General features: G+C 43.6%; 37 protein-coding genes, 1 tRNA gene and 1 riboswitch (1 of these 39 only partly in view). Of the genes, 10 read left to right on the top strand and 28 right to left on the bottom strand.

Annotation, left to right across the window (positions count from 1 at the left end; all coding sequences use genetic code 11):
• On the bottom strand, positions 1-1468 hold the 5' portion of the coding sequence (locus tag DN068_RS05170) for an Rv1355c family protein (protein ID WP_110997825.1). The gene continues 614 nt to the left of window position 1, outside the view; 1468 of the gene's 2082 nt are visible here — the first part of the coding sequence; the start codon lies at positions 1466-1468; its stop codon lies beyond the left edge, outside the window.
• Between the two features lie 120 nt (positions 1469-1588).
• On the opposite strand from DN068_RS05170, the gene DN068_RS05165 reads away from it, so the two are divergent.
• Positions 1589-2053: a response regulator gene (locus tag DN068_RS05165; RefSeq protein WP_110997824.1), complete on the top strand. Its 465-nt coding sequence runs from the start codon at positions 1589-1591 to the stop codon at positions 2051-2053.
• A gap of 5 nt (positions 2054-2058) precedes the next feature.
• On the opposite strand, the gene DN068_RS05160 is transcribed toward DN068_RS05165, so the two are convergent.
• A complete protein-coding gene (locus DN068_RS05160; protein ID WP_110997823.1) occupies positions 2059-2718 on the bottom strand; it encodes a response regulator transcription factor in 660 nt (219 codons plus the stop codon).
• A 553-nt stretch (positions 2719-3271) separates the two neighbouring features.
• Positions 3272-3838 carry a GNAT family N-acetyltransferase gene (locus DN068_RS05155; protein ID WP_110997822.1) on the bottom strand — a complete coding sequence of 189 codons (567 nt, stop codon included), beginning with the start codon at positions 3836-3838 and terminating at the stop codon, positions 3272-3274.
• A gap of 65 nt (positions 3839-3903) precedes the next feature.
• Between DN068_RS05155 and DN068_RS05150 the strand changes: the two genes are divergently transcribed.
• Complete coding sequence (locus DN068_RS05150) at positions 3904-5517, top strand: hypothetical protein (RefSeq protein WP_110997821.1); 1614 nt, start codon at positions 3904-3906, stop codon at positions 5515-5517.
• Between the two features lie 154 nt (positions 5518-5671).
• On the opposite strand, the gene ligA is transcribed toward DN068_RS05150, so the two are convergent.
• The 7 genes from ligA to pnuC all read right to left on the bottom strand — a co-directional run bounded on the left by ligA (position 5672) and on the right by pnuC (position 12952).
• A complete protein-coding gene (ligA, locus tag DN068_RS05145; RefSeq protein ID WP_110997820.1) occupies positions 5672-7765 on the bottom strand; it encodes an NAD-dependent DNA ligase LigA in 2094 nt (697 codons plus the stop codon).
• Positions 7766-7889: 124 nt separating this feature from the next.
• Entirely contained in the window at positions 7890-8510 is a 621-nt protein-coding gene (locus DN068_RS05140) for an L-threonylcarbamoyladenylate synthase (protein ID WP_110997819.1), read from the bottom strand.
• Positions 8511-8617: 107 nt separating this feature from the next.
• Complete coding sequence (locus tag DN068_RS05135) at positions 8618-9316, bottom strand: glycosyltransferase family 2 protein (RefSeq protein ID WP_165836285.1); 699 nt, start codon at positions 9314-9316, stop codon at positions 8618-8620.
• A gap of 5 nt (positions 9317-9321) precedes the next feature.
• A complete protein-coding gene (locus DN068_RS05130) occupies positions 9322-11178 on the bottom strand; it encodes a hypothetical protein (RefSeq protein ID WP_110997817.1) in 1857 nt (618 codons plus the stop codon).
• Positions 11179-11205: 27 nt separating this feature from the next.
• A complete protein-coding gene (locus DN068_RS05125; protein ID WP_243630108.1) occupies positions 11206-11736 on the bottom strand; it encodes an AAA family ATPase in 531 nt (176 codons plus the stop codon).
• Entirely contained in the window at positions 11733-12407 is a 675-nt protein-coding gene (locus DN068_RS05120; protein WP_243630110.1) for a phosphatase PAP2 family protein, read from the bottom strand. The genes DN068_RS05125 and DN068_RS05120 overlap by 4 nt, the downstream gene beginning before the upstream one ends.
• Positions 12320-12952 carry a nicotinamide riboside transporter PnuC gene (gene pnuC / locus DN068_RS05115; RefSeq protein ID WP_110997815.1) on the bottom strand — a complete coding sequence of 211 codons (633 nt, stop codon included), beginning with the start codon at positions 12950-12952 and terminating at the stop codon, positions 12320-12322. Before pnuC ends, DN068_RS05120 begins: the two co-directional genes overlap by 88 nt.
• Before the next feature lie 285 nt (positions 12953-13237).
• On the opposite strand from pnuC, the gene DN068_RS05110 reads away from it, so the two are divergent.
• Both DN068_RS05110 and DN068_RS05105 read left to right on the top strand, forming a co-directional pair.
• The gene (locus DN068_RS05110; protein ID WP_110997814.1) at positions 13238-14617 is read left to right on the top strand and encodes a PQQ-dependent sugar dehydrogenase; all 1380 of its coding nucleotides are present in this window, start codon (positions 13238-13240) and stop codon (positions 14615-14617) included.
• A gap of 109 nt (positions 14618-14726) precedes the next feature.
• Positions 14727-14799 (top strand) — tRNA-Phe (locus DN068_RS05105).
• A 140-nt stretch (positions 14800-14939) separates the two neighbouring features.
• Here DN068_RS05105 and DN068_RS05100 read toward each other — a convergent pair.
• Together DN068_RS05100 and DN068_RS05095 are read right to left on the bottom strand one after the other, a co-directional pair.
• Positions 14940-16706: a T9SS type A sorting domain-containing protein gene (locus tag DN068_RS05100; protein ID WP_110997813.1), complete on the bottom strand. Its 1767-nt coding sequence runs from the start codon at positions 16704-16706 to the stop codon at positions 14940-14942.
• A 103-nt stretch (positions 16707-16809) separates the two neighbouring features.
• A riboswitch (cobalamin riboswitch) is annotated at positions 16810-17000 on the bottom strand.
• Between the two features lie 106 nt (positions 17001-17106).
• Positions 17107-18870, bottom strand: a complete 1764-nt coding sequence (locus DN068_RS05095) for a T9SS type A sorting domain-containing protein (RefSeq protein WP_110997812.1) — start codon at positions 18868-18870, stop codon at positions 17107-17109.
• Between the two features lie 1128 nt (positions 18871-19998).
• Here DN068_RS05095 and DN068_RS21940 point away from each other — a divergent pair.
• The 5 genes from DN068_RS21940 (at position 19999) to DN068_RS05075 (ending at position 27101) form a co-directional block, all read left to right on the top strand.
• A complete protein-coding gene (locus tag DN068_RS21940; protein WP_123985236.1) occupies positions 19999-20307 on the top strand; it encodes a hypothetical protein in 309 nt (102 codons plus the stop codon).
• A gap of 354 nt (positions 20308-20661) precedes the next feature.
• Positions 20662-21390, top strand: a complete 729-nt coding sequence (locus DN068_RS05090; protein WP_207798857.1) for a DUF481 domain-containing protein — start codon at positions 20662-20664, stop codon at positions 21388-21390.
• 277 nt (positions 21391-21667) lie between these two features.
• Positions 21668-22411: an ImuA family protein gene (locus DN068_RS05085; protein WP_110997810.1), complete on the top strand. Its 744-nt coding sequence runs from the start codon at positions 21668-21670 to the stop codon at positions 22409-22411.
• Between the two features lie 2 nt (positions 22412-22413).
• Positions 22414-23913, top strand: a complete 1500-nt coding sequence (locus DN068_RS05080) for a Y-family DNA polymerase (RefSeq protein WP_110997809.1) — start codon at positions 22414-22416, stop codon at positions 23911-23913.
• 5 nt (positions 23914-23918) lie between these two features.
• Positions 23919-27101, top strand: a complete 3183-nt coding sequence (locus tag DN068_RS05075) for an error-prone DNA polymerase (RefSeq protein ID WP_110997838.1) — start codon at positions 23919-23921, stop codon at positions 27099-27101.
• Positions 27102-27252: 151 nt separating this feature from the next.
• Here DN068_RS05075 and DN068_RS05070 read toward each other — a convergent pair whose 3' ends face one another.
• The 15 genes from DN068_RS05070 to DN068_RS05000 form a co-directional block, all read right to left on the bottom strand.
• On the bottom strand, positions 27253-28503 hold the full coding sequence (locus DN068_RS05070) for a hypothetical protein (protein WP_123985235.1): 1251 nt from the start codon (positions 28501-28503) through the stop codon (positions 27253-27255).
• Between the two features lie 84 nt (positions 28504-28587).
• The gene (locus tag DN068_RS21935; RefSeq protein WP_123985234.1) at positions 28588-28788 is read right to left on the bottom strand and encodes a hypothetical protein; all 201 of its coding nucleotides are present in this window, start codon (positions 28786-28788) and stop codon (positions 28588-28590) included.
• A 36-nt stretch (positions 28789-28824) separates the two neighbouring features.
• Positions 28825-29595: a LytR/AlgR family response regulator transcription factor gene (locus DN068_RS05060; RefSeq protein WP_110997806.1), complete on the bottom strand. Its 771-nt coding sequence runs from the start codon at positions 29593-29595 to the stop codon at positions 28825-28827.
• Positions 29571-30632 (bottom strand): histidine kinase, encoded by a 1062-nt coding sequence (locus tag DN068_RS05055; RefSeq protein ID WP_110997805.1) that lies wholly within the window; start codon positions 30630-30632, stop codon positions 29571-29573. The genes DN068_RS05060 and DN068_RS05055 overlap by 25 nt, the downstream gene beginning before the upstream one ends.
• A gap of 7 nt (positions 30633-30639) precedes the next feature.
• Positions 30640-31752, bottom strand: coding sequence for a sensor histidine kinase (locus tag DN068_RS05050; protein WP_165836284.1), 1113 nt, complete (start codon positions 31750-31752; stop codon positions 30640-30642).
• 220 nt (positions 31753-31972) lie between these two features.
• Positions 31973-34783 (bottom strand): gliding motility-associated C-terminal domain-containing protein, encoded by a 2811-nt coding sequence (locus DN068_RS05045; RefSeq protein WP_165836283.1) that lies wholly within the window; start codon positions 34781-34783, stop codon positions 31973-31975.
• A gap of 468 nt (positions 34784-35251) precedes the next feature.
• On the bottom strand, positions 35252-36886 hold the full coding sequence (locus DN068_RS05040) for a T9SS type A sorting domain-containing protein (RefSeq protein WP_110997802.1): 1635 nt from the start codon (positions 36884-36886) through the stop codon (positions 35252-35254).
• 84 nt (positions 36887-36970) lie between these two features.
• Positions 36971-38926 (bottom strand): PKD domain-containing protein, encoded by a 1956-nt coding sequence (locus DN068_RS05035; protein ID WP_110997801.1) that lies wholly within the window; start codon positions 38924-38926, stop codon positions 36971-36973.
• Between the two features lie 35 nt (positions 38927-38961).
• On the bottom strand, positions 38962-40917 hold the full coding sequence (locus tag DN068_RS05030; RefSeq protein WP_110997800.1) for a PKD domain-containing protein: 1956 nt from the start codon (positions 40915-40917) through the stop codon (positions 38962-38964).
• A 34-nt stretch (positions 40918-40951) separates the two neighbouring features.
• Positions 40952-42904, bottom strand: coding sequence for a PKD domain-containing protein (locus DN068_RS05025; RefSeq protein WP_165836282.1), 1953 nt, complete (start codon positions 42902-42904; stop codon positions 40952-40954).
• Between the two features lie 104 nt (positions 42905-43008).
• Positions 43009-44961: a PKD domain-containing protein gene (locus tag DN068_RS05020; RefSeq protein WP_165836281.1), complete on the bottom strand. Its 1953-nt coding sequence runs from the start codon at positions 44959-44961 to the stop codon at positions 43009-43011.
• 79 nt (positions 44962-45040) lie between these two features.
• Positions 45041-49840 (bottom strand): PKD domain-containing protein, encoded by a 4800-nt coding sequence (locus DN068_RS05015; RefSeq protein WP_110997798.1) that lies wholly within the window; start codon positions 49838-49840, stop codon positions 45041-45043.
• 392 nt (positions 49841-50232) lie between these two features.
• Positions 50233-51864, bottom strand: coding sequence for a T9SS type A sorting domain-containing protein (locus DN068_RS05010; RefSeq protein WP_110997797.1), 1632 nt, complete (start codon positions 51862-51864; stop codon positions 50233-50235).
• Positions 51865-52556: 692 nt separating this feature from the next.
• Positions 52557-52940, bottom strand: a complete 384-nt coding sequence (locus DN068_RS05005) for a DUF3037 domain-containing protein (protein ID WP_110997796.1) — start codon at positions 52938-52940, stop codon at positions 52557-52559.
• On the bottom strand, positions 52918-53703 hold the full coding sequence (locus DN068_RS05000) for a HipA family kinase (RefSeq protein WP_110997795.1): 786 nt from the start codon (positions 53701-53703) through the stop codon (positions 52918-52920). Before DN068_RS05000 ends, DN068_RS05005 begins: the two co-directional genes overlap by 23 nt.
• 152 nt (positions 53704-53855) lie before the next feature.
• Between DN068_RS05000 and DN068_RS04995 the strand changes: the two genes are divergently transcribed.
• A complete protein-coding gene (locus DN068_RS04995) occupies positions 53856-54437 on the top strand; it encodes a response regulator transcription factor (protein ID WP_123985233.1) in 582 nt (193 codons plus the stop codon).
• Between the two features lie 64 nt (positions 54438-54501).
• Here DN068_RS04995 and DN068_RS04990 read toward each other — a convergent pair whose 3' ends face one another.
• Positions 54502-57570: a ligand-binding sensor domain-containing protein gene (locus DN068_RS04990; protein ID WP_110997793.1), complete on the bottom strand. Its 3069-nt coding sequence runs from the start codon at positions 57568-57570 to the stop codon at positions 54502-54504.
• Positions 57571-57671: the final 101 nt, after the last annotated feature.

The raw sequence follows: 57671 nt of genomic DNA, 5'->3' as shown, positions 1-57671 counted from the left end.
CAACAAAATAAGGTTGTTCCTGATTATGAGCGACAATGGTTGCCTCCAGTTTTTTGCCATCCAGCTTCAATTTATAATTAAACGAAGCAATCATCCCCCCCATCACACAGAGGTAACTATTGCCGAGAATTTCACTCCTTTTCACAAAAATGATCAGTTTGTCGCCATTTTTCCGGAAAGTGAAAGGAAAACGTTTGAATAATTTATTCTGCTCTTTTGCAAATTGAATGAGCGAATCAATATAGGCACTGTCCTGCGCTTCAAAACCCGGTTGCGTGATATCTTCCCCGAAAATACCCAGCGCTTCCTGTCTCAGTAACTCAGAATTAAAATGAATACTGTTTCTGGCATGGCCCGGATCGCTGATCTGTTTTTCAAGATCTACATAGTACCGGCCAGATTCATGAAACTGATCCAGCAAAATACGACGAACCACATCGGTGGTAATAGCGCCACCCAAAACCACCGATGACGCGGTTTGCGGCCAGGTACCAATGCTCTGTCCCAACTCCATCATAGATGCCTTCATGCGCGGTGAAAGTGTGTCTGCACCAATCATTTTCAACACATATCCAACACGCTCTGCTTCCGAGATAGATTTTAAATCATCTGGGGTTAAACTGCCGGCATAACCATGCAATATCGGCCGGTCCGGTTCCAGGTCAAAACGCTCAATATCCAGCATACCACGATCATTTGTATCCATCACCACTGGTATGCGCATTTCGCGCGCCTTAAAACGACTTGCGATTTTCATATCAAGACCGTCGCACACCTCTACGAGCAGATCAAGTGTTTCATCGTTTTTACCGAAAAATGCCTCAATATTATCATCCTGCAGGCCTTCTTTAAAAATCTTTACCTGTAAAAACGGATCTATCTCAGCAATCTCACGAGCCACCATGATCACTTTGAGCAAACCCAGATTGTGAATACCGGTACGGATGCGATTCAGATTGCTGAGTTCCGCAGTATCGAAATCTGCCAGACGAAGCTCACCGCCAACTCGCTCCATAGCCAACGTCAGCGCAATGGACTGCCCAACCGAAAGCCCTATAACGCCAATCTTTTTGCCCGCAAGAATATTTTGTTCTTCTTCGGTAATTTTATGCTGATTGCGACTGGTTCTTACTTCTATAAATTCTTTTTCCGGAAGAATGTGCACCAACCTCTTACTCCAGGGATAATATACCCACAAGCCGAATTCTTCAGCGTCAGTTCCGTTAAGATGGGCATCAATCATTCCTGGATATTCATCTTCTGCAATGCGACGAAAAGGATGACGGATTTTTAATAATTCCCGGATTTGACTATGTATATCATCGTTTATTAATGTAATTTCATTATTAGTTAGTAATGTATTAAGTTGAGAACGATGACCAGAATTATTTAATTGAAAAAAAACGGGAGAGTATATCTGATTTGAAGCTTCATTTTTACCTTTGAGGTGCTCAAAATGTAAATGCATAAATGATTTATTGTTGACTTGTGATATGTTCGAGTATGATCATTTTGAAAAATAAGACTTATTTCTTATATTGCAATGAGGGCGTAACTTTTTCTAACACAATCTATTCCGTTAATTTTAATGTCAGATAAAAAAATTAAGATACTGTATGTAGATGATGAGATGCATAATCTCATGTCTTTTAAAGCTACGTTCCGCATAAAGTATGATGTAATGACTGCCATAAGTGGCGGAGAGGCCATAAAGTTACTGGACAATAATGAAATACATGTTATCATTACGGATCAACGAATGCCCGGAATGACCGGTACGGAGTTCCTGGAATCCATATTAGATCGACATGGAGATGTAATGCGCATTTTGCTAACTGGTTACGCAGATATTAATGCTGTAATTGATGCCGTAAACAAGGGAAAAATATTTCACTACTTGTCAAAACCCTGGAATGAGCAGGAGTTAGACGACACAATTCTCCGTGCCTACGATTTATACCTGAAAAAGCTGGAAGAAAAAGAGATGAATGAAAAGCTGGCCATCTCAAATGACCAGCTGGAATTTATGCTTCGTCAGAAATTACTTTCCTGACAATCTTATTCGTTATACGGCACTACACCTATGCGTAGCGCATACATTACCAATCCCGTTCTGGATTTTACACTTAACTTTTCACATATTGCGTCTCTATAACCCTCTACCGTACGCGGACTGAGACGCATTTTTTCTGCGATTTCCTTATAAGTAAGCTCGCTGCAGCAGTAAGATAAAAACTGTACTTCTTTGTCGGTAAGCTCGGCGGAATTTACTTCTTCTTTGCGATGCAATAACTGGAATAAACGGCCATTCACCAGATCGGAATGATAGTATCCGCGCTGGTATACCTCACTTAATGCACGGCGCAACTCTTCGGGCTGGCTATTTTTAAGCACATATCCATTGGCGCCGCTCTTCAGCATTCTGATGATATTGAAATCATCGTCGTACATAGAAAGGACCAGCACTTTAATATTGGGCCATTTGCTCTTTAATACTTCAATAGTTTTGTGCCCGTCCATTTCGGGCATATTAATATCAAGCAGACAGATATCAATTTCGTTACCATGTCCATTTAGCTGATCTAATAACTCCCGTCCGTTTCCAGCTTCCACGGCGATCTTAAAACCATCGTAAGAAGATATTAACTGGCATACTCCGCGACGGAGTATGGGAATATCTTCAGCAATTGCCACACTGATTGATTTCGTAGAATCCATAACACAATAAATTAAATACCCGCAACAACCGCAGTCGTAAACTGCTTTTTACAGATAGAAAATGTCCCTGAAGTTTTTTTGACTGAAGTTGCTCCCCCTTCAGAATTGCCAGCCGGCAGAAACTCTTTCAATCTCAAATATATAAATAAACGTCAACAAAATCACAACTAAGGTCAAATTCAGCGTTTTCGGGGTCCAGGGCAAATCTACAAATTAACACCGGGTTTTTACGGTAAAGGCTCAGTGAAAAAAGCGTGAAAAATTCCGTAAAAGGCTCGTTGATATAATATCCGTTCCTTTTGATCTTTGTAATAGAAAGTGATTGAAAGTTAATAGACGATGTAGGAAATGTAAAAATCGCTTTCGCACAAAATCGGCTCTTTCTCTCCAGGAAATTCTCTCCAAAACAATTCCTGGTTATCCCCTTGAAAGCCTCGCTTCACGTGAGGCTTTTATATTTTACCCCATCCCCAAAAGGAGTCTCTGAACGGGTAGTCCATTTTATCCTGCTTTTTTCTCACTACGACGCAAAGCATTCATAATACTTCACCAGTCATAAATTTCGCTGCATATGGTCGTAACTATGCTCCCACAATTGCTTTTGTCCGACGGTTACGAAACCTATACGTTCGTACAATTTTTTTGCCAGCGGATTTTCATCATCTACAATGAGCCCCATCTTAGTAGCGCCTCTTGATTTAGCCGCGGCACATGCGGCTTCAATCAGTTGTTGCCCGATTCCTTTCCCTCTGAAGTCGTCACGAACACTTATCGTATCAATATAAAATTCACCGGATGCGGATTCTGCCTCAAACAAATACTGCTCTTCTTCATCCTCATAATAAGCATTTAGGAAATCATTGATCGGCTGAGCCATTGCTTCTTCTTCATCACCATTGTAAAAAACAACGGAACCAATGACGCCTTGCTTCGCATCCTGATAAACCAATGCGTTGCGATAGCTATGTCTGTTTATTTCCTGAAGAAAAAACTTTTTCACGACTGGATAAGCCTCTTGTTCGCTGCCAGAACCTGTCAATTGAAACGCCCCCGGCACTAGCGCTTTCACGATTAATGGCACCACAAAATCCGCGTCTGCTCTAGTTGCTGGTCTGATCATAATCAAAAATAGCTACTCTTTTTGTGTATGAGGAATATTAAATTGCGTCCGCATTCTTTTAAAAAATGAAAAAACTAATAACTCTATTCGCCGCAGTGCTGCTTTACACCGCAGCCGGCGCACAAGCTGCAAAAATCGTTTACAGCGATCCTATCGAAATCCCCGCGGTGGGTTACAACAAGCTGCTGCAGGTCAGGAACGGCAACACATTACTCCTCCATTTTGAGCCCTACAAAGGAATCGTCTTAAAAGTGTTTGATAAATCACACAAGGAAATTGCTTCGCAAAAACATACTTGCGAAATAGTAGACATCAACGCTTTGAACCAGGCAGATTTTAAAGGGTTGTTTGACATTAATGGCGAAGCAGTGCTGTTTATTCAACAACCATACCTGAGCCGCATGTCGCTCATGCGCCTGCGTATAGACGCGAACACAGGAAAGCTGCTTAAGGAAGAGGTTGTGGAACGTGCACCGACTTTCAAAAATGAAACGATCTTTTACGTACAGCAATTTTCCGGCAAAGACCAGTATGCAATCCTGCATTATAAAAACCTGGCGTTTATGCCGGATGAAAAAATAAAAATCAGCATCTGGAGTTCTAAAAATGAAAAACTGCGCGAAGTAAGTATCGATAAACCATTCGAGGAGTTGCACACCATGCGCTACAATGGTTTTAATGCTGAAAAAGACGCCATTTATGCATGTTTTAGCTTATATATACAGATTGCCGACGGACAGTTTAAGCAATATCTGTACAATGCAAGACTTAATGAAAATGACACTGCCTGCAGTTTGCAAAAAGTGGAAATTGACGATCGAATTCCTTCCTATTTTTCTGTTTTTACGCCTAACGAATTTGCGGAAACAGAAAACATGATGGCCATGAATATGTATTCAACAGAAGAGAAGGTGGGCGAAAACAAAGAGACTGCCTATTTCCCTGTTCCTTATTTTTTCTCCTTTGCAAAATCCGATTTTTCGGTAGCGTCCAGCAGTGTTATCGAAGAAGATAAAATCAACGAAAAAACTGCGGGCATGCGCGATACGATGACGCCTTCAGCCTGGATACCACTGCGTATGCACACCAGCAAAACCGGCGCCTCGGCTGTGTTCTATGAAATGCAGCACGATTATTTCAAACATGAAAAAGGAAAAGATTTTCACCAGACTTACCTTGGTCACCTTGCTGTGAATATTCTGAATGATAACGGTTCTTCTGTTTTCTGCCTGGTTATACCGAAAAAGCAAGTGTTGTATAGTTTGTACGAAGCTGAAGATCTTTCGCGAAGAAATACCACACGGCATTTGTTCCGGGACATGGCTGCAGAAGACCACTATAGCCAGTTTGCATCGTTTGAGGTATTGCCCGTAAAAGGTAATTATCATATTCTGGTAAATGACCTCGTTGAGAATTTTGACAGGAAAATCACTGATACGCTCAATGCTGTAACGAACTTTGACTACAGCAACGCAATATGTTATACATTGAACCGCAAACGGGAATTGACTAAATCTTATTTATTCGGAACACCGGCAGCGGGTGAAGCAAAACCTTGCCAGCTGGAAAGTGCAAACTATAACGAATCAACCGGCCTATACGCCGTAGTAATGCAGGAGTATGCGAACAATAAAACAAGTATAAAAATTGCCTGGTGCCAATTTGATCCGAGCATTTAAGCCTTCGACAGTTGCAAGCATCAAGCTGTGATTGCTTAAAACGATGCGAACTCAAAAAGAACATAAAAAAGGTTGTCCCTATGGACAACCTTTTTAAATTAAATAATATGGCGCTCACAACCGACAATTACCAACTCACGCGGTAATCAACGATTTAAGATTGTATCAACGCCAGAAACTCTTCTTCTGTAAGAATATTTACGGTTCCCAGCTTCTTCGCTTTTTCTAATTTAGAACCTGCGTCTTCGCCTACAACAAGATAATTCAGCTTACTGCTTACGCCCCCGAGAATGGCGCCACCTTTAGCTTCTACCATCACTTCTGCATCACTGCGCTTGAAATGGCTGAGTGTACCAGTGAATAAAAATGTCTTACCCGACAACTCACCTTCTACACCCGCGTGCCCTTTTAACTGATTGGCAAGATTCACGCCTTCCTTTTCCAGTAAATCCAGCATATGGCGGTTTTCATGCGCATGGAAGAAATGCGCTACAGATGCTGCAACCTTCGGACCAACATCTTCGAGTGCAATCAGTTGCTCTTCTGTCCAGTCATACAGCTCTTTGATATGACCTACCGCATTCGCCAGAGTCTTAGCCATTGTTTCACCAACATGGCGAATACCAAGACCATAAATCAGCCGATTGAGCGGTTGTTGTTTTGAATTTTCAATCGCTTGCTTCAGATTAGAAACGGACTTGGCACCGAAACCTTCCCAGCCTTTTACTTCATCCCAATTGATGTGATAAATACCCGGAATATCTGTCACGATTTTATTCTCATAAAAACGAAGCACATTTGCGCCGCCGAGGCTACGGATATCCATTGCATCTTTGCTGGCAAAGTGCATAATGCGCTCTACCACCTGCGCCGGACAGCTAATATTAATGCAACGCCAAACGGCTTCTCCCTGTGGTTTTTCAAGCGCTTCACCACACACCGGGCAATTCTTCGGAAACTCTATTTCGGTTTCTGTTCCATCACGTAATTCCGCAAGTGGTTTTACAATATATGGAATCACATCGCCGGCACGTTCTACCAACACAGTATCGCCGATATGTAAATCTTTTTCGCGAACCACATCTTCATTAAACAATGAAATAGAACTTACAGTCACCCCGCCAATAGGCACCGGATCAATTTTCGCGACTGGTGTTACAGAACCTGTACGACCCACCTGAAACTCTACGCGGCGTAATTTACTTGTAGCTTGCCTGGCTTTAAATTTGAACGCTACAGCCCAACGCGGATGGTGTGTGGTCATCCCCATTTTATCCTGCATATCGAAGCTGTTTACTTTGATAACAAGCCCATCTACTTCGTAAGGGAGATCATCTCGGCGTTCTTCAAATGCATGACAGAATTCTATGACCTCATCAATGCTGCCGAAACGTTTCATTTCTTTTACCGGCGTCGGGAAACCCAGGCTGTACAACCATTGCAGCGAACCAAAGTGTGTATTCAACGCTTCCGGCTTTTCGCCTTGCTGTGTGTAATAACTAATGTGATATAGGACGGCAGACAATCTGCGTTTACGCACTTCTTCAGGATCAAGCATCCGCAATGTTCCGGAGGCCGCATTGCGCGGATTAGCTAACGGCGCCAGGCCCTCTGCTGTACGCTGCTGATTAAAGGCTGCGAATGTTTCTTTATGAATAACCACTTCACCGCGGATTTCGATTTGCCCGACACCATCTTTCAAAAAATCCGCTGCCAGCGGAATTGATTTTATCTGGCGGATATTAGTAGTAATTTCTTCCCCCATCACACCATCACCACGCGTTGCACCGCGCACCAGCTTTCCATTTTCATAAATCAACGAAATACTCGCGCCATCATATTTTGGCTCTACACAATACTCAATTTTATCCGTACCTGCCAATTCACGACAACGACGATCCCAATCAGAAAGATCATCAGCATTATAAGTATTGTCAAGACTGAGCATCGGCACAAGATGTGCAACGGTTGGAAAACGCTCGCTTATTCCCTGCGCTATACGTTGCGTTGGAGAATCTTCTGTGAGTAATTCAGGGAAAGCGCCTTCGAGATGTTTTAATTGTTTAAAAAGCTGGTCGTACTCAATATCAGCCAAAACAGGCTCGTCCTGTACATAATATTTCCAGTCGGCAAAATTGATAATCGTTTTAAGCTGATCAATCGTTGCAGCCGGATCATTTACCGCTGTGAGCGCCAAAAGATCTTTTGCCTGCTTATATAGTTGCTGTTCGTCCTGCTTTGTGTACATGGCCCAAAAATAGGCCAAATCGCTGATGTCGGATCTATTTATGAGTTGTCAATTGTCGGTCGTGAGTCCCCAGACTTAAAACTTACAACTTATCACTTAAAACTGAAATCAGCCATCAGCTATTTTAATCAAACAATCCTTCCCACGGGCCTGCACCTTCACGAATCAGTTCCGGTTCACCGCTGGTACAATCTACAACCGTTGAAGGAACAATATTTCCCGGGCCGCTATCGATAACAATGTCCACCAGTTTTTCAAAAAGATCGTGCATCTGCTCAGGGTCAGTATAGTATTCTACATCGCCCTGCATCGGCAAAGAAACGCTCATAATCGGATGTCCTAATTCCCGGACGAGCATTTGAGTAATCTTATGATCGGGCACACGAATACCAACCGTATCTTTTTTTGTTTTCAGTAATTTCGGCACTTCGCGACTTGCTTCCAGAATAAATGTATACGGCCCGGGCAATGCACGCTTCAGAATGCGGAATATAGGCGTATCAATGCTTTTGGCATAGTCACTCAGGTTGCTGAGATCGGAACAGATAAAGGAAAATTGCGCTTTTTTCGGATCAATACCTTTAATACGGCAAATGCGCTCGATTGCTGCTGTGTTGTAAATATCACATCCCAGACCATAAATCGTATCTGTAGGATAAATGATCACGCCGCCTTTCCTGAGACTTTCTACGACCGTATTGATATTTCGCTGCTGCGGATTATCAGGATGAATATGTAACAACATGGTGAAAAAGTTATGTACATGAAGTTACGATTTATATGAAAAGTGATTAAAACCTGCAGATTGCAAAAAACTACCCAATGCAAAAACCGTTGCTTGTCCTTTATTTTTTAGCTGCGCTTTTGAGAAATGATGGTCATGAAATTGGTAAACTCACGCACCAGTATTTTCATTTTCACTTTAGAAAAGCTAACGCCTTCACGCAGCGACACAGGCACGGGCAATAAGCGCTGATGCATGCGTTCCGCATTATAAATCATCTCAAGATCGAAAAGGTAGCGGTTGATCTGACCTTGTTCCAAAATCCTGGCAGCATGCTGATTCAAACCCTTCAGCCCGCACTGCGTATCCGTAATGCTGATGCGCAGCAAGCGGCTGGTCATAAAACGAAGCGTCTTGGAAGTCCATTTTCGCAGTAAGGGCACATGCTCATAATACAGATCATCCTTTACGCCTACAGCGATATCGCATTTATCAGAGATCAATGTCTCGTAAATCCGCATAAAGCTTTCATGCGTGTACGGAAAATCAATGTCTGTATAGATGATATAACGGCCTTCCGCTTTCGACAAGCCGGTGCGAATGGCGTTGCCTTTACCCTTGTTTTCGTGGTAATGAATGTATTTGAGGCCAGGTATTTCTTTCTTCAGCACCGCTATATCCCGCGACAAATCTACCGGAGAACCATCATTGACAAGAATCAGCTCTACGCCGGCAATCTCTTTCCGGATTTTTTCAATGCTTGTAATAATATGCTCGTGCCAGCCAGGAAGCGGATTATAGCAAGGAAGTATGATGGATAGCTGCACGAAGATTACAATTTTGGGTACCACTCGTAAAATACAATATTCCCGAAGCTGTCAATAGCATTCAGCTTATTTCTTTGCGGAAACTGATTAATTTTCAAGTAATAATCTCTTGCTACGGCACGGTTTTCGCCTGGTACAACGCCCAAAGAAAGGTCTGCAGCCGCTGTTTTATCATAACAAACTAATACCGGTTTCGGCTGCAATTTGCTTTTCAGTTCAGGTAAAAGACTATCATTTGCAAATAATGTAAGCAGCATATGGCTCTGTTCCGGAACCGTACGACTTAATTTACACGCCATCATCGGCAGTTTTGAATGCATCTGAAACTGGAATGAGAACAAAGAAACCGGACCATAATCATCCAACACGAAATCACCAACCTCGCTTCCTACCGTGTAATAAGGAATTGGAACGAATGCCTGGTATTTACTGTAATCAAGCTTCAGTGGCTTAAAGTCGGGCGCATTTTTTTTGCTCAGCACATTGTCTTTATGCACGCTTTGAAATTTATCAACATAGTCTTTAATCTCCATGCCGCCGAAAAATGCAAATGCAATCAGCACTGTCCATTTCTGTTTTATGGTATAATGCTTTGTCATTGCGATGAGCGTATAAATCACCCATACATAAAAACTAAAGAAGAAAGGCCATGCCAAACGGCCCAGGCAGCGGAATTGCTGCACCCTGTTGGTAAACCAGTGAAGATACAGGAACGGATTGAACAGATTGTAAACCATGAACCCATCCGAACCATCAGTGTTGTAAGTTTCGCCGATAGAAATAGAAAACATCATCAGACCTGCCCAAAACAAAGAGGCTTTGAGCGGATCATTAAAAAACTCTTTCTGAATAGTTTTAAAACGACTGCGCTCCGCCTTCCGAAATAAAATCAGCAGTAACATAAACAGTGCTGCGAAGAGTCCGCAATTCCCCAGAAAAGCCAAAGTTTCTGCATCAGAATTCCATTTCATGCTACGCAGCGGGAACGGTATAGTATAGAAATCCTGACTGGTTACCAATGCACCGAAATGCACTTTTATCTCATCCCAGCCGTAACCGCCATTCTGATCTTTACGGAATGCATAAAACTTATCAAATGCTAATAGCGTCGCAAGTGTGAAGCCTACAGTAATCACCGGCAGCGCAACAGAAGCAACCAGACTCTGCTTGCCATCTTTGGTTTTCCTGTTGTATAATCCATAAATAAGGAGAATGGCTGCCTGAAAACCTGTAACGATCGGCAAATAATATCCATGAATAAAAAACGCACAATAACCCAGCAATACAGAGGCAGCCAGGACCCAGATTCTTTTACGCAGATGCTCCCTCCGCTCATACCACATGATACTAAAAGCAATAGCAAGCAGAATCAGAAAAGAATAAGAAAGATTGAAATGGCCGCGCCAGATGCGCATCACCTGCATATTAATCCATGGCAGAAAAACAGCCAGCAGAAACGCAAAGCGATCGTCGCGAAATAGTTTTCTGAAAATATAAAAACACAACAACCCACTCAGTATAATACCCAGTATTAATGTCGTCTGGAATATTTCGAAAGTGTAATCGGAAAGATCATAGATATGATGACAAAACCATTTGAAACAGATGGAAAACAATGGCGTGTTGTCGGTATAAAAAACATATTCGCCGAAGGGATAGTTCATCGCGTTATACTTGAAAATCCCGTCGTGGCTTACCGGTTCTTTTACATAAGACAGAAGCGTAAAAGTATTTTTCAGACCGTCTTCCACATTAGAAAAGGCAAAATTTTGCGGGTCGATCCGGAAATCCTTAAATGCAACCAGCGAAATAAGAATATGTATGGCAAAAATAACCAGGTAGAGGTAGCGCCTGTTTTTCATGGAACAAAGAAATAAAATTAAAGCTGATTAATGCACCTTAAACATATTCTTAATAGCCAGACTGGCGGCGCTCAATCTTTCAGTCTCAGTTCCACGAACGTCAATCCATGGTACACCGCTGTTCATCACAATATCTCTGTAGACATTATAGAAATGATTGCGCATTTCTTCGTCGGGATGTTCCCTTAATGGATCATCTTCCCAGGTCACATCAATATAGGTGAGTAAATACAAATCGTATTTCCGTTGTGCAATCTGCTCCAGTATCCAATTATCGCAACGGCCGTATTTATGCTCGCTCCAGACTTTTAAAACATACAGATCAGTATCACAGACCAATATATCTTTTGCATTTACCCCAGCTTCCTCTTCCAGAGCCAGTTGACCTTTAGCAATCGTCAGTAAATCTTCTTCCTCATAAAAACCATCCTGTGCTATCAGATAATCACGTGCAAATTCAGGAACCCAAACGGTATTGAATGCTTTGGCCAGATCTGCACTCAAAGTACTTTTGCCCGTTGATTCCGGCCCGATAACTACAATTTTCTTGATACTCAAAATGTTTCCGGTTTCTTAGTTGCTTGCTTACGATGTTGCAACCATTGCGTGCCTTTGTAAGTAATCCAGGAAGAAGCAACGCCAATAACGGCGCCAGCTGCTACATCTGAAGGATAGTGCATGCCGAGGTACATACGGGAATAACCGATAGCTCCGGCGTATAAAAATGAAGGGGCGATGACATACCATTTCGGGCACTGCAAACTAAGTGAGGTTGCCAGCGAAAATGCGGTAGATGTATGGCCTGAAGGAAAAGAATATTCATTAGTGTGGGAATCGGAAATTACCTGCTCCGGATATTTCTGAAATGGACGCTCCCGCTTTACGGTGTTCTTCAAAATATAGGTAGCACCGAGTGTGACGGTGAGGCCTGCAGCCATTTGCCAGCCATTTGTCTGCCATGTTTTATCATGAGCCAGATAGCCGTAAGCCAGTTCGCCTATTACAGCACCAGCTGCTACCGGATAAATTGTATTGGATATTCCGTTTGCCACTTGCACACCGGTGGTTGTTCTGCCGGACTGTATTGATTCCAGCATACGCAATTCCATATTCTGGGCATGCGCTGCGGGCAATAACCAGATCAGGAAGACAAGACTGATGACTGCGGAGCGGACTGTGTACGCAAAAGTTTTTTCCATTCGTAGAAACCAAAAATAGCTACAATAAATAATAAAACAGTGAGCAGGGCGGTAAGCGGCAGCTGTTTGTGAACATACAGCGGTATCGCGGCCAGGTTGGAAATATTGAGCAGAATCCAGTTCTCGATTTTATGTTTTGCCAGCAACCACATGCCACTCCAGGCTGTAGCAGAAACAAATGCATCCCATAATGGCACATCGGAATTAGTAAAACTTCGCAGAATCAAATAAAGGAACGCCCATCCTATCCCGGCTATTAATAACGCAATAATCCATTCTTTAGTATTTGAACGATGAATGGTAATGGCTGTACCTTTTTTACGGGTCCAGAGAATCCAGCCATAAATGCTCATAACCAGATAGTAACCATTTAGCAAAGCATCTGCATAAAGCTTTACCGTCCAGAAAATGACGATATAAATTACAGTACTGACAATACCGGTCGGATACAAACCAACTTTATTTCCCCGTGCTAATAACACGCTCAACACCCCAAAAACCATGGCAATCCATTCCCATGGAGAAGTTTCCTGCAGCTGCGCTATAAAAATCTGAAACCAGGCTTGTAAACTCATGAGGCACAAATTTAGTTGACAGTGAACAGTTGACAATTGACAGTTACGCTCATTTTTCTAAAATTTTTCCGCAAAGACGCGTAAGAAACTGAAACGCAAAGCTCATACTGTAAATAAAAAAGTCTCGCGACGGCACTAAGGCGCAAGAACATGTAATGCATTAAAGTCTGGCATTTCACGTTTCACCATTTCTTGAATTTTTATTTTTTTAATTAGTTGATTTACAGCAGCAGCAGAGGCACCATTTTTATACTATGTAACTTTGTATTGTAAATACTCCATCTCATGAAAACGATATTTTACACTTTGGGTTTGTTACTGGTGCTGGTGAGTGAAAAGACACAAGCACAGCTTAATTTCTCAACGCGGGTGGTAAAAGATTCGCTCTTTATACCTTGGGAAATCATTTATGGTCCGGATAATCACATCTGGTTCACGCAAAAGAACGGGTATGTCTGCCGGCTGGAGCCTACGACTGGCCAAACGGATACACTTTACCATGAAACGGATACGTATATACTGGGCAGCGGCGAAGGTGGCATGCTGGGAATGGCACTCGATCCAAATTTCAACACAACGCCATATGTGTATGTAGACTATGAGTACCTGCAACCAGGCACTACCAATTACCGCGAACGCGTGGTGAAATTTACTTACGGAGCAAATACGCTTTCCAATCCGCAAATCTTAATCGACAATATCATTGGCGCCACGTACCACAATGGTGGCCGGATTTTGATTGTAGGCGATAAATTATTCATTTCTACGGGTGATGCTACCATTGGCCCTAATGCACAAGATCTGCAATCGCTCAACGGGAAAATATTACGCATCAATCTCGATGGCACGATTCCCGCCGATAATCCCATTGCGGGTAGTCCCATCTGGGATTGGGGACATCGCAACGCAGAAGGACTCGTTTATGCCAACGGAAAACTCTATAGTTCAGAACACGGGCCAGACACAGATGATGAGATCAATATTCTCGTGTCCGGTCGCAACTATGGCTGGCCAACAGTTGCAGGATTTTGCGACTTGCCTGCAGAACAGACTTTCTGCATAGATTCTAATGTGGTAGAGCCACTTTATGCCTGGACCCCAACGATTGCTCCTTGCGGCATCGACTATTACGACCATCCGATGTTTCCTGCATTGCAAGGCTCATTGCTGATGGCTTCGCTAAAGGATATGCACTTGTACCAACTGGTGCTGAATGCGGCGAAAGACTCCATTGTAAGCGCTCAAATATTAAGCAGTATTAGCTTTGGTCGCTTGCGGGATATCTGCATTTCGCCTGCCGGGAGCATTTTTATTTCTACCAGCAATTCAGATGCGAGCGGTACTGGCGCCAAAGTGGATCGAATCATTGAGATTTATGATGGCTCGTCGACAGTCGTAAACCTAACTAACGAAGCAGGAATAGTGACGCTTTACCCAAATCCGGTGAAGGATGATATTAATCTCTTATTTGGACCTGGCACATTAAACAAAGAATGGCGCTACCACATAACGAACACTCAGGGACAGATTTTAAAAGAAGGAAAATTGCTGCCCCAATCTGCTAATCAACAGATTTTCACATCAAATCTGCCTTCCGGAGTATATTTTTTTACTTTATGGGACAACCGCAAAGCCTTTTCAGTACAGCGTTTTGCTAAATTCTAAAGAGCGGTGAATGAATATTTTTCTGGAATAGTTTTGGAAAAATGAAACCCGTTGCTATCTTTGCATTCCCAAACAAAACGGGTATATCCCGAAAACGAATGGGAAAAATGGTGCGGTAGCTCAGTTGGTAGAGCAAAGGACTGAAAATCCTTGTGTCGCCGGTTCGATCCCGGCTCACACCACACAAAAGAAAGCCTTCCAGATTCTGGAGGGCTTTTGTGTTTTTAGGCAAAACCTCAGCTCCTGAGGAGAGCCCAACTCTTCAAATAAAATGGCCGGAAGAAAATATTCCTCCGGCCATGATTCAAAAGCTGCTGTATGTTTAGTGACTGATCACCACTTTCTGCACCGTTACCTGTCCAGTCTGACGATCATATATTGTAGCGTAATAAATACCGCTTGTCAATTGTGCTACTGGCAAAATATAATCAGCATCTCTGCTCGTTACTTTCGCCACTTCCCGGCCAATTATATTACTCAAGGAAAGCGTCCATTCTGCTCCATTTTCAATATGCACGTGTAATTGATTCACTGCAGGATTCGGAGCGATTGTTACTGCAAACTTCCCAGACTGCATACCCGGCACGGAAGAAGTATTACAAACCACATTAAGAGTCTGTGTTTGGCTGGTAACATTTGCACTGCTATCGGTATAAGTCCAGATCACGGTATAGGTGCCGCCGTTTGCATACGTAAGCGGACTGGTCGTCGTTGCGGTAATTAAACCCAGACAATTATCGGTAGCAGTAGGTTTATTAGTTATCGTATAAGGACAGTTAACCGTAAGTACTGGCAGTGATAAAATATCCGGAACTGGTGGTATCGTATCCGCCACGATCACACTTTGCGTCTGCGTGGTAGTACCTACTGCATTTGTATAAGTCCAGATAACAGTATAACTGCCCTGCGCGGCGTACGTGAGTGGCGATGTTGTAGTACCTGTAATAGTAGCTGTGTCTGAAGTCGCAGTCGGCGCTATTAAGGTTACCCCACACTGTCCTTTAACTACAGGGAGATTCGTCACAGTTGGAACAGGCGGAATCAGCGCTGGAGACGTCGTCAATGCGAGTTCATTGACAATCTGACAACCTGTAATAAGGCCTGTAGCAATGGTTGAGAAAGTAGTGCCATCAATTACTTCGTACAGCGAGTTGGCTGCATAACTATTCGCACTGCCAATAGCAAAATCTCCGCTTGTTGGATCTACAGTAAATGATTTCCCATAGGCGAATCCTGATGCAGTACCACCCAATGTACTTGTATAAACCGGAGTAGTAGGAATATTAGGGTTAAGAATATTGTAGATATGCACCGATTTTCCTGAGAGGAAATACAGCTTGTTGTTATAATAGCGAAGCTGCGCAGCATTGGTGACGCCAGTAAATACAATAGCAGTATTCAGAAAATCATTGTTGAGCACATCCATTCTTACGACAGCAGATGTGCTGCTGGATTTACCCAGTATCCACATTTGCTTATTAGCCGTATCATATTGGAGTCCTGCAATAGAACCAAGACCAGGCAATATTGTACCCACAACGGCATTTGTGGCCGTATCAATCTTCACGATTTTAGAGGACATTGCTACATACATATATCCATTTGCCGACGCCATATAGGTAGCATAAGAGGAGATACTACTCGAAGGATCTGCAACAGTTGTCAGCGTGTTGTTGATAAGGTCTACCAGCTTGATGGTATTGCCTTGCGCATAGCTTATATACACCTTAGTAGCACTTGCTTTACCCATACATTGTCCGCCTGTAATGGCAAACGTTTTGACACTATCAAAAGCTGGGAAATTGGCAATTGCGATTTTACTGGTGCTGGACTTTGAGGTGAATACCGCTTTGTTACCTGCGATTTCAAAATCCTGAAGCACATCAAAACCTGTAGCGCCATTTGCTGTCTGGTATAGCGGAGCAGACACTGTCACAATAGTATCGAAACCTTTAGAAACTTTAAAAACATCGCCGTTGGGCGTTCCGAAATTGCCTTCGGCCACGGCATACATTATAAAAGGTTTTGTCTGGCCATTTGTCCAATGCGCAGCACATAATAATAAAGCACCGAGTAGGAGTTTTTTCATTTTTATTGTTTATCTGATTTAAAATATCCATGACGGAGATAAACAATAATAGCAGAGCTGCCAGCAGATGAAGCTTCTACATTTATGTTTTTTCTCCGAAAACGTAAATACAAAGCTTAAGGCAGGTCTCCTGGCTCGGTCCCTCTATACTACCTTCCCATGGCGACTTGCACCACAGTGGTATAACAGTATAGAAATAACAGACCTTACAGTTGCGGGAACAGCCCCTGATTTGAACAGGGTTCCCTTTTAATTCTTATTTTAAGTAAGAAACCAATAAGCGGCGCAAAGGTAGGCTATTCATTTTATTATCGGCACTTGTTTTTAACATGAATCATACAACGCTAAAAAAAATCTCCGCACAAGGCGGAGATTAGCACAAAATATTTACCAAATTTCTTTACTGCTTCACCACCTTTCTGGCATCGATTGATTTGCCATTCAAAGAAGTGTTAAGCATATAAATACCAGCAGGAATATTTGCGAGATTATCGGTCTGTAATGTATGGTCACCCTTAGTAAGCGTTTCTATGTGTGCCCAAACTACGCGACCTAAAAGATCACTTACAGCTGTGTGCACTTCGCCGTCTTCCGGAAGCGTAAGGGAAACATGAATCACATCTTTAAACGGATTTGGTTGCACCTGTACTTCATTTCCCAATTGTTTCACACTTGTCACAGGACCACATACCGGGCGAACATCCGATGTATTGCCAGTAGTTCTGTACACCGAATTATCGTTCCATTTATGAAACGCATGATTCAGATAAAAAGTATAGCTTGGATCTCTGTAGAAATAAGTTGTGTACAGAAAATTAGGAGACATATCGTATTTCGCGTCGCTGTTTTTGCTGAGTGCAATCGGACCTATGTAATAGTCGTATAAATTGAATGGATAAAAAGTATTGACGCTATTACTATTGTAAGAATTTGGAATGGTATAATAATCAGGATCATTGAACAAGCCTGTGCCATCTTCTCTCATATGCACGCCTACAAACATGCCGCCATCCTGCGCCTGATTAACCTGATTGTACCAGGCCACATAAATCTGATCGGTAGGAAATCCATTTCCTCCTTCGCCATAATAGAGCGCAGGGAAAACCGGATATTCATCCAGGCATGGCACATTTCCCAAACTACCGTCAGTTAAGTTTACAGTCGTTGGTATACCTGCAGAATGATAATCTATATGGCGAACAAAAATCCCATCCGAAGGCAATGCATTTGGGCCGCCATTAGACGAAGTGGTGTAGCAATAAGCATAAGCCCAGTTATCTACATCATAGTGATCCGGACAATCGATTATCGGGCGGATGTAACGGAAGAAATTGTTCGTAGTTGTCGGCAGCTGGTTGATATCTTGAATGGCCGGAGCAATCGGAGGCGTTGACGGCGCAGTAAGCAGCGTGCCAAAATCCATCATTGACTCTGTGATTCTGTAATTGCCCGGATTATAATACACATAGTGCACGCTCAACGGACCCGAACCCGCATGGCTAATGGCAACATCAGGACAAAGATTACCGGATGTTCCTGCCAATGGAATAGACTGTCCAACCACCAGAGAACCGGTTGAAGAGTTCGCCACACGTGTTTCGATGCCCTGCGGTGTTGCATAAGCAACCGCTACACCATACCCCTTATGGCAGTCCATACTGATGCGACCATCACCACCGATATTGGTTGATAAAATAAGACTGCCCCAAAACGACACAACAGGGCTCCCGTTGGTGACTTTGTAGATATCTAACATATAGGCCGATGTAGATCCGCCTGTAGAACGATAAGAGATCAGGATTAACGGCTGTGTGCCAACGGTGATAGAACCTACGGAGATTTCATCGCCATGCACGCCAATCGTGTTTTGATACAGTATGTTGGTAGGATCACCAGGTGCAGTAAACTGATAAGTAACTTCTCCGGGAGTGGCAAGCGCAGACCAACCTGCAAGATACATATCCGTCATGCCATACATCGTTTCTATGTTTATTATAGAGTAGTTATGCGTCTGACGGATATTAGGCGTGGTTCCCATAGTACTCCCGTTAAAATTGAAACTGTAACCCGTGGGGGGAAGAAAGTTCTGTGCATAGTCAGGAAATGCAAGGCAACTCGCGCATAGCGTTGCCACTGCCGCAAAGGTTTTGCGTAGTGTTTTCATAAGTGATGGTTTTTGTGATTAGAAAAATAGGAGATTTATCTAATGTTTCAAAGTGAGTGGCGAATTAATACGATAGCCGCAAAAGCAAAAGTGACTATTTATGCATGAATAAAATAAATTATCCACAGTCCTGTGAGTAATTAAACTATTTGGTTCAATTTTTCAGTTCTACTTTTGAAAAAATAACTCTTTACCTTCAAAAAGGCTCTTTACTGCCAAAGGGACAGAATTATTTACAATTTGTCATTTTTTTGTTTGAAATACAACTTATGTATAAACAGGATGATGTATATTTGTAGAAGCTCTTTATAATATTTTTAATAAGAAACGAAAAAACCCGGTTGGGGAACCGGGCAATAAGGATTTTGGTGATTAGCAGTACAAATCTAGTATTATTCTTCTTTCACGCAATACTTTATCTTATAGATATTTCCGATCTCCTTTTATTCTTTTCTTTTTCAAAATAAGGCATATCTATATATGCAGGCATAAGCCCCGCCTCAAAGAGGGATGGTTTAATGTAAATATGTTTAAGCAATGGTAATTGCAGACAACACAATTTACAAGGGCGACGCATGTTCTGTTTGCCACGGTAAGGGATTCATTTTCCGCCGGTGTATAAACAGAAATGGAGTGACTATATGTCACCCCACTAAGTGCTATAAAATCCCTTGTCCAAATTGTAACAAGTGATTAGTCGAACAATCGCACTTAAGTCCAAGCACGAAATATATAAGGCTTGGCATCAAGACCTCCGCGCCAACGGGGGTCTTTTTTTATGTAAATTAATTTTGAATATTCCTCATTTCGACATTTAAAACGAGACACTTAAATTTTCGAGAAGCCTTTTATTAATCCTAGTCTTTGTGAAATCGGTGCGCAAAGGTAACAACCTTTTCTGTACTATCAACTTTCGAGTGTAATATATAGATATTTATCATTTCGGCCCAACTTTTTTCCGATGATTTTACAATGCTTTTACTTTTCCTCCCATAATCATCCTCCTAGTTTTAAACCAAAAAACCATTCCGTGGCTATACATATCCATGAAAGATCCGTCCTAATCTCCGCACATTATGCGGAGATTAACCCCTCTATTCTCCGCATTTCCTCAAAAGAGAAAACCTCATGACTGCAGAAATCGGTACAGCTCCAATAATAGTTAGCTATAAATACAGAGAAGGCTGGAATACTCCAGCCTTCTCTGTGCTATTTTTGAAATGCGATAAATGCTTATTAAATCACTCAATTAGTCACTTCTTCTTTTTTGAGATTTTAGTCTTTGCCTTTGCAGACGACTCAGTGATAATTCCTGCTGCAATAAGAAACGCCAATGCACTTTTCTTCGATTTGATAGCCTGGGCAGTAGCCTCTTTTATAGCCTTAACTTGCCTATCTACGGTAGTCTGTATCATTGTTAAGGATTTTGATCAGTAAATACTCATTAATTTTTGTGCCGGTACAGTCGATCAACTCACGCGAAATTAATTGTGTTTCGAACAATAAAAGCACAATATGTTATGACAGTTGTGTGCCAACAAAATTGATACAAATAATAGGACAAAACAAATTAAAAAATGAAAAGACAAACTAAAATTGACTAACCAATCACATCAAATTAATAAACTTCTTTCAAACTCGCGCGTTCATTTAATCTCCGCAAACCATGCGGAGATTATCCCCATTATTCTCCGCATTTATCCAAAATCAAACACATTTCATCTAATCAAATCCTTCATTTAGCCCCTATGGCGCTATTTTTGTGCCCGTCCAGACATAATGCTACCTTTTGTGAGAAAACTACTTTTAGGAATAACACTGCTTTTAAACTCATTGATTTGCTTCAGCCAGTACAATGATAGTACCAGATATTACACGGGATTGATCTCTACCGGAAGCTATAATAAAACAGACGGAAGCCGCTCTTATCTGCTGACGAACAAACTGAATGCGGGCGTCAGAAGAAAGGATGTGGAACTCAACTTCAATAACACCTGGGTCTACGGCGCGGCTGATGATGCGCTTACGAACAATGATTTCAACTCCAATTTCAATTGCAATTTATACAAACTGGCACCGCATGCTTATTACTGGGGACTCGGCGCTTATACCACAAGTATTTCACTGAAAGTAAATAATCAATATCAGGCTGGTGGCGGACTTGCGTATAATATCATCGACCGGGGAAAAATAAAATTCAACGTGAGCGATGGTCTGATCTATGAAAACAGCGACATCTTCACAAGCGATACTATTCGCGATAAATATCATACCGGCCGTAACTCGCTGCGCGTACAATTAAAAGCTGATACGGGCATTTTCAAACTCAACGCGAGTGCTTATCTCCAAAATTCGCTCTGGACTAAAAACGACGTGATTGTAAAGGTAGATGCAAGCCTTACCGTCAGGATTATCAAATGGCTTTCGGTGACGATGGCTTATAGTTATAACCGGGTGAGCAGAACGGGCAGGGAGAATACTTTGCTGACTTATGGCCTTACGCTGGAGCATTATTATTAAAAAGGCTATTCCCAATTTCTTCGAATTCTAAATTTTTTCCCGGTAAAAAAACGGGATAAATTTTCGTGTTTTTATCTAAGATCATTCTTTATTGCAAGCAGTTAATGTTCAACATTTTCACTGTGTGCAAAGCCTTTCTCATCGCCACTTCCAATAAACTTTAATTTTTTTCTTCTCCGCCACTTTGTTATTATTGAGATCAACACAATGATACTAAAGATATCAACCTGTCATCTGAATTCACGCAAGCATGAAAACCAATGGCTAAACCTTTTTTATGGATCAGGATGCGGCGAAACCAGATATTATCCAGCGGCTTCAGAAAGAAGTTTTTTCGCTGCAGGGCTTTAAAACTCCCTGCGGTAATAATCGTCTGCAAACTGGTTTAGGCATCATTGAAAAAGCTTTTCCGTACGAACGTTTTCCCACTGGCGCTGTTCATGAACTGCTAAGTTATGCGCCGGAACATGCTGCGGCAACGAATGGTTTTTTAGCTGCATTAGCCGGCAAGTTTTTAAAACCGGGTGGTTGTTGTTTTTGGATTGGTACGAAGCGAACCATTTATCCACCTGCATTGAAATCATTTGGCATTGATCCGGAACGAATCATCTTTATTGATGTAGCGAAAGAAAAAGAAGCGTTGTGGGCATTTGAAGAAGCGCTGAAATGCGAATCGCTGGCACTTGTAATTGGTGAGTGGACGGAGCTGAGTTTTACACAATCCCGACGGCTGCAATTGGCCGTAGAGCAAAGCCATGTTACAGGTTTCGTTCATCGCTATGCTCCTAAAACAGAAAATAACACCGCTTGTATAGCGCGCTGGAAAATTACTTCGCTGGCAAGCAATACAGCAGACGAAATGCCAGGAGTTGGATTTCCACGCTGGCAGGTAACGCTTGATAAAGTACGCAATGGCAAACCAGGCTCCTGGAATCTGGAATGGTCGGACAATCGTTTTAAAATACTTACAACTCAACCAGGCACAACAACACAAATTATTCCGATTCGAAAAACTGGTTGACGATGCAGCAACGATTTATGGCAATATGGTTTTATCACCTGACGACCAACTGGTGGGTTCGCAAACACCCGGAGCTAAAGGACGTACCTTTTGTGCTCTCTGCTTCCGAACGCGGTCGCATTGTTGTAACAGCAGCCAATGAAAAAGCACAGGCGAAAGGCATCACTAAAGGTATGGTAGTAGCGGACTGCAGAGCTATATTTCCAACCTTACAAGTATTTGACGACCTGGAAGGGCAGGCAGAAAAACTGCTTCATGCTTTTGCGGAATGGAGTTTACGTTATACTCCGGTGGCGGCTATTGATTTATCCGACGGACTGATTTTAGATATCAGTGGTTGCGCGCATTTATGGGGTGGCGAGGAAAATTACCTGAAAGACATTATCCAAAAACTGAACGGTTATGGTTACCATGTTCGCGCTGCAATCGCTGATACAGTGGGCGCAGCATGGGCTGTGGCAAGATATGGCCGGACTTATCCGATCATTCCTCCGGGTCAACAAAAAGAAGCTTTACTGGGATTGCCGCCAGTTGCTTTGCGCCTGGAAGAAACCACTATCGATCGGTTGAAAAAACTCGGATTGTATACCGTCCAGCGATTTATTGATATGCCGCGCAGTTCACTACGGCGGCGTTTCGGAGTTGCACTACTTTCCAGATTAGATCAGGCATTAGGATTGGAAAAAGAAATTATTCAGCCCATACAGCCAGCACAACCTTACCAGGAACGATTACCAAGCTTTGAACCAATACGTACAGCACCTGGCATTGAGATTGCGCTACGGCGCCTGCTGGAAGCACTTTGTACAAGATTAGGCTGTGAAGAAAAAGGATTGCGACATGCCATTTTCAAAGGATATAGAATTGATGGTGCGTTACAGCAAATATCCATCGGCACCGGAAAGGCATCACGCAATGTAGAACATCTGTTCAAGTTATTTGAGCTGAAAATTGCCAGCATAGAACCAGACCTGGGCATTGAATTGTTCCTGCTGGAAGCACCAGTCGTAGAAGATCTTACATCTGAACAAGAAGCACTATGGGCAGTTTCAGGGAGCCATGATGAAGTCGTCATTGCGGAATTACTCGATAAGATTGCAGGCAAAATCGGGGCAAATGCTATTCATCGATTTTTACCAGCAGAACATTACTGGCCGGAATGGTCATTCGTACAAAGCACATCCTTACAAGAAAAACCGCAAACCGAATGGCGCATCGATCAGCCAAGACCAGTGCACCTGCTGCCAGTACCAGAACCAATCAACGTGACTGTACCGATTCCCGATTATCCGCCAATGTTGTTTCATTACAAAGGCACGCTGCATAAAGTAAAAAAAGCGGATGGCCCGGAACGCATTGAACGCGAATGGTGGATAGATGCCGGCGAACATCGCGACTACTATTGTGTGGAAGATGAAAACGGTGCGAGGTACTGGCTATTTCGTCTGGGACATTATGCTTCCGGCGAACCAAAATGGTTTTTACATGGATTTTTTGCGTGAATGATATGAATTATACAGAACTACAAGTAACAAGCAATTTCAGCTTCCTGCGCGGCGGCTCTCATCCCGAAGAACTCGTGGAACAGGCTGCCGCATTGGGCTATACAGCCATTGCAATTACCGATCATAATACGCTTGCTGGTATTGTACGTGCACATGCAGCAACCAGAGGAAAAAATATCCGTATCATACCTGCATGTAGATTGGATTTGGCAGATGGACCATCATTACTGGCTTATCCAACAAATAAAGAGGCTTATGCCAATTTATCAGCATTACTTACCACAGGTAATCGCCGTACAGAAAAAGGTAAATGCGACATAAAGAAAGCAGATGTATACCAATATGCTGAAGGAATAAAATTTATTACTGTACCACCTTCCAAACTCAATACCAGCTTTGATTTTGAACCTACATACAAAGCAGCGTTACAAGAATATAAAACCAGACTTGGCAAACATCTTTACCTCGGTGCCATTCGGACATATCAAGGTGATGATGGAAAAAAACTATACCGGCTGGCGCAATTATCGGAACAATTAGGCATCCCAATGGTAGCCACAAATGACGTGTACTATCATGATCATGAACGACGAGAATTGCAGGATGTGCTGACTTGCATTCGTGAAAAATGCACCATCTATAATGCAGGCTACAAACTATGCCAAAATGCAGAACGTTTCTTAAAACCAGAAAAAGAAATGGAACGTTTGTTTGCACAATATCCCGATGCGATTCAACGTACGCAAGAGATTGCCGATGCTTGCCAGTTCTCCCTCGACAGTCTGAAATATGTTTATCCCGAAGAGCTGACGGAGGAAGGACGCACGCCTCAGGAGGAATTAGAGTTCCGGACATGGGAAGGAGCACGCGAAAAATTTCAGGATGGTATTCCTTCCAAAATTCATCAGACGATTTTAGATGAACTTGCATTTATTGCGCGTAAAAATTATAGTTCCTATTTTCTAACCGTATTTGATTACGTGAATTTCGCCCGCGGCGAAAAAATTCTTTGTCAGGGACGCGGTTCTGCAGCCAATTCCGTAGTGTGTTATTGTCTCGGCATTACTTCTGTTGATCCCACAAAAGTCAATCTTCTGTTTGCCCGATTTATGTCTGATGCACGTGATGAACCACCTGATATTGATGTGGATTTTGAACATGAACGGCGTGAAGAAGTAATGCAATATATCTTCAACAAATACGGCCGGGAGCGTGCCGCTATTGTAGCTACGGTAACGCAGGTACACAGCAAAGGTGCAATCCGCGATGTGGGTAAAGTAATGGGATTATCTGTAGATGCGATTAACCGCTTATCGAAATCGATGTGGGAATTTACAGAAGACTGGTACGAAGGCAAACGGATATCTGCCGAAGGCTTTGATGCCAACGATCTGCATTTGCGAAAAATACTGGATCTGACGCAACAATACATCGGCTTTCCACGCCAGTTGGGACAACATACTGGCGGCTTTGTGATCACGCAGGGGAAACTCACGGATCTCTGCCCCATCTTAAATGCCCGCATGGAAGATCGTACTTGTATTGAATGGAATAAAGATGATGTGGAAGCTTTGGGATTTATGAAAGTAGACGTACTAGCGCTTGGTATGCTTACCTGCATCCGGAAGGGTTTTGATTTAGCGAAGCTGCATTACGATTTGGATTTAACACTCGCAAACATTCCACAGGATGAAAAAGCAGTGTATGACATGATCAGTCATGCCGACACATTAGGCGTATTCCAGATTGAAAGCCGCGCGCAGATGTCAATGCTGCCACGTTTGCAGCCTAAAGATTTTTATGATCTGGTGATTGAAGTGGCAATCGTTCGTCCTGGGCCAATACAGGGCGATATGGTACATCCTTATTTGCGGCGACGCAGTGGATTGGAACTGGTTGAATACCCTTCAGCAGAGTTGGAAGCGATTCTAAAACGGACATTAGGAGTTCCATTATTTCAGGAACAAGCGATGGAGATTGCCATTGTTGCAGCAGGATTTACACCTGCAGAGGCAGATGGTTTGCGGAGAAGCATGGCAACCTTCAAAGCGAAAGGAAAAGTAAGCGACTGGAAGAAAAAACTTATCAGTGGCATGGTGGCGAAGGGTTATGAAGAAGAATTTGCAGCACGCGTATTTCGTCAGCTGGAAGGTTTTGGTAGTTATGGTTTCCCTGAAAGTCATGCTGCGAGCTTTGCTTTGCTGGTTTATATTTCTTCCTGGATCAAATGTTTTTACCCAGATGTATTTGCGGCAGCATTGCTGAATAGTCAGCCGATGGGATTTTATCAGCCGGCACAAATTGTAATAGATGCCCGAAAACATGGTGTAGAAGTGCGTCCGGTAGATATTAATTATTCTACCTGGGATAATTTACTGGAAGAAAAAACCGGAAAATATTGTCCGTTGCGTTTGGGGTTTCGTGAAATAAAAGGGATAAATGAAACCGATATTGAAATACTGGTTGCTGCCAGGGGCAATAGCTTTACGGATGTTTATCAATTATATGATGCCGGAATTTCCCCCGATGCATTGGAACGACTGGCCGATGCAGATGCGTTTCGTTCTATAGGGCTGGACAGAAGACAAGCGCTCTGGCAGGTAGCTGCGCTGAAAGATAGGCCTGTAGGCATGTACAAAGGACAACAACCAGAAGCGGAAGCTTCAGTAGCACTTCCGGAGATGACACTCGCCGAACACGTAGTGCAAGATTATGCCAGTACTACTCTTTCGCTGAAAGCTCATCCTGTAAGTTTTGCAAGGGAACGTCTGATGTTATTAGGTGCACAGCCAATCAGTATGCTTGACTGTTATAAAGATGGCGACAATATCGCGATTGCAGGTTTACCATTGGTTCGGCAACGTCCAGGAACGGCCACGGGCATCTGTTTCATCACTATTGAAGACGAGACAGGTTTTGCAAATCTGGTAGTATTCGAAAAGTTTTTTGAGAAATACCGAAAAGAAATCCTGCGTTCTCATCTATTAATGGTGGAAGGAAAAGTGCAGCGAGAAGGTGAAGTAACACACGTCATCGTCCGCCGCTGCCGCAATGTCTCGGTACTGCTGGACGAAATGGTTGCCAGTGAGGAAAAAGATCAATCAACATCAACTAACCGAAAGAAAAAAGCGCAAAGCGATGTGGTGCAAGGGGAGATCTTTCCGGGCGGAAGGAATTTTCATTGACGACACTTGTTGTCTGCATTTCATTTCTTAACGCCGAGTTTCCTTAGGCCGGTTGTGTTACGTAAACTCAGTAACAACAACAGCAACAAAAAGCCCGATACTAGAAAGTACCGGGCCTGTGCAAAAAAATGCTCTTTTGCTTGCTCATCCGTTATTTCGCAATAGCCACTTCCTGTCCATTTCTTTTTACCACAATCGTATTCGCAGCGTCCAGCAGTTCATTCAGCTTCTTTGGTAAATCACATTCTGAGAGCGATAATGTTGAAAGCGGTGCATCATCGATCTTTACTACTTCATCGGCACTACGCAGACCATTTGCATAAAAAGAAGATTTTGTTTCGATGAGTCCGATCACAAATTTTTGTTCATCGGTGAGGTGTCTGATGCATACCTCAGTGTGGGTTGGGGCTGGCTTTGGCAATGGATTGAAGAAGTAGATATCTTTTTTGTTCCAGTCGATCACTACTTTCTCGTATTGACGGGCAAACTTCAAACCCACGTTGCATGAATTTTTAGATGCCGGTTGTATGGTAATATTATCCGCACGAAAACTATCCTTTTCTGATTTAAAATTGGCATTGTCCCATTCATAAACCACACTATGTTTTTTAATAACACCATTCACATTGGCCATTGCAGCATATGCCTCATAAGTAAGCACATCCGGTTTTCCGGTTATCTTCCTGAACTGTTCTTTCGTACTGTCTACATCCAGCATTACATTACCAGTAAAACCGGTATCGAAGATCCCGCTGTACTCTTCACCATTTACTTTAATAGCGCAGTATGGATTTTGCTGAAACGGCAACGCCATAAATGACAGTTTACTACTGTATTTTTCCTGACTACTATAATCATAAGCGTCCTTCTGCGTTAATGTAAGTGTGCTGTTTATGAAATCAATAGTCACTACAAATTTGCTCAGGATATTGCTACCAATAAGTCCGCCCGCATCCAGACATTTAAAAGAAGAAACCTCCATATTATCGATACTCACGTGCTTCTGCTTCACTTGTATATCACCGAAGCTAAACACCACCGGATCTGCAGTCATCAGCATTTCTTTCTGTTTTCCTTTTTCACCCAATGCCACTTGTTTCACACTCACAGATTCTGTTTTCCAGTTTTTCCCTGCGGCGAAATCGGAAGTAAAAGAAGCGGAAGCGCCTGTATCAAAAATGAACTTTTTCTTTTCCGGTTTACTGTTACCAACCTGTACGCCTACTTCTGCTACGATCCAGCCAGACGCTATGGAGAATGGAATGGTAGCGCTGGTGACTTTTTTGGAAACCACATTACAGCTCGTGATTTTGTTTACAACTAAAATGTTTTGTACAATGCCGGCGCGGGCAATGGTGAACAAAAGAATGGCGGCGAGAAAAAGAAGAATTGCTTTTTTCATTGTTATCGTTTTTTTGATTGATGAATGTCTCATTGGAATTGTTTCAGCAAAAAAACGAAGAGAATAAGCGCACCTGGTACAGTTTTAGACGATTTGCGACGGGGCTTCGACCAGATTAATAAAACGTTCGGCCATCAACTGATCGATGTTTTTTGCACTTTCGTCGAAGAGATAATTGGCATTACGCAGGACCTCTCCTATCGTCGAGGTGACAAGCGTACGTTTATGGTTGCACTCCAGCACGTCATCCTGACGATAGGAGGGATCCCACCATAACACAAGCATCGCTGCACGATTCCAGACGTCAAATAAGCGGAGCCTTTATTTGCCTGACGCCACTGCCGCCAGCAACATTTCCCGATAAGTATTACTCACAGGAATCTGGTTTTTACCAAGGTGCACTATCGCGCCTTCTATGGCTTGAATGGCTTCGAGCGAGACAATGTAAGATTTATGAATACGCATAAAACGATTGGAAGGTAATTGATCTTCCATCCCTTTCATGGTTTGATGTATTACGATTGGCGTACCTGTTTTCAATTGCATTTTCAGATAGTCTTTCATTCCTTCAATAAATAGAATATCTGCGAAACTTACTTTCACCAGTTTATTATCTGCCTTTACGAAGAAATAATCTTTTTCCGGCTGCACTATTTTAAGATTTGACGCAGGCTCTGAAATCGCTACTGCTTTCACCTCTGGTAGTACGCCAGGCAATTGTTTCACCCGCGCAAAAACTTTATCAATCGCTTTAGAAAAACGTTGGAAAGAAATAGGCTTGAGCAGATAATCTACGGCATCCAACTCAAAGCCATCTACCGCATATTCAGGATAAGCAGTTGTAAAAATCACTGCAGGCGGTTCTTTCAGCGAACTTAGAAAATTCAGCCCGCTAATAACGGGCATATTGATATCGAGGAAAACAAGGTCGATCTGATGCTTGTGCAATGCCTCGAAAGCTTCCATTGCATTATTACAAACCTGCACCACACGCAGCGACGGAATCTTAGCGACATGTGTCTGCAACACTTCCTGAGCCAGCGGCTCATCATCTACAATCAGGCAGCTTAAAGTAGCGTTATCGGTGTGCATATATTGATACGGCGGTTATTTTCTTCCTGCTCTATTGTAAATGTACAATCCATATTAAATATTGTACTCAGTGATTCACGCAAATTTGTAAGAACTTCTGTTGCAGTATTATTACTCGTTTGCAGCTCTATAGTGATTTCCAGCTGGATTTCACTTATCAGCAGGTAAAAAACTAAAGACCATTCTTCATCACCGTCATACGTGCTAAATAACGCCTCCCCGATATTAATCAAAGTAAACGCAGGTATGGCTTTGCTTCCAGGATCGCCCACAACCGCCAATTCACAGCGATCACCATCAACCATCGTTGATTTCTGAAAATGAAACAACTGTTGCAATTGCTCTAGTTCTTCGGTTAGATAATTGCTGTTTTGGCTGAAGTACAACCGGTAACGGAGTATATCCGAGAAACTTACTAATGCATCAGGCGCCGCAGGGTTTTGTTGCTCCGCCAATAACGCAATACCATCTAATGAACGCATTACAAAATCGGGCTGCATACGGGTGCGTAATAATTCCTTTTCTGCAGCAAGACGTTGATAAATTTCCGTGTCTACAGAACGGTAAGTACCAACTCCTTCGGCCACCTCCATGAGGTACAAAATAAAAGACAAGATGAGAAAGGTGATCAGTGTATTTGTCAGCAAATCGCCATAGGTAGCCCAATCCAGCCCGTCATCTTCACGGTAAACCTGTGGAATAAACGGGTCCAGAAAATGATGAATCACAAGATCAACAGCAGGCAACAACAATAAGGTTCCAATTAATAGCAACCAAAAGCGGAAGTATTTACCTTGTTTAAAATAGTCAGGAACGAGACAGCGACAATAACAATAATAAACGATGATGTATAAACCCAGTTCATAAAAAAGCACATAAAACAATGCCCCGGGACTCAATGGTGACTGAGATTTCTCAATTGTTGCTACGCAATAAATAATGATCCAGACCAGCACGTGGATCGCCCAACGTCCACTTTTGAAATAGACGAAACGATTCTTATCCTCCAGCTCCTGTTTTATATAATCCTGCATCATGATTCAGCTATTGAGCGATGGTTAGTTGAAGACTGCTTATATACTCACGGTCCGTTTCGGTTATATTTAACTCATGCTTTCCCGGGTACAAAATCTGCAAACGACGCGCCACATTTACATTCCCAATACCGCCAACGCTTTTTACAGAAAGTGTATTCGCATCCTGTAACAATTGTTTGGAGTTACGTACGATAAACTCCAATTTATTTCCAGACACAGAAAGTTCTATATCAAGATTCGCATGCCCAACGCCTCCCTTCACGCCATGTTTGAAGGCATTTTCAACGAAATTAATCAGCAATAGCGGGGCTATTTTAATATCACTGGTATTGCCTTTCACCTGAAAATCGATTGTGGCCTCTTTCTCTCGAATCCGGAGCCGTTCCAGGCTGATGTAATTTTTGATAAAGGTGATTTCATCGTCAAGCAATACTTGTTCTTGTGTACAATCGTTGAGCATATAATCCAGCAGAGACTTCAGCCGCCCAATGACCGCAGCTGATGCCTGGTCTTGTTTTAAAACAAGCAGGTAAATATTATTCAGCGTGTTGAACAAAAAGTGCGGATTGATCTGTTGTTGCAGCAAAGCGAGCTCTGCCTTTAACTTATCGGCTATTGCACTTTCGTACCTGTTCAGCCCTTTTTGCTGATCATAGAGATCAATAAAATAATAGATAGCAAAGAAACTCCAACCCACGATGAGCATTTGTCCCAACGAATATCCCAATATCAATGCCGGTTGTTGCTGAAATATTTCGGGTACATCATGCAGGTTAAAATGATAATAGCGGCGGCGCAATACAAACAGCACAACCCACCACAATACGATATCTGCAAACATGCCCCAGAAAACAGGATGGAGCGCTTTTTGAAAGCGGCACAAAGGCACCACCAGCAGCAAAAAAGTATAGCTGAACCCTATTGTACAAAACATCAGGGTAAGAAAGTAGACGGAGAACGGATGATCAAAACTGGCCTGACCTGTTAGCTGCGCCAATACCCCTACAACGCACCATAGCAGCAAATGCAACACCCAGCGCCAGCGAGAAAATATCGCACTGAAATTGCGCGCTACTTCTTCTTTGTAAGTAGCTGGCATATGAAAAGGTATTGCCTGCATCTGGCTCATACTTAAAAGTAAAAACTAAATGGGTTCGCACCTCCTGCTTTCGACCTCCGAGCCTATATTTCGACGAAATAAGGTTTTCGACCGACGAAATGATGCTTCTGGTCAATAGTGGATGGTGGTGATTGGTCGAATAAGAAGCGCCAAAACATCGTATGATTTAAAAAGCCGCTCCTTGAGCGGCTCTCTATTCTGCATTCTTTACGTAATTCTATTATCGAAGGAGTGTGACATTACCTTGCTTCTTAATTTTCACGCCGTTGCAGATAATTTCTATCATATACACATAAACGCCGGAAGGCTGCGGAGCACCATTGTATTTACCATCCCAGCCTGTTGCTTTGGCGCCATATTCGAGATCTACCTGTTGTCCCCACCGGTCGAAAATGCGCATGCGCTCTACCTGCAGCGGTTCCGTATTGGTAAACATAAACACATCGTTCACACCATCACCGTTTGGTGTAAAAGCATTCGGAAAATGAATCTCCGCGCAAGGTGTATAAAACACATGCATCGAATCGGTCTGGCGGCAGTGTCCATTATCAGCTGTAAGCATAAAGGTCATGCTTTGCGGTACACGACCAATGGTGCTGATAGAGTCTGGAAAATCTAAGTATTCAGCTGGTGTCCAGATTACATGCGCACCACCGCCGGCAGCGCCTTGCAGCAGGAACGGACCGCCCGTGGCGTTAATATCCGGACCCGCATCTACATCAGGGAAATCGGCATGCACCAGACCGCTGGCTAATTCGAAATGACAGCCGCTTGTAGTGTCGGTAATGGTTACGATATAAACGATGGAAGTATCAGGGCTCGCTACCGGATCAGGACAGGAAACACAAGACAAACCAGTAGCCGGTGACCATGTGTACACTTGTCCGCCTGTCGCATTGAGCTGCACTTTCGCACCCGGACAAAAAGTATCCTGTGCCGGAATCACTTCCGGATGCAGATTATAGCTGCGCAGCGTTACGCTATCAGCGTGGGTAAAACATTTGAAGCTGTCTGTAACCGTTACATAATAAGTGTTGGAAGCGCCAGTACCTCGCACAACGGGGTTTGGAATCGTTGGATTACTTACCTGAGCTCCGGTCCATTGGTATTTATAATAACCAGCTGGCGGATTCGCCACCGCATCCAGTGTATAGTTGGTTGGTATTGGCAAACAGAAAATGGAATCGCTATTTAATTGCACAGTATAATCAGGAATCACTTTCAGTTTGAACGTATCGCGAGCTACACAATTAGCGCCCGGTATATACAACACATAAGAAGTAGACACAGACGGGGCAACCGTAATGCTATCACAAGTATGACAAGCGATGGCTGTATCGCCACCTGGCAGCGCTTCCCAGTAGTAAGGACCTGTGCCGATCGCATGCAGCGTGGTACTCTGACCTTTACACAGTATACTGTCTTTACCAGTGATGCCCACATTGCCCGGCACCTGGATGCGTATGTTTTTAAATACAGAAATACGATTTGGATTCAGTGTACAGTTGGTATCTACAGCAGAGATCAACACGTTGTAACTGCCGCTGCCATTGGCCGGAGCGCGCCAGCCGATATTAATGCGTGCGCTGTCTGTTCCGGAATACTGATAACTAACGGTACTGCCCGGCAATGTTTGTCCGGCATTATCGGTTACATACAATTGCGTTGCAGAATTGCCGTTGCCGCCTACAGGCACTGTAAAATGACAACTATCGTTCGGACAAAGGCGGATAACGCTGTCAGCACCCATATAACCACCTGTGAGTTGTTCTGCAGGATATATTTTAACGAGATGGTAAGCACCGTCGAGCACAATCGCCAAGCGCGATACGAGTACATCGCCGAGCAGTTTACCATCGCGGTATTCTTCTAATTTGAAAACAACAAAATAAACGCCGGTGTCTTGAGCTGTAAATGTAAAAGAGCCATTCACCGCATCTATACTGAAGTTGCTGCCAGGGCCAAAGGGATTGTTATAACTATAGCCCGGCAAATAAGTGATGGGGCTCACGCTATCGCGCAGACCTGCTTTGATCTCGGCAGTCGTAGAAGGCACCCCGTAGATATCGCAAGTATTCAAACTTGGATGCCAATTGCGGCCACTGCCATACACACGATAAGCAACGAGACGTGTGCTATCATGCTCGGCGTCTGTAATACCGAAGTTATAAGTGTAAGGAACATTTTTCTGCGCTCTTACCGCGTAAGCATTGGTAGGCTCAGGTGATGTAATATTGGTGTAATCGTTGAAGCGATAAATATGTTGTTCGGTATATGGATGCCAGACTATGGAATCTGTAGGATATGGGCTACCATAGCCTGGGCTTTCGATACCCAACGAATAATAATATTGGGTGAAAAAATTACTAAAAACAACGCTCGGAGTAAACATCGGCACTTGCGTACGCATATTCAGGTTTTTATAGCCTGGCTGCGAGACCATGGTGCCAACACTACTAAACCACTGCAAAAAAAGGCTTCTTAATCCAGCCGTAAACATGGTATAGCTGTTGCAGTTTTGCGGATTGGGAATATCCATCGTACTATAGCCGTACAATCTGTACGGTTTAGGAGCAGACAATATCAACTCATAAGGTTTAGCTTTATAAGCCTCCATATTGGAAGAGAACCCCGGCCCAGTATTGCTACAGGAAAGACAGGCTTTCTCTTTGCGGATATAGGTATCGCTATCTATTATACTGGTCCATACCTGACTACACACCGCACTGGTATCCGTGTTTTTGATGATCAGAATATCGGTATAAGGATTGAGAAAATAGACTTGAGATTCCGTTTTCAGCAATGTGTCGCCTTGAATGATATGACTCACTGGACCAGCCAGAATCCCCCCACATGATATATTGGTACGGGTGGCAAAAACAATCCGATTTGGCGCTGCCTTTTTATACGTATCGTAATAAAAAAAGCCCTCGCTGTTTATTTCATCAGCGCTAGCAAAACCTTGTTGTGATAACGCTTTCTGACAAGTTAATAAAGTAAATAGTAACAACAGTAATTTGGTATAATTCATTCCCATAAAATTTCAAGGTTAAGAAAAGGCAGAACAATATTCCGCTTCAATCGTTGCTTAGGGCATTGCGAAGCAGAATATCTGGTTACTGTACATGCAAGCTATTTAGAAAAGCTCCTTCGGTATTTTTCTCTTTACGCCAATATGTATGAAAATGGAAACAAGACAAAGACGTCGTAAGTAAGGCCGGATATTTGCCCACCACGGTTTGTATTTTTATACACGCAAGACCGCGCGGGTAAATGAGAGATAGGTTTTCTCATGATTTTTTTTTTTGGAGTTTTGCGATAACGCCACTAAATATATCTGGGCGCGATAAGGCCTGACGAATTTAATAAACTTTTCAAAAAAATTACATCCATGAGAATACTATCCCGCTAATGTCGAAACCCATTCAGAGAAAGACAACACAAGCCAAATGAACAAAGGCTGCTCAATGAGCAGCCTTTGTTAAAAGGATCTACCTTTTTATTGAATCACCAGCTTCAGATTATTGACAGTTTTATCCGGCGTAGTTATCTGAACGAGATATAAGCCCGGAGCAAGGGTTCCAGGATTAATCTGTTCTTCCTTCTTTACAGCCGTTTGTTCGTATACTTTTTGGCCTACGAGATTCATCATTTTTATGTTGCTGCCAACGATCAAATTTTTCAATTGAAAAATGCCCGTGGTTGGGTTGGGGTATAAACTCACAGAACCATTTGGATTAAGCTGGGCTACGGCAGAAGGCTGTGGCGGTGCCGGCGGCTGATAATTGCAAGGTGCATCAGGCGTAAGGTTATCCAGACCGTCAACGTTTAATTTGCACAGCCACATCTCAAAAGACCCATGATCAATACCTGTCACATCGCGGCTTACCTGACTTGCTTCTGCGGTAAAAACGTATCCATTGTCGCAGGTCACAATGCCCTGCCCCGGGGCATCGGCTTTGTTGCTGCCCATTCGATTTTTCCATACGATGTTTCCGTTCGAATCGAGTCTGATAAGATAATTGCCGAATAATACACCAGAATTACCAAACGTACCGTCGTGCGACAAAATCACATTGTTCATAAACACACCGCCATCATTGGTCACAGCGATACTAACGTTCCGATCCAGGTATGAACCACCAAACACCCGCGTCCAGACAGTATCTCCGGTATTGTTCAGTTTCATCACCCAAATGTCGTTGTCCCCGAGTGAACCATGCACATGCGCGCCGTCACCTGATGCAAAACCAGCAACGAAATATCCATTTGCAGTTTTTCCGATTCTATTTAAATATTGAACGCTACCACTGCTACCAAATCTTTTAAACCAGCGCGTATTACCAATGCTGTCTACGTTTATCACAAAACAATCATGTGGGCCATAGACTGCACCATATGCGTCCCCATCAGTAGACATTACGTCTCCGTCGATAGTATATCCGCCATTGCCATCGGGGATAATTCCGTACCCACGATCGCTACCACTGCCTCCCCAGAATTTTTGCCAGATAATGTTACCCGTCGTCTGCTCTACTTTCATGATCCATGCATCCGCACTACCTTTGTTTCCCAATACGGAATCAGGGTTGGCAACGTAAGTTCCTGCACATACCAGATTACCATCCGGAGCCAATGCTATACCATTGATAACGGTCGATATAGATGTCTGCCTGTAATCTTTAATATTAATAATATCACCGCTGTTTTTATCTATCCAGATAAGAAAACCGCTCGACGCGGAAAGACTTGCAAAATCATGATTATGATCTGTGTAAGTTCCACCGGCAAGAACGTAAGCGCTATCGGTTTCAATAATGCCGGCCAGGTATTCATCACCAAAATTGTTCAGGACCTTCGTCCATTGTTTTGTACCGACAGAATCTGTTTTAACCAAAAAAATATCATAATGACCTCCAATTGTATCAGAGCCCGGCACTACAATATCACCATCGGTCGAATTGGTACGCCCCCCGATAAGATAGTTTTTATCGCGGGTTTGAATGATAAAGTCTCCCAGATCATCATGGCTGCCGCCGAAGGTTTTGGAAAATTTGATGCTTGGAGGTGAGACTTGCGCGATACTGTTTTTGACAAATAACAATGACAGGAATAGTACGATAAGTTTATTCATAAGTTATTTTTTGAAAGGGCAAGTTTCTATATAGACTGCAAATCGTATTATTGAGGTTGGCCATTACTTTTATTTACCACCGATTTATTCTTTGGTCAATTTCATAACAGCCCGTTGACCATTTTCATCTGTAAGCTGCAACAAATAAATTCCCGAAGAAAGACCACCGGTATTGATTTGTGCACGTGGGCTCATCAGTTCCTGTTGCAACAATACGCGGCCGTCAATAGTTAAAATAGCAGCATGATAACTAGTCGGCGTTTCAATCATCAGATGATTTTGAACAGGATTCGGATACACCAGTACATTCGCCAGCGGATTAATATTATTGACCGAAGAGGCTATTTGAATAACGCGACAGGAATCGGTGTGACCGCAGTTGTTATAAACAGTCAGACAGGTTGTGTAAGTGCCATATGAAGCATAAGTATGAGAAGGATTTTGCTGTGTGCTGGTAGTGCTGTCGCCGAAAGTCCAGCGGACACTATCTACCTGCGCACTGCCGCCATAACTGAATTGTGCTGTTTTTCCCGCCAAGCTGTAACCAAAAGATGCAACAGGCATAGTGCAATTACAATTATTGAAACCGTATTTGGCAACGAAGTAATCAGTAAAGCCGCCATAATTGGAGATGGTATCGTTGCCGATATACATCATCGACCTGAAATTACCACCCACATAGAGATTTCCCCGACTATCCACAGCGGCTCTGTGTGGAAATTCAATGCTGCCCCAATCAGATGCAGTCGTATCCATTCCGTTTACTGCACCTGTTTGCGCATTAAATCGAATAGCGTAAATATCATCCTCCGAATTGTAAGGATGGTTGAGTGTTTTATTATACCCGGCCCAGGAAATACTGCCTACATATGCGCCCCACATGATCACTTCATTTGTGGCACGACTAAACGTCATTCCATATCCGCTGTTTGCGGAGTTACTTTCAGCAAATCTGCCCCAGAGATTATTGCCATTGCTGTCGATGGCTATCGCAATTGGAATACCTTGTATGCCCGAAGGAGTAATTGAAAATCCGTTAAACGCATCTCCAGGATAGCCAGCGCCGGAAACATACACAGTACCAGCATCATCTACGTCAATTGGCCCGTACAATTCGGGAGTACCTACCGTGCTTTTTTTAAACCAATACACAACACCCTGTGCATTTACACGCGCTACATACGATCCCTGGTTGACAAAGGAAGCACCAACAAAAACAGTGTCTTGCGGAAAACTCGGGTGAATCATGCCGGAAATATAGAAGTCACCGTTTTTATGATTGCGTTTCATATTGAAATTACGCATGCCGCCATTTCTATAGTCAATCGGAAAAGGAGTGGCACTTACAAAATTGCCAGAAGCATCATACTGCACCATGTACATGGCTTTTTGTGACACAACGAGGCTACCATTGGCATAACTGCCCGGGTCTAATATGCTGAGTAAATAACTATTGCCGGCTGGATCTAGCTCAACGTCGCAAAAGCGGGCACCATTAGATGTGGCTAATGTAACGGTATCTGACTGTGGCACACGCAACCATTGATAAACTCCGGCTGTATCATATTTCATCAGAAAAGCAGTTTGGTAAGTGTATGCGATAGAGGTATCATTATCAAAATACGCAGTGCCAGATTGAGACACAAACATATATCCCGCCACATAGACACCACCGAGTGTATCCGTTTTTAATGATACCCCAGAGATGTTGCCATCAGCAGCGCCCAATATTTTTGTCCAGCGATAATGCCCATCGCAATCCCAGCTCGTCAGTAATTGATTATAACCTTGCGAGCCCCATACATTTATCTGGTGGTTGTCGACATTTACCAAAGGATTAAATGCATCGCCCAATGCATACACATTGCCCGCCCGGTCGGTAGCAATACCGTTTACGTCTTCGACTGAGCCGTAGGAGTTTGTGGCGCCGCCGCCTCTTTTGCCCCATAGCCAGCTTTGGGCATGACTTTCTGATGAGTTCAAAAAAGTGAAAATAAACAGCAATGCAGCGATTGTTTGTTTGGGTAATTGATAGTTCATGTTTACAGTTTTGTTTCCTTTGGCGGAAATAAGTTCTATTCCTTTGCAACTTTCATCAAAGCTCTTTGTCCATTATTATCTGTAAGCTGCAATAAATAAATGCCAGATACAAGACTACTGGTGTTTATCATGGTACGCGGTGCATTTATGTCTTGTTGCACCAGCACACGCCCGTCAATACTCAATATTGCCGCATGATAACTAGTCGGTGTTTCAATCATCAGATGATTTTGAACAGGATTCGGATACACCAGTACATTCGCCAGCGGATTAATATTATTGACCGAAGAGGCTATTTGAATAACGCGACAGGAATCGGTGTGACCGCAGTTGTTATAAACAGTCAGACAGGTTGTGTAAGTGCCATATGAAGCATAAGTATGAGAAGGATTTTGCTGTGTGCTGGTAGTGCTGTCGCCGAAAGTCCAGCGGACACTATCTACCTGCGCACTGCCGCCATAACTGAATTGTGCTGTTTTTCCTGCGAGGCTGTAACCAAAGGACGCAACAGGCACAGTACAATCACAATTATTAAAACCAAACTTAGCCACAAACCAATCGGTGAATCCGCCATAATTAGAGATCGTATCTGGTCCGATGTACATCATAGATCTGAATTCTCCGCCTATATAAAAATTTCCACGTTTATCGATAGTGGCTTTGTGCGGAAATTCGATGCTTCCCCAATCAGATGCCGTCGTATCCATGCCGTTGACCGCACCTGTTTGTGCATTAAAGCGCACTACATAGATGTCGGTCTCCGAATTGAAAGCATGATTAAGCATTTTGTTATACCCGGCCCAGGAAATACTGCCTGCATAGGAGCCCCACATGAATACTTCATTTGTAGCACGGTTAAACGTCATACCATACCCGCTGTTTCCGCCATTACTCTCCGCAAATCTGCCCCAGATATTATTGCCGTTGCTGTCGATGGCCATTGCAATAGGAATACCGCTAATTCCCGAAGGGGTGATTGAAAATCCGTTGAACACATCACCCGGATAACCATACCCCGAAATATACACATTGCCGGCGTCGTCTACATCGATCGGGCCATAAATTCCAGGTTCGCCGACATCGCTTTGTTTAACCCAATACACAATACCCTGTGCACTTAAACGAGCCAGATAAGTACTTTTGGTGACGGTGGTGGCGCCAATAAAAAGCGTATCATTTGTTGCCAGCTGAAACATTCCGGAAAGGTAGAAGTCGCCGTTTTTATGATTTCGCTTCATGTTGAAAAGAAACAAGGCGGAATTTCTATAGTCAATGGGAAAAGGCGTGGCGCTCACGAAATTTCCGGAAGCATCATACTGCACCATGTACATCGCTTTCTGCGGCACAATAAGGCTACCATTCACATAACTGCCCTGCGCCAAAATAGCAAGCATATAGGTATTGCCACCAGCGTCCAAATCGACGTCGCAAATACGGGTATTGTTGTAGGAGTAGATACCGACGGTATCCGATTGTGGTAAACGCAGCCATTGATAAACACCGGCTGTATCATATTTCATTAGAAAAACAGTTCTGAAAGTGGACGCTATGGTTGTATCGCTATCGAAATGGGCTGGTCCGTACTGCTGAAAGGCAGTCATATATCCCACTACATAAACACCACCCAGGGTATCCGTTTTTAAGGACATACCAACGATACTGCCGTTGGTAGCACCCAGCATTTTTGTCCAGCGGTAATGCCCGTTGCAATCCCAGCTGGTCAATAGTTGATTAAAACCCTGCCAGCCCCATACATTCATCTGATGATTGTCAACATTTACTAAAGGATCATAGGCATCCCCTAAGACATAAACATTGCCGGCTTTATCAGTAGCAATACCGCTTACTTCTTCCGCTGAGCCGTAGGAGTTTGTGGCGCCGCCACCTCTTTTGCCCCATAACCAGCTTTGGGCATGTGTTTCGGATAGGTTGCAAAAAATAAAAAACAGCAGCAACGCTGCACTTAATTGTTTGGGGAATTGATAGTTCATGTTTATGGTTTTGTTTCCTTAACGGAAATAAGTTTTATTCCTTTATAAATTTCATCAAAGCTCTTTGCCCATTATTATCTGTAAGCTGCAGTAAGTAAATGCCAGGAGAAAGAGTACCGGTATTGATTTGTGTACGTGGGGTCATCAATTCCTGCTGCAACAATACCCGGCCGTCGATAGTTAAAATAGTCGCATGATAACTAGTCGGTGTTTCAATCGTCAGATGATTTTGTACCGGATTTGGATACACCAATACATTAGCCAGCGGATTGACATTATTGACCGAAGAGGCTATTTGAATAACACGACAAGTATCGGTATGACCACAATTATTGTAGACAGTAAGACAAGCGGTATAAGTGCCGACCGCGGCATAAGTGTGTGAAGGATTTTGTTGTGTACTGGTACTGCTGTCGCCGAAAGTCCAACGAACGCTATCTACCTGTGAACTGCCTCCATAGCTGAATTGCGCTGTTTTTCCTGCGAGGCTGTAACCAAAGGACGCAACAGGCACAGTACAATTACAATTATTGAAACCGTACTTAGCCACGAACCAATCGGCGTAACCGCCAATTTTTTGGATGGTATCCGTGTTGATGTACATATCGGCTACAAAAAAGCCTCCAACGTATATATTGCTACGAGCATCTACAGCCATCCCATCCGCAAATTCATTTGCTCCGAAACTCGATGCAATAGAGTCCATACCGGTCACAACCCCTGTTTGCGCATTAAACCGTGCAAGAAAAATATCATAACCGGTATTCATAACATGGTTTAATACCTTACCATACCCTGCCCAAGACACCCTGCCCGGATAGGCACCAAGCAGCGCGACCTCTCCGTTTGAAGTCAACGCTATATCAGAGCCATAAGTACCTCCGTTTGTTTCTGCCGATTTAAGCCAGATATTGTTCCCATTTGTATCGAGCTTAATCACAAAGGGCAAACTATACAGTCCAAAACTATTAGTAAATGTAGCACCATTAAAAATCTGGCCTGCATATGAGGTACCAGCCAGATAGATACACCCGGTGGCGTCGATCGCCGGATGACCACGAAACCCTGAGACGTTATTGCTCGTAGCGCTTTGCTTCACCCACAAACTGTTACCCTGCGCATCAAAGCACATAATATACATTGTCTTATCGATGATCGTATTGCCGACAATTAAGGTATCATTAATGAATAACGGATCAATGGTTCCCGCGATATAGATCCGCCCATTCCGATGATCGCAGCTCATCTGCATTTTATTCAACAGATACGGGTAACCTTTGTATCCTAAATGCAAATCTGTTGCACCCTGGAATGTGCCCGTTTTAGAATACCGCATCAAATAAAACCCACGGTCATTTACGATAAAGCTGCCTCCAACATAAGCCCCAGGAGCTAATCGCGTAAGTAATGTAACATTGCCGCTACCATCTACGTCTATGTCAACCGCGTTGGTATAATTCTGCCCAAACATAGTAACGGTGTCGGACTCAGGCATTCGAAACCATTGGTAGTTTCCTCCGGTATCGTATTTGACTACAAACAGATTTTTGTAGGTATTTGCCGTGTAAAAGCTAGTGTCTGTTGAAATGTGTACCGAATCAGACATGGTAACCAGATACCCGGTAACGTATACACCGCCAAGTGTATCCACCGCCATGCCCAACCCCCGATCAGTAGACGATGTGCCTATTATTTTGCTCCATCGGAAACTTCCATCGCAGGACCAACTGGAGATTGCAATGTCCGTAGAACCATAGCCAGCAAGGCTATGATTGCCGATATTGATATAAGGATCATAAACATCTGCCAGCACATAAATATTTCCGGCTTTATCTGTAGCTATTCTATTGACCTCCTCCGCTGCATTCTGCGGCTCACCTATCCCGCCGCCTCTTTTGCCCCAAAGCCAGCTCTGGGCGTCAATGCTCGATAGGTCAAATAAAAAAAAGAAGAGCAGCAAGGCTGCAAATGATAGTTTGGATAACATAGAGTTCACGGTAAAGTCCCACAATTTACACATTATTGTAATAAAACAAAAAGCCGCTCTCTGAGCGGCTTTTAAAAAAACATATAATAGAGATCGCTTTGTCCTTATTGTTTCACAATCTTCATTACACCTCTTTGACCGTTTGCATCAGTAAGTTGCAACAAGTAAATACCTGCTGAAAGATTGCTGGTATTGATCACGGTGCGTGGTGCTACAACTTGCTGTTGTGCTACCTCACGGCCGTCAATCGTCATGATTGCAGCGTGATAATTTATTGGTGTTTCTATCGTCAATTGGTCCTGAACCGGATTTGGATAAACGAGTACGTTCGCCAGTGTATTGATATTATTTACCGAAGTGGAAACCTGCACCTGACGACAGGTATCGGTATGACCGCAACTATTGTAAACCGTCAGGCAAGCAGTGTAAGTGCCAGATGCTGCGTATTGGTGCGTAGGACTTTGTTGGGTACTACTGCTACCATCGCCAAAATTCCAGCGGACACTGTCTACACCAGTGCTTCCACCGTAGCTAAACTGAACAGAAGTTAAAGAAGCGCTATAACCAAACGATGCCACCGGCATCACACAATTGCAATTATTAAAACCATACTTGGCCACAAACCAATCGGTATAACCTCCTATTTTTTCGAGTGTATCGTTGTTGACATACATTATGGAAGTGAGTTCGCCACCCACATATACATTGCCATGTTTATCAACGGTAGCAGCGTTGGCAGTTTCATCCGCACCAAAATTAGAGGCAATAGAATCCATGCCATTAACAGCGCCAGTTTGAGCATTGAAACGAACGGTATAAATATCGTAACCTGTATTAGGTGCATGATTTAATATTTTATTATACCCTGACCAAGATAAATCACCTCCGTATTCACCAATCATTACAGCTTCTCCGGTCGCCGGATTTAATATAATTCCTTCCCCACTTGTCGCCGCATTACTTTCGGCGTATCGCGCCCAAACATTGTTACCATTACTATCAATGGCAAGTGCAATCGGAATACCCTGTATACCCAACGGCGTTATCGAGAAACCATTAAATTGATCACCCGGATAACCATACCCCGAAACATATACACGACCAATACGATCCACGTCTATTTGCCCCACAATTGCCGGACTCCCTACATTACTTTGTTTTATCCATATCGGAACACCCTGGGCGTTAAGACGTGCAACATACATAGAGTTATTTATAGTAGTTGAGCCAACAAACAAAGTATCATGCGAGTACAAAGGATCCAACCAGCCAGCCACGTAAAAATTGCCATTTTTATGATTGCGTTTCATTCGAAGGCGCAGTCTCGCGGCACTACGGAATTCCATCGAAATTTGTGTTCCGCTTATAAAATTACCAGAAGCATCATAATGCAGCATATAAGTTCCTTTCTGTGGCACTATAAAATTACCATTCACATAACTACCCGGAGCCAGTATGCTCAACAGATAACTATTACCTAGTGGATCTACATCAACATCTACAACAGCTGTATTGCTATATGAGTAGGATGTAACAGTATCGGACTGTGGCATCCGCATCCACTGATAGTTTCCGGCAGTGTCGTATTTAATCAGAAATACAGTTCTGAAAGAAGCACTCACTGAGGTATCCGTACTGAAGTATCCTGGGCCGTATTGCTGATAAGTAGTCATATGCCCTACAAGATAGACGCCATTTAAGGTATCTGTTTTTAATGCAAGATTTTCGCAAAAACCATTACTACCAAACACTTTTGACCATCGGTAATGCCCATCACATCCCCAGCTTGAAAGTATCATATTTTGAGAACCAGTCCCGTTTAGTGCATGATTATCTACGTTGATAAAAGGTGGCCAGCCATTTCCCAGCACATAAACATTGCCGGCTTGGTCAGTTGCCATATTTCTTACAGATTCAGGAGCATATTGCGGCTCCCCTGTACCACCTCCTCTTTTACCCCAAAGAAAGGATTGTGCATTACTATTAAACGGATTAATCAGAATGGCAAGCAACAACAATAATGCTGTGCTTAGTTGTTTGGATAATTGTGTATTCATAGTTCAACGATTAGGTTGATTCAAATTACAAAAAAAAGAACATAGCGACGTTTGCCGCTATGTTCTGAAAAAAACATCCTTAGTGCGTTACAGAGAGTTTGCGCATTTGCAGCACATCACCGTCGCGACGCATAATAACGAGATAAATACCCGAAGCAAAATCAGTAACAGGCATAGTCCAGCTGCCACTCACATCCGTTACCGGATGACTTACCAGCACTTTACCCATCATATCATATACTTCGATACGGTTTTCCTGGCCTTCTCCGGTAAAGAGATAATCTACTCTTACCTGTGTCTGTGCCGGATTTGGTACCAGATTCATTTCCGCACCTGTATTTGTCAATACCTGTGTCTCTTCTGCTCCCGCCGTACGATATGGACCCGTTCTACATGGACCATCATTGTAGAACATCGTATCGCTGGTTACACTACAATAGCCGTTATAAAGCGTCAGATTGTAGAAACCTGCAGCAGTAACACTATAATTAGAAACTACAGTGTTAACCCCGTTTAAGGTCGGTGAGCCATTCAAGCTGTAGAACCATTTATTGAATACCGGTAATGGTCCGGTGATATATGGCTCTTTGCCCTGCAGTTTACAGAAGCATCCTGTAGGGAAGATCCACATATACACGCTTGGATCTTTCGGTACATCCATGCTATTGCGGCTGAGACAACCATACTGATCAGTGAACGTTACCTGATACGGTCCACCCGCAAAAGTAGCGGCAGTTGCACCAGACAAACCATTGTTCCAGTTATACGTACCTGTTACACCAGTTGATGCAGACAATACTACCTTATATGGTGCACAGTTTGCAATACTGAAAGAAACAGCCGGCGTCGGTGGCAAAGCGTGCACTGTAACCGTAAACGTCGCGCTCGTATTACTGCAAGTACCGCCACCCGGTCTAGGTACACTTACAACCACGAAATAATTGTAGGTCGTAACGCTGGCCGCGGTTTGAGTGAGTGTTGCCTGGGTAGCGCCACTAATTGGCAAACCATTGAGGTACCATTGATAAGTGATACCCGGAATATTGCCCGCATAAGCATTGAGTACAAAACTACTGTTCCAACATTGATCCTGATTGCCGCTAATCACCGCTGGCGGTGGCTGCACAAAATCAACCACTTTCAAAACGGATTCTACCTGACAACCATAAACATCGGTACCCAATACCCAATAGCCTCCTGGATTGTAAACATAAGAAGTAGAAAAAGTATTTGTGTACAAAGCCGTATTTCCCAAATACCAGGTATACGAACTTGGAGAACTAGTAGCACCGGTAGGTGGCTGATATTGTAAAAGAACTGAACTGCCTAAACACGGAGCAGTTGGGCTTCCCTGCAAACCTGCATTCAATCCCAAAGAACTTGGTACCGTCGAAACGGGATTAGTAGTTGTGCTTGTACAACCATATATGTTCGTAACAGTAAGGACTACTGTCTTAGTCGGTGGACTAATTTGGCCATATACTCTATATGGATCCGGCTGCGTGTTGGCTGTACCATCACCAAATAGCCAATAGGAGCTAAGTGACCCTGGTGTACTCAGGTTATGAAACTGAACCGGAACAAAACCAAGACAAGCTGGCTGTGGCGTATTGATGATTTCAAACTTTGCCTGCGGCAATGAATCCAGGTAAACATTATCCGTAGCCGTACAAACCGGAGTCACGCCATCGTAAAGCTCCATAGTCATCGTGTGAGGGCCAGGAGGCACATTTACCGTTACGCTCAATGCTGTCGTACCCAAAGGACTTGTAATCAGGGTACCATCAAGATAATATTTGCGCAGTACAGAAGTGCCCGGATAAATAGTGGAATGATCGAGCAACGTGAGCTGATAGCTGCCACCCAGACAAGTTACGGAATGCATCAGACCTGCGATATAAGGCACTATCTGATTCGTCTGTGCGGTTACGTTACAAACATCACCGGCATTATTCAGATAGCTGACAATGTATGTGTATACGTAATTACCTGCCACATCATAATCCGCATCTGAAGAGGTTGACGTATTTACAACACCATGCGCACCCGGAGGCACAATCCACGTAGGACTGAAGCCGCCTGTTGTCGTTGCACTAATGTGTACATGACCGCAAGCTGTAATTGAAGGTGTCAGCGAAATCGTCGGCGGTGTACCAGGTCCGCAAGGACTAGCACAAGACTCTACGATATTCACCGTATTTGATGTTGCCGCACAACCATTGGAATTCGTCACGACTACATAATAACTGCCGTAATTGGTTTCATTCTCTATAGCAGTGGTACCACCGCTATTCCATGAATAAGTGTAGCTACCACCAACCCCGGTTGTAATGGTCGCGGTCAGTACATCCGTGAAACCAGTGCCGCAATGATAAATAGGACCATCTGGCGATACATGCGCTACAGGAGCTGGTTTTACCCAAACCTGGCGGTTGGCGGAAGCAGTCATCACACAACCATAAGGATTCGTCACTGTAACAGTCGCATTAAAATTAGCTGTGGTAGTGCTGCCCGTCGTCAGATAAGTATGCGTCTGAGTCGGGAGGCCTGTGCCCATCGTACTGCCATCGCCGAAATCCCATAGTACAGAACCGTAACTGCCGATGGCCGGATTCACCGTAAAGGTTACCAGATCACCGCTACAATAAGTATCTGAAGGGGATTGATCGGTAGTAAGCGTCAAGCTGGGAACACTTCTGATGTACACATCCAGTGTATCGGTATAAGTGTTTAAACATTTGCGCATGCTTACAACCAGCTTGGCAGGACCAGATGCGTTGTTCCAAAGCGCTGTTGCGTTCGGAGTATTATTTCCGCTGCTGATGCTACCCATTGTGTTGGCAATAATCGTCCAGTCATAAATATCACCCGCCGTATAGTCTACGGTATAATTCTGGAACGAGCTCGGACAAACAGTATCAGGACCTGAGATATGGATCGCAGTAACAGGCGCCAGAATTGTTTTCGTCAGTGGTGCAGATACGCAATGTGCATCGTCAGCAGTAACACGGATTACAGAAATCGTGTAAGGTGCGGCACCGGCGAATGTTGCATAAGTATTGCTACCGGTAGGACCATTTACAGAACCAGAAGATACAGACCATTGGAAAACTGTACCTGGCTGGTCATTGCTTGCCGTATACATAGTAGGTATACCGGCACAAGCCACTGCAGGACCTGTCAAAGCATTCGGCACCGTAGGCAGCGGATTCACTTTGATGGTGATCGGATCTGGCGAACAGAATGCACCATAAGCGTACAACTGATAAGTACCAACCTGATCAAACAATGGATTCACTGAAGTACCGGAGTAAGGAACCGTTGCACCGTTTGGTTTGGTCAAAGTCCAGTTTGCTGCACCTGTACCAGTGATCGTATAATTTGCAGTTGTATTCAGACATACCAGCTTCGGACCATTAACGCTCACCGGAGGTTGCACAGTAATGGTGAAAGAAGCTGTACCGCCGCAGCCGAGCATTGTATTGGTATAGCTGCAGGTCAAAGTATAAGTACCCGGCACATTACCCGAGTTTACAGCAGTCTCGTTGCGCTGATCAGTTGGTGCCAGTGAAGGGCCACCAGTGACGTTAGGAGTAATATTCCAGTAAAACTGGGTGGTCGGCCATTCAGGCAAACGATATACATACTGTTTATTCGGGCAAATAACGGCCTGACCATCCACCACAGCGGTGCTGGTAATAACAGGCACTTTTACCGTAGTGATACCACCGCAAGGCGTACCACAGGCTGTATTATCATAAACGATATAACCGAAGCCGGATGAAGTGCCATTCCATTTTACATCAGCGGCATTTGCTGTTGCAGTAACAATGGTACCACCGATCGCTTTCCAGCTGGTTGGCTTACAAGGAAAATCAACCGTATAGTGTGCTGTTTCTCCCGCACATACTACGCGCGGACAAAGAATGGTCACACCTGTTTTTGGATTTACAATAACTGTGAATTCACCTGCAGTGCTGGAACAGCCGCAGGCATTGGTAACAGTAAGTCTGACATTGAAAGTACCGGCATGTGTGTACTTATGTGTTACCGGATTACCCGAAGAACCGGGACCAGACGCTATTTGCACGCCATCACCAAAGTCCCATAACCAGGTTACAATCGGTGAACCTGAAGATGCAGTAGAACGATCCACAAACACAACTGATCCGTTCAGACAGATGTTGATCTTGTTGACTGTTGAATCAGGCATCGCGTAAAACTTAGCAGTTGGTGTCTGTTGGATATCGATACACATTGTTTTGGAGCCTACACAACCTGCTGCAGAAGTTTCGGTAACGGTAACCGAACCTTGTCCCGGTGTACCCCAATAAACCGTACAGGTATTGCCGGAAGGCGTTACAGAAACCGCACCGGAAGCAGACCAGGTATAAGTACTGCCCGCGCTGCCATTCGCTGTATACACGACGCTGCTGTTGGCACACACCTTCATACAGGCACCGGTATCATTGAACTGTGGATTGCGTTTATTGTCGTTTGAATCCGCTAAAGGTTGACATGCGAGACGTGTTGTGGTCGTGATGAAAGGTGTGGGAAGTGCGTTGACAGTAACAGTGAGGGTTCCAGATGCCTGAACGACATTGTTGCCGTCAGTGGCAGTGACAGTGACAGTTCCGGTGCCGGCAGCACCCCATGCTACCGTTGCACCGTCACCAGTGGTAGTTACGCTTGTAACATTCCCTAAAGACGACGACGACCACTGGTACTGGTAGGCCGAATTGTAAGGGCTTACAGTGTAATTGATCGAACTGCCTTTGCAGACCGACGTTACTCCCACCGGTGTTTGCCCTCGGGCCAACAGGCCGATGACGAGCAACCACACCGTTGTGAGGACAGAGAATAGCTGTTGTTTTCTCATAGCTGTTCATTTGGTTTGGTAATAGATGAATAAATGCAAAAAAGATTTTTGCAGCACGTAGTGCAGTATCGTTGAGAAAGGAATGTTTTCATTTAAGGTTTATAGCTCGCTTAGCAAACGGGTTGTTTTAGGGTAGCGTCCGCTTGCTGTCGGCTAATTGGATGTAAATTTTTATAATTCGATCGTTATTTCCTACAGGTGAAAAACGGAATTGCTTCCGTTTTTAAACTGGCCATCCCATCCCCTAAAAGGGCGTCACAGCGCGATTCAGAAGCGATTCGTGAATGGCAAATAATCAATCAGGACGTACAGATTCATACATAAGACAAAAGCCCCTGCGGTGGCAGAGGCTTCCAACTTTTTACTTTCCCTTCAAGCGTGAGTTTTTGATTCTATTGAATCAGCAACTTAAAATTACTCGTTGTTTTATCTGGCGTCGTAATCTGGATAATGTATAAACCAGCTGCGAGTGCACCCGGATTAATTTGTTCCGTTTTCTTCGTTGCTGTTTGTTGATACACGATTTGTCCAACCTGATTCAACAGCTTGATTGTACTGCCTGCGCTAACATTTTTCAACTGGAAAATTCCGGTGGTCGGATTCGGAAAAATAATAACAGGCTCTCCGGCAGAAAGCTGCGCAACGCCCGATGGCTGCGGAGTTGGCGCCTTATAATTACATGGCGCATCTGGCGTAATATTGTCAAGACCATCACTATTCAATTTACAAAGCCACATCTCAAAATTGCCGTGATTAGTGCCCGTAACATCACCACTCATCTGACTAGCCAAAGCGGTAAATGCATAACCATTGTCGCAGGTAACAATACCCGCACCTACATTATCAGCGAGATTGCTGCCCATCCTTTTTTTCCAGACAACATTTCCGTTTGAGTCCAATCTTAAAAGACCATTGTCCACCATTGCACCCGGTTGGGCAAAAGTGCCATCCGTTGATGTTACATAACCGTTGATAAACACACCGCCATCATTAGTAACTGCCAGGCTTACTAAACGTTCAAATTCTGAACCGCCAAACGTACGGGTCCAAACAGTATCACCTGCGTTGTTTAGTTTCATTACCCAATAATCGCCGTTACCAGTTGTTCCGTGTACATGTGTTCCATCCACGTTGGCATAACCACCTACAATATAACCGCTGGCTGTTTTCCCGATATATGCCAGATACTGACTTCCACTAGTACCATATTTTTTATACCAACGCGTATTACCCATGCTGTCTACATTGAGCACAAAAGCATCGCCTTGCCCATAACTCGGTGCCGGAGCATCTCCATCAGTAGAAGCAACCGTACCCACAATCGTGTAACCGCCTGTGCTATCAGAAACAATACCGTAGCCCTGTTCCGTATTGGTACCACCCCAGAATTTCTGCCAGATAACATTACCGGTATTGTTCTGCACTTTCATAATCCAGACATCGCCACCGCCCTTAACACCAGTTGCAGCATTTGCGAGACCGTTGTAATACCCCGTGCACACAATATTCCCGTCTTTAGCGAGTACCATGTCAAAAATGGAAGTACTTAAAGCTGGTTGCTTGTAGCCTTTTGCATTAATGATGGAACCGTTTGTTTTATCTATCCAAAATAGAAAACCACTGATCGCAGGAATATTTGCGAAATCGTGGTTGACATTGGTGAATGTCTCTCCAGCTACGACATAGGAACTGTCTGTCTCTACAATTTTTCTCAAAGCTTCAGTGCCGGCATTATTCAGCACTTTAGTCCATTGCACGCTGCCAATAGAATCTGTCTTTACAAGAAAAATATCATACTGATTAGCGGTAGTATCGGATCCGGGCACTGCAATATCATCATCGGTGGAATTGGTATAACCCGCTATCAGAAAGCCTTTATCGCGGGTTTGAATTAACTGCTCGCCGATATCATCATGGCTGCCACCATAGGTTTTAGAAAAATGGATACCTGGGCCTGCAGTCTGCGCGTCGCAATAGTTTCCGGCCAATAATAACGACAGTAATAATAAACGAAATCTGTTCATAAGCTTGTTTGAGTTCTAGAAACGTGCTCAGATAGACTAGAAACAGTTGATAAAGGTTGGAGGGGGAAGAAAAAAAACAAAAACATGACTAGTCAGAAAAATAGGAGTACCCAACAACGTGTGGAGTGTGGAGCGTGGAGCTTGGCCGGTCACACCGCGAGCAGCTCAATTTATCTGCAGATTGCTTTGTCGTCGTTCCTCCGCGTAATGACGCGAGCAATACTGCGTGAGTGATAGTAGCGGAAAGCCCGCAGCGGAGCGAGGACTTGCAGCGGATAGCACGACCCGGAGGGGCACGCCCGAAAAGTCAAAAACTGACCTTTAGGTATTCCGGAAGTGGTTACGAAGTATCTGATTAAGGGTTATTAGGTATTAAAAAAGGGGTTCACAGGTACCTAAAAGGTGGTTGCCAGGTATCTATTGAATACATCGTAGGTATTTGTTTGGAGGTTGTGAGGTATTTAAAAACTGGTTGACAAGTATCAAAGAGGTGGTTACGATGTATTAATCAGGTACCTCTCAGGTACTTTTTTGGGGGTTGTGAGGTACTTGAAAAGTACTTAGCTATCATCTGGGGTGAAAATAAAAGAAGCGCCTGGAGCAGTATTGCCAGGCGCTTCTTTTATTCATTAAAAGCTATTCATAGTCTGCAAAGCGAAGCACAACGGCTCCCTATCTTCGCTGAATATTTATTACAACACTAACTTTTCAAATAATTTCGTCAATGCATCTTCCGGGTTTTCACAAAAACCCGGATGCACTTTTGAGGCCTGCACTACGGTACTGCGCGTGGCTGTGAGCCAGCGAAAGCGCGAGGCTACATCCAGCTGCGCGATTGGACCAGCGGTTTTATCTCCATTACAAATGCGTTCAAACGCTACCAGATAATTTCTGAAATCTTCTGCATCGGCGAGTTCGCAAAGTGCATGCAATTTTGTTTCGTTTAATGAAAAAATCATCTTCAGAAACCGTTGTTGTCTGCAATACAATACCACCCCGACATTGAAAAATTCTTCACGCTCCACGCGCGGCACAATGCGGATAACGGCATACTCAAATAACTGCTTTCCTTGCATGCTGTGCTTCTTTTACAAATGTTTCGGATGTGGCAATCCTTGTGATTAAAAATTCTGCGTAGACAGCTCTGCGCGCTTCTGCTGTTTCCTCTTCTGTGATAAGCCAATTATCTGGTATCAGCGCTACAATGCCCTGTATGATCTCCGGCGTGAGCAACGCCCGAAATTCTTTATCTACGGTTTCCAGTTCAGATGCTTGTGGCAATAACACATGGTCTTTTACCTGTACAAACGGACGCTTTGCCTGTTCTTCCCAATTCTGCCAGGAGTGATGGAAATAAAGAGATGCACCATGATCAATCAACCATAATTCATGATGCCACATGAGCATATTTGTATTGCGCGAAGTACGATCGACATTGGTCAGCAGGCAATCCAGCCATACGATTTTGGACGCCAGTTTCGCATCTATCTTCGTAACGGCAGGATCATATGTGATAGCACCAGACAAATAGTGCACACCAAGATTCAAGCCCACACTGGCTTTTAGCAGGTCCTGAATTTCCTCATCTGGTTCGGTACGTCCAAACCCTTCGTCAAGACAAGCAAAAACAAGTTCAGGTACTTTCAACCCTAATGTCCGTGCGACCTCCGCGCCGATCAAGTCTGCAATCAAAGCTTTCACACCCTGACCTGCGCCTCTGAATTTTATGACATACAGAAACTCGTCATCGGCTTCTGCAATTGCAGGCAACGAGCCACCTTCGCGCAATGGCGTCACATAGCGGGTCACATTTACCGTTCTGATCTGATTATTATACATAAGAGGGTGTAAAGGTCGATAAAAATTACGGATGTCTGATTCTCCGATCGCTGATTTCCGCACTTCAGAAAAAAATCAGACACCAGAAAATCAGATATCAGCGATCACAAATTATATTAGCTTAGCATTCCTGATACCCAAACCGTTATTCTGTGAATATTCTCCTTGCCGATGATCATGTTATTATTATGGACGGACTGCGATTGCTCATCAATAGCATACTCCCCAATGCATCCGTATGCCAGGTGAAGGACGCTGACGCACTGATAGCGCATCTCCGGCATACAGAAACAGAACTGGTCGTTTGCGATATTAATATGCCGGGCGGCAACCATCCGGGTATCGTAAATATGATCAAATCGATTCAGCCCAAAACAAAATTGCTTATGCTAAGCGGCTTTGATCCGGGACTATATGCCAATCGTTATTTGCAGGCCGGAGCAGATGCCTACCTCAACAAGAACTCAAACACATTGGAAATAGGCAATGTAATTCTGGCACTTTTAGAAGGAAAAGAACAGGAAAAATTTGCAGACTATAATGTGTCACCCCTGCAATTACTTTCTAACAGAGAACTGGAAGTGGCGCAATTACTGATCGATGGCAACGGCATATTGGAAATTGCCAATTTACTGAAGCTGCATGTCAATACTATCAGCACCTACAAAGCCAGAATCTTTGAAAAAACAAATATCGCCAGCATCCCGGAGTTGGTAGCACTCTTTCAAAACTAGTTTTTCAATAGGCAGTTGACCACGCATCAAACGCGAGTAAAACAATCAGGACAAACACAGGATGTCAACTATCAACTGTCAACTGTCCACTGAGCATCGTCAACTCAAAAACTAATCCTTTATCTACACCCGCCATCACCTTTATTTTGATTTTTAACAGCGTTGCAATTTCTTTGATAATCAGGAATCCGAAACCAGCCACGAATCTGCTGCTGGCAATAGTTTCGTTTTTAAAATAATCATTGTAAGCTTTGATTTGCGTCAGAGATAACCCTTTCCCCGAATCTGCAACTGTAAGTTTTATCAAACCGTTTTTCGTCGACGCATCAATTACGATTGTACCATGTTCGGTATTCTTCACCGCATTGTCGATCAGATTGTGCAGGATGATGCTGATCAATGATTCATTCTGATGCACGGATAAGTCCACAGCAATCCGGTTATCGATCGTATTGTGACGCGCCTCAGCTGCGATTTTAAAAAGATTCAGCTTTTGCGCTGCGAGCTCGTGAAGATGAACGCTTGTACCGGAAATATTCTTTGAAAGCCGGGAACGCATGTATTGTCCCAGTTGCTGTACCACTTCATATATTCTGTCGGTACCCTGATGAATATGCTCCAGATCTGTATACAATTCATCATGCTGCTTTTCTGATCTGCTCATTACATTTTTCGTAAACATAGTGAGGTATTTCAGTGGTGTCGTAATATCGTGCGCGATCTGTTCATTGAGCATCCGTTGAAACCGTAGCTGCTCGCCGAGCTTATTTTCGGAACGTTCCAGATCGTGAATAATATTCGTCAGATCTTTGGTACGATTGTGTATCGTTACTTCCAATACTCTGTTTCTACGCTGCCAATACCGAACCCGCATCTGTACAATAGCCCACACCAGCAATGCCAGTCCGACCAAAGCAATCAGATAAAACCACCCCGTCTGCCACCAGGCTCGCGGCATATAAAGATTCAATCCGCAATATTCAAAATCGTTGGTACTAAATCCCTTTCTCTTACGGATCAGAATAGTGTTTTGCCCCGGCGGCAAAGAAGAAAGGATGACCGTTCCGTTGTATGTTTTCCGCCAGTCCGTGTCGCTATTCAATTTATATTCATAACGCAGATTCACGAGGTTGCCCATGTAGGCCGATGTAACCGTAATCTTAAGTGTTTTGAAATCTCTGTGCAGCTTAGTCAATGTCGTATCCAGCAATACTTCCCGATCGTCTACCTCCAGCTTGTCAATGATCATTTTGCTATCCGGTAGCTCAGGCCGTATGTTACCCGGTTTGAAAAAAACGACACCGTTCATGGATGAAAAACTAAAAACTCCATTACGCAGTTTTACACCTACCTCCTGACTGCCGCCGTTAAATTCATTTGTCAGAAAACCGGCTTCTTTGTTGTAATAAAGCAGATAGGGCTCCGATTTTTTATTGTTTGCAAAAGCAAGCAGCTCCTCTTTCTTAGCCCGATACAAACCATAATTGGTACTGATCCAGAAGAAGCCCTTGTTATCCTCCAGTATTTTATGAACCGTTTTTAAAGGTGGATAATTTCTAAATGGAAAATGTGTGATGGTTCCATTCTGCCAGAGAAACAACCCATCTTCGTAGGTGCAGATCCATACCGTTCCGGGCTCGGGAATATACAGACTACGTGTCGTTTTATCGGTCAGCGCATGAATGGTGTCCACAACGTTGGTATTCGTGTGAAGGCGCAGTAAATGCCTGACAGTGCTAATCCAGAGTAATTGATCTCCTTCCCACTCCATACACATAATACGATCATGACTACTCAAAATCTGTTGTGGTGCTTCCGCCTGTCTCGGATTAAGCCGGAACAATCCTTTGCCTTCCGTTCCAATCCAGAGGCGTCCCTGCGCATCTTCTGTCATTGATTTCGGAAGCTCCAGCATCCACTTTCCCAGCACTTTCGATGCCGACGGATCGCGCACATAAAGCTCATTTATTCCTCCAATCCAGATATTGCCATTGCGGGAACGGAAAAGCGAACTCAGATAAGTATCATCCTTATTGTCGTAACCGGGAAATTTCCTGAACATCGGTGGCGTATTCGGATTTGTTGCAAATACAGTACCGTTTCCCGTAATGACGCTACTATCACTAAATGCTACCTGGTCATAAATCACGTTGGCAATCGGGTGTGCTTCTTTGCCTTCGTAAATCGCAGTGTAAAATTGTTTCCGGTCAAGGATGTACAGACCATCGGTAAGACTTCCGAGAAAAATACGCTGATGCAGGCTGTCATAATAAACCGCATGAATCAGTTCGTGTTTCAACTCAAAGCCTGTCAGCAATAATCTGGTGTCGATATTTCCATCTGGTAGCGGTATTATTTGGTAAAGCGAATGCGCTGTAACAAAAAAAAGTTGCCCCGTTCCAGGCTGGCTCTCGACATGTCCTCCACCGGAATTCCTGTTTTCCTGGAGCTTTATCAAATCACCGGTAACGGCTACTTCCTGAATGCCATTCCGGGTGATCCTTTTTATTTTATTTCCGGCAAATCCGGGCGCACCATAGTAGACAGCATCACCTGCTGCAAAAGTTTCACCGGAATCTGTCATTGTGGAAAGCCGGGTTTGACCAATCGCACTCCTGTTATCGTACCACACCACACCGTGTCCGAATTTAACCAGCGCTGTTATTTTTTTATTAAGCCGGAAAACAACACTGTCTACATCCGGCAATTGGTGCAGCCAGCGGGCAGGTCTTAAGTAAAGATGTTTTAACGTTGCGGGCAAATAGAATGTGTGAAAATCGCTGCTATATCTTCGCGCTTTCCCTTCGGCAATCATCAGCAATTCGTTGCTGCCCGTCAATGCCATGAGTTCTTCCTGGCAGGGAATGGCATAAATATCTGCCATCCGGCTGGTTTGTATGCCGGTATTATTCTTATCATAGAGCTTGAAATTGTTTCCGTCGAAACGCAGCAAACCTGTTTCTGTAGCAAGCCAGATGAAACCGTAATTATCCGGAGCAATCGCTTTGACGGTATTCTGAGACAGTCCATTCTCACTGGTAAAATGCCGAACGCTATAGTCTGAAAAATCTGACTGCGCCAAAGACACATTAACGAATAATAAAAGAAACACACAGCCTATTAGATGCTTCATGAAGAAGATGGGGGAAATTTGTTTGGGCGACACAAAGATATAGTGGATATCGCGGATTTCTGATTTGGTGAATGGTGAACGGTGAATGGTGAAACGTCAAA

The organism is Taibaiella soli, assembly GCF_003236175.1.
GTDB lineage: Bacteria > Bacteroidota > Bacteroidia > Chitinophagales > Chitinophagaceae > QKTW01.
Note: the sequence above shows the minus strand (reverse complement) of the source record. Positions and strands in the feature narration are given on the sequence as shown.

Coding starts and splice junctions, on each gene's coding strand:
- DN068_RS21935 (WP_123985234.1), bottom strand. CDS start 28,788: ATGCTTGTGTTATGGTGGGATCCCTCCTATCGTCAGGATGACGTGCTG.
- DN068_RS05130 (WP_110997817.1), bottom strand. CDS start 11,178: ATGAAAAACAGGCGCTACCTCTACCTGGTTATTTTTGCCATACATATT.
- pnuC (WP_110997815.1), bottom strand. CDS start 12,952: ATGAGTTTACAAGCCTGGTTTCAGATTTTTATAGCGCAGCTGCAGGAA.
- DN068_RS05075 (WP_110997838.1), top strand. CDS start 23,919: ATGAATTATACAGAACTACAAGTAACAAGCAATTTCAGCTTCCTGCGC.
- DN068_RS05025 (WP_165836282.1), bottom strand. CDS start 42,904: ATGTTATCCAAACTATCATTTGCAGCCTTGCTGCTCTTCTTTTTTTTA.
- DN068_RS21940 (WP_123985236.1), top strand. CDS start 19,999: ATGACTGCAGAAATCGGTACAGCTCCAATAATAGTTAGCTATAAATAC.
- DN068_RS05100 (WP_110997813.1), bottom strand. CDS start 16,706: ATGAAAAAACTCCTACTCGGTGCTTTATTATTATGTGCTGCGCATTGG.
- DN068_RS05000 (WP_110997795.1), bottom strand. CDS start 53,703: ATGTATAATAATCAGATCAGAACGGTAAATGTGACCCGCTATGTGACG.
- DN068_RS05035 (WP_110997801.1), bottom strand. CDS start 38,926: ATGAACTATCAATTACCCAAACAAACAATCGCTGCATTGCTGTTTATT.
- DN068_RS05150 (WP_110997821.1), top strand. CDS start 3,904: ATGAAAAAACTAATAACTCTATTCGCCGCAGTGCTGCTTTACACCGCA.
- DN068_RS05160 (WP_110997823.1), bottom strand. CDS start 2,718: ATGGATTCTACGAAATCAATCAGTGTGGCAATTGCTGAAGATATTCCC.
- DN068_RS05080 (WP_110997809.1), top strand. CDS start 22,414: ATGCAGCAACGATTTATGGCAATATGGTTTTATCACCTGACGACCAAC.
- DN068_RS05060 (WP_110997806.1), bottom strand. CDS start 29,595: ATGCACACCGATAACGCTACTTTAAGCTGCCTGATTGTAGATGATGAG.
- ligA (WP_110997820.1), bottom strand. CDS start 7,765: ATGTACACAAAGCAGGACGAACAGCAACTATATAAGCAGGCAAAAGAT.
- DN068_RS05050 (WP_165836284.1), bottom strand. CDS start 31,752: ATGCAGGCAATACCTTTTCATATGCCAGCTACTTACAAAGAAGAAGTA.
- DN068_RS05165 (WP_110997824.1), top strand. CDS start 1,589: ATGTCAGATAAAAAAATTAAGATACTGTATGTAGATGATGAGATGCAT.
- DN068_RS05095 (WP_110997812.1), bottom strand. CDS start 18,870: ATGAAAACACTACGCAAAACCTTTGCGGCAGTGGCAACGCTATGCGCG.
- DN068_RS05055 (WP_110997805.1), bottom strand. CDS start 30,632: ATGATGCAGGATTATATAAAACAGGAGCTGGAGGATAAGAATCGTTTC.
- DN068_RS05010 (WP_110997797.1), bottom strand. CDS start 51,864: ATGAACAGATTTCGTTTATTATTACTGTCGTTATTATTGGCCGGAAAC.
- DN068_RS05005 (WP_110997796.1), bottom strand. CDS start 52,940: ATGCAAGGAAAGCAGTTATTTGAGTATGCCGTTATCCGCATTGTGCCG.
- DN068_RS05030 (WP_110997800.1), bottom strand. CDS start 40,917: ATGAACTATCAATTCCCCAAACAATTAAGTGCAGCGTTGCTGCTGTTT.
- DN068_RS05110 (WP_110997814.1), top strand. CDS start 13,238: ATGAAAACGATATTTTACACTTTGGGTTTGTTACTGGTGCTGGTGAGT.
- DN068_RS04990 (WP_110997793.1), bottom strand. CDS start 57,570: ATGAAGCATCTAATAGGCTGTGTGTTTCTTTTATTATTCGTTAATGTG.
- DN068_RS05015 (WP_110997798.1), bottom strand. CDS start 49,840: ATGAGAAAACAACAGCTATTCTCTGTCCTCACAACGGTGTGGTTGCTC.
- DN068_RS05070 (WP_123985235.1), bottom strand. CDS start 28,503: ATGAAAAAAGCAATTCTTCTTTTTCTCGCCGCCATTCTTTTGTTCACC.
- DN068_RS05085 (WP_110997810.1), top strand. CDS start 21,668: ATGGATCAGGATGCGGCGAAACCAGATATTATCCAGCGGCTTCAGAAA.
- DN068_RS05140 (WP_110997819.1), bottom strand. CDS start 8,510: ATGTTGTTACATATTCATCCTGATAATCCGCAGCAGCGAAATATCAAT.
- DN068_RS05020 (WP_165836281.1), bottom strand. CDS start 44,961: ATGAATACACAATTATCCAAACAACTAAGCACAGCATTATTGTTGTTG.
- DN068_RS05045 (WP_165836283.1), bottom strand. CDS start 34,783: ATGAATTATACCAAATTACTGTTGTTACTATTTACTTTATTAACTTGT.
- DN068_RS05155 (WP_110997822.1), bottom strand. CDS start 3,838: ATGATCAGACCAGCAACTAGAGCAGACGCGGATTTTGTGGTGCCATTA.
- DN068_RS05040 (WP_110997802.1), bottom strand. CDS start 36,886: ATGAATAAACTTATCGTACTATTCCTGTCATTGTTATTTGTCAAAAAC.